This is a genomic window from Puia dinghuensis, from assembly GCF_014642875.1.
In the GTDB taxonomy this organism is placed as follows: domain Bacteria; phylum Bacteroidota; class Bacteroidia; order Chitinophagales; family Chitinophagaceae; genus Puia; species Puia dinghuensis.
Genome location: NZ_BMJC01000002.1, coordinates 115,344 through 169,543, shown reverse-complemented (window position 1 = coordinate 169,543; position 54,200 = coordinate 115,344). Strand labels below are relative to the sequence as shown.

General features: G+C 53.5%; 59 protein-coding genes (2 of these 59 cut by a window edge). 18 read left to right on the top strand and 41 right to left on the bottom strand.

What is annotated here, in order from left to right; translation table 11 throughout:
* Together IEY39_RS08920 and IEY39_RS08915 are read right to left on the bottom strand one after the other, a co-directional pair.
* Positions 1 to 274: the 5' portion of a glycine cleavage system protein H gene (locus IEY39_RS08920; protein WP_188930685.1), read on the bottom strand. Its footprint begins 110 nt before the window's first position; only the first 274 of its 384 coding nucleotides appear in the window; it begins with the start codon at positions 272 to 274; its stop codon lies beyond the left edge, outside the window.
* 81 nt (positions 275 to 355) lie between these two features.
* Positions 356 to 859: a DUF983 domain-containing protein gene (locus tag IEY39_RS08915; protein ID WP_308423213.1), complete on the bottom strand. Its 504-nt coding sequence runs from the start codon at positions 857 to 859 to the stop codon at positions 356 to 358.
* A 45-nt stretch (positions 860 to 904) separates the two neighbouring features.
* Between IEY39_RS08915 and IEY39_RS08910 the strand changes: the two genes are divergently transcribed.
* Entirely contained in the window at positions 905 to 1,609 is a 705-nt protein-coding gene (locus tag IEY39_RS08910) for a Crp/Fnr family transcriptional regulator (protein ID WP_188930683.1), read from the top strand.
* Positions 1,610 to 1,704: 95 nt separating this feature from the next.
* The gene (locus IEY39_RS08905; protein WP_188930681.1) at positions 1,705 to 2,292 is read left to right on the top strand and encodes a PhnA domain-containing protein; all 588 of its coding nucleotides are present in this window, start codon (positions 1,705 to 1,707) and stop codon (positions 2,290 to 2,292) included.
* Positions 2,293 to 2,307: 15 nt separating this feature from the next.
* Here the strand turns inward: IEY39_RS08905 and IEY39_RS08900 are convergent, their stop codons facing one another.
* From IEY39_RS08900 to IEY39_RS08820, 17 genes are all read right to left on the bottom strand, one after another.
* Positions 2,308 to 3,081 (bottom strand): YoaK family protein, encoded by a 774-nt coding sequence (locus IEY39_RS08900; protein ID WP_188930678.1) that lies wholly within the window; start codon positions 3,079 to 3,081, stop codon positions 2,308 to 2,310.
* Positions 3,082 to 3,087: 6 nt separating this feature from the next.
* A complete protein-coding gene (locus IEY39_RS08895; RefSeq protein ID WP_188930676.1) occupies positions 3,088 to 3,702 on the bottom strand; it encodes a methyltransferase domain-containing protein in 615 nt (204 codons plus the stop codon).
* A 21-nt stretch (positions 3,703 to 3,723) separates the two neighbouring features.
* Positions 3,724 to 4,332, bottom strand: coding sequence for a methyltransferase domain-containing protein (locus tag IEY39_RS08890; RefSeq protein ID WP_188930675.1), 609 nt, complete (start codon positions 4,330 to 4,332; stop codon positions 3,724 to 3,726).
* 11 nt (positions 4,333 to 4,343) lie between these two features.
* Complete coding sequence (locus IEY39_RS08885) at positions 4,344 to 4,745, bottom strand: biotin/lipoyl attachment domain-containing protein (protein ID WP_188930674.1); 402 nt, start codon at positions 4,743 to 4,745, stop codon at positions 4,344 to 4,346.
* Positions 4,746 to 4,940: 195 nt separating this feature from the next.
* On the bottom strand, positions 4,941 to 5,435 hold the full coding sequence (locus IEY39_RS08880) for a c-type cytochrome (RefSeq protein ID WP_188930673.1): 495 nt from the start codon (positions 5,433 to 5,435) through the stop codon (positions 4,941 to 4,943).
* Positions 5,436 to 5,465: 30 nt separating this feature from the next.
* Positions 5,466 to 5,864, bottom strand: a complete 399-nt coding sequence (locus IEY39_RS08875; RefSeq protein ID WP_188930672.1) for a c-type cytochrome — start codon at positions 5,862 to 5,864, stop codon at positions 5,466 to 5,468.
* Positions 5,865 to 6,344: 480 nt separating this feature from the next.
* Entirely contained in the window at positions 6,345 to 8,921 is a 2,577-nt protein-coding gene (mgtA, locus tag IEY39_RS08870) for a magnesium-translocating P-type ATPase (protein ID WP_188930671.1), read from the bottom strand.
* Positions 8,914 to 9,735: a universal stress protein gene (locus IEY39_RS08865; protein WP_188930670.1), complete on the bottom strand. Its 822-nt coding sequence runs from the start codon at positions 9,733 to 9,735 to the stop codon at positions 8,914 to 8,916. The genes mgtA and IEY39_RS08865 overlap by 8 nt, the downstream gene beginning before the upstream one ends.
* A gap of 18 nt (positions 9,736 to 9,753) precedes the next feature.
* Positions 9,754 to 10,128, bottom strand: a complete 375-nt coding sequence (locus tag IEY39_RS08860) for a hypothetical protein (RefSeq protein WP_188930668.1) — start codon at positions 10,126 to 10,128, stop codon at positions 9,754 to 9,756.
* 63 nt (positions 10,129 to 10,191) lie between these two features.
* Entirely contained in the window at positions 10,192 to 11,223 is a 1,032-nt protein-coding gene (gene adhP / locus IEY39_RS08855) for an alcohol dehydrogenase AdhP (protein ID WP_188930667.1), read from the bottom strand.
* Positions 11,224 to 11,249: 26 nt separating this feature from the next.
* On the bottom strand, positions 11,250 to 12,632 hold the full coding sequence (locus IEY39_RS08850; protein WP_188930666.1) for a hypothetical protein: 1,383 nt from the start codon (positions 12,630 to 12,632) through the stop codon (positions 11,250 to 11,252).
* A 10-nt stretch (positions 12,633 to 12,642) separates the two neighbouring features.
* Positions 12,643 to 13,242 (bottom strand): YceI family protein, encoded by a 600-nt coding sequence (locus IEY39_RS08845; RefSeq protein ID WP_188930665.1) that lies wholly within the window; start codon positions 13,240 to 13,242, stop codon positions 12,643 to 12,645.
* A gap of 18 nt (positions 13,243 to 13,260) precedes the next feature.
* Positions 13,261 to 13,668, bottom strand: a complete 408-nt coding sequence (locus IEY39_RS08840; protein WP_188930664.1) for a hypothetical protein — start codon at positions 13,666 to 13,668, stop codon at positions 13,261 to 13,263.
* A 29-nt stretch (positions 13,669 to 13,697) separates the two neighbouring features.
* On the bottom strand, positions 13,698 to 14,273 hold the full coding sequence (locus tag IEY39_RS08835; protein WP_188930663.1) for a YceI family protein: 576 nt from the start codon (positions 14,271 to 14,273) through the stop codon (positions 13,698 to 13,700).
* Between the two features lie 185 nt (positions 14,274 to 14,458).
* A complete protein-coding gene (locus IEY39_RS08830; protein ID WP_188930661.1) occupies positions 14,459 to 14,734 on the bottom strand; it encodes a c-type cytochrome in 276 nt (91 codons plus the stop codon).
* A 4-nt stretch (positions 14,735 to 14,738) separates the two neighbouring features.
* Positions 14,739 to 15,962 (bottom strand): putative porin, encoded by a 1,224-nt coding sequence (locus tag IEY39_RS08825; RefSeq protein WP_188930659.1) that lies wholly within the window; start codon positions 15,960 to 15,962, stop codon positions 14,739 to 14,741.
* A gap of 99 nt (positions 15,963 to 16,061) precedes the next feature.
* A complete protein-coding gene (locus IEY39_RS08820) occupies positions 16,062 to 16,979 on the bottom strand; it encodes a DUF6544 family protein (protein WP_188930657.1) in 918 nt (305 codons plus the stop codon).
* A gap of 39 nt (positions 16,980 to 17,018) precedes the next feature.
* Between IEY39_RS08820 and IEY39_RS08815 the strand changes: the two genes are divergently transcribed.
* Together IEY39_RS08815 and IEY39_RS08810 are read left to right on the top strand one after the other, a co-directional pair.
* Positions 17,019 to 18,266, top strand: coding sequence for a hypothetical protein (locus IEY39_RS08815; protein WP_188930655.1), 1,248 nt, complete (start codon positions 17,019 to 17,021; stop codon positions 18,264 to 18,266).
* Between the two features lie 66 nt (positions 18,267 to 18,332).
* Entirely contained in the window at positions 18,333 to 18,893 is a 561-nt protein-coding gene (locus IEY39_RS08810; protein ID WP_188930654.1) for an HdeD family acid-resistance protein, read from the top strand.
* 13 nt (positions 18,894 to 18,906) lie between these two features.
* Here IEY39_RS08810 and IEY39_RS08805 read toward each other — a convergent pair whose 3' ends face one another.
* A complete protein-coding gene (locus IEY39_RS08805; RefSeq protein ID WP_188930652.1) occupies positions 18,907 to 19,725 on the bottom strand; it encodes a universal stress protein in 819 nt (272 codons plus the stop codon).
* A 132-nt stretch (positions 19,726 to 19,857) separates the two neighbouring features.
* Here IEY39_RS08805 and IEY39_RS08800 point away from each other — a divergent pair, with 132 nt between their 5' ends.
* Both IEY39_RS08800 and IEY39_RS08795 read left to right on the top strand, forming a co-directional pair.
* On the top strand, positions 19,858 to 21,183 hold the full coding sequence (locus IEY39_RS08800) for an acetyl-CoA hydrolase/transferase family protein (RefSeq protein WP_188930650.1): 1,326 nt from the start codon (positions 19,858 to 19,860) through the stop codon (positions 21,181 to 21,183).
* A 35-nt stretch (positions 21,184 to 21,218) separates the two neighbouring features.
* Entirely contained in the window at positions 21,219 to 21,677 is a 459-nt protein-coding gene (locus tag IEY39_RS08795; protein ID WP_188930648.1) for a flavodoxin domain-containing protein, read from the top strand.
* Between the two features lie 15 nt (positions 21,678 to 21,692).
* On the opposite strand, the gene IEY39_RS08790 is transcribed toward IEY39_RS08795, so the two are convergent.
* The 4 genes from IEY39_RS08790 to IEY39_RS08775 all read right to left on the bottom strand — a co-directional run bounded on the left by IEY39_RS08790 (position 21,693) and on the right by IEY39_RS08775 (position 26,031).
* A complete protein-coding gene (locus IEY39_RS08790) occupies positions 21,693 to 22,172 on the bottom strand; it encodes a pyridoxamine 5'-phosphate oxidase family protein (RefSeq protein ID WP_188930646.1) in 480 nt (159 codons plus the stop codon).
* A gap of 24 nt (positions 22,173 to 22,196) precedes the next feature.
* The gene (locus tag IEY39_RS08785) at positions 22,197 to 23,024 is read right to left on the bottom strand and encodes a universal stress protein (RefSeq protein ID WP_188930644.1); all 828 of its coding nucleotides are present in this window, start codon (positions 23,022 to 23,024) and stop codon (positions 22,197 to 22,199) included.
* 84 nt (positions 23,025 to 23,108) lie between these two features.
* A complete protein-coding gene (locus IEY39_RS08780; protein WP_188930642.1) occupies positions 23,109 to 25,508 on the bottom strand; it encodes an ABC transporter permease in 2,400 nt (799 codons plus the stop codon).
* 46 nt (positions 25,509 to 25,554) lie between these two features.
* Positions 25,555 to 26,031 (bottom strand): hypothetical protein, encoded by a 477-nt coding sequence (locus IEY39_RS08775; protein ID WP_188930640.1) that lies wholly within the window; start codon positions 26,029 to 26,031, stop codon positions 25,555 to 25,557.
* 148 nt (positions 26,032 to 26,179) lie between these two features.
* On the opposite strand from IEY39_RS08775, the gene IEY39_RS08770 reads away from it, so the two are divergent.
* Positions 26,180 to 28,810, top strand: coding sequence for a PKD domain-containing protein (locus tag IEY39_RS08770; protein WP_188930638.1), 2,631 nt, complete (start codon positions 26,180 to 26,182; stop codon positions 28,808 to 28,810).
* Between the two features lie 57 nt (positions 28,811 to 28,867).
* Here IEY39_RS08770 and IEY39_RS08765 read toward each other — a convergent pair whose 3' ends face one another.
* Positions 28,868 to 29,887: a cytochrome-c peroxidase gene (locus IEY39_RS08765; RefSeq protein WP_188930636.1), complete on the bottom strand. Its 1,020-nt coding sequence runs from the start codon at positions 29,885 to 29,887 to the stop codon at positions 28,868 to 28,870.
* On the bottom strand, positions 29,887 to 30,609 hold the full coding sequence (locus tag IEY39_RS08760; protein WP_188930634.1) for an MbnP family protein: 723 nt from the start codon (positions 30,607 to 30,609) through the stop codon (positions 29,887 to 29,889). The genes IEY39_RS08765 and IEY39_RS08760 overlap by 1 nt, the downstream gene beginning before the upstream one ends.
* 71 nt (positions 30,610 to 30,680) lie before the next feature.
* On the opposite strand from IEY39_RS08760, the gene IEY39_RS08755 reads away from it, so the two are divergent.
* Complete coding sequence (locus tag IEY39_RS08755) at positions 30,681 to 32,027, top strand: D-arabinono-1,4-lactone oxidase (RefSeq protein ID WP_188930632.1); 1,347 nt, start codon at positions 30,681 to 30,683, stop codon at positions 32,025 to 32,027.
* Here IEY39_RS08755 and IEY39_RS08750 read toward each other — a convergent pair.
* The 3 genes from IEY39_RS08750 to IEY39_RS08740 all read right to left on the bottom strand — a co-directional run bounded on the left by IEY39_RS08750 (position 32,024) and on the right by IEY39_RS08740 (position 34,186).
* On the bottom strand, positions 32,024 to 33,292 hold the full coding sequence (locus IEY39_RS08750) for an RNA polymerase sigma factor (RefSeq protein WP_188930630.1): 1,269 nt from the start codon (positions 33,290 to 33,292) through the stop codon (positions 32,024 to 32,026). The genes IEY39_RS08755 and IEY39_RS08750 overlap by 4 nt on opposite strands.
* A 13-nt stretch (positions 33,293 to 33,305) precedes the next feature.
* A complete protein-coding gene (locus IEY39_RS08745; protein ID WP_188930628.1) occupies positions 33,306 to 33,641 on the bottom strand; it encodes a YciI family protein in 336 nt (111 codons plus the stop codon).
* Between the two features lie 98 nt (positions 33,642 to 33,739).
* Positions 33,740 to 34,186 (bottom strand): winged helix-turn-helix transcriptional regulator, encoded by a 447-nt coding sequence (locus IEY39_RS08740; protein WP_188930626.1) that lies wholly within the window; start codon positions 34,184 to 34,186, stop codon positions 33,740 to 33,742.
* 89 nt (positions 34,187 to 34,275) lie between these two features.
* On the opposite strand from IEY39_RS08740, the gene IEY39_RS08735 reads away from it, so the two are divergent.
* Positions 34,276 to 34,878, top strand: a complete 603-nt coding sequence (locus tag IEY39_RS08735; RefSeq protein WP_188930623.1) for an FMN-dependent NADH-azoreductase — start codon at positions 34,276 to 34,278, stop codon at positions 34,876 to 34,878.
* A gap of 12 nt (positions 34,879 to 34,890) precedes the next feature.
* On the opposite strand, the gene IEY39_RS08730 is transcribed toward IEY39_RS08735, so the two are convergent.
* The gene (locus tag IEY39_RS08730) at positions 34,891 to 36,228 is read right to left on the bottom strand and encodes a cobyrinic acid a,c-diamide synthase CobB (protein ID WP_188930621.1); all 1,338 of its coding nucleotides are present in this window, start codon (positions 36,226 to 36,228) and stop codon (positions 34,891 to 34,893) included.
* Positions 36,229 to 36,299: 71 nt separating this feature from the next.
* Here IEY39_RS08730 and IEY39_RS08725 point away from each other — a divergent pair, with 71 nt between their 5' ends.
* Positions 36,300 to 37,793 carry a cobyric acid synthase gene (locus IEY39_RS08725; protein WP_188930619.1) on the top strand — a complete coding sequence of 498 codons (1,494 nt, stop codon included), beginning with the start codon at positions 36,300 to 36,302 and terminating at the stop codon, positions 37,791 to 37,793.
* Complete coding sequence (gene bluB / locus IEY39_RS08720) at positions 37,790 to 38,437, top strand: 5,6-dimethylbenzimidazole synthase (protein WP_188930617.1); 648 nt, start codon at positions 37,790 to 37,792, stop codon at positions 38,435 to 38,437. Before IEY39_RS08725 ends, bluB begins: the two co-directional genes overlap by 4 nt.
* A 15-nt stretch (positions 38,438 to 38,452) precedes the next feature.
* On the opposite strand, the gene IEY39_RS08715 is transcribed toward bluB, so the two are convergent.
* The gene (locus tag IEY39_RS08715; protein WP_188930615.1) at positions 38,453 to 40,063 is read right to left on the bottom strand and encodes an amidohydrolase; all 1,611 of its coding nucleotides are present in this window, start codon (positions 40,061 to 40,063) and stop codon (positions 38,453 to 38,455) included.
* Positions 40,064 to 40,108: 45 nt separating this feature from the next.
* Here IEY39_RS08715 and IEY39_RS08710 point away from each other — a divergent pair, with 45 nt between their 5' ends.
* On the top strand, positions 40,109 to 40,501 hold the full coding sequence (locus tag IEY39_RS08710) for a hypothetical protein (RefSeq protein WP_188930613.1): 393 nt from the start codon (positions 40,109 to 40,111) through the stop codon (positions 40,499 to 40,501).
* On the opposite strand, the gene IEY39_RS08705 is transcribed toward IEY39_RS08710, so the two are convergent.
* The 6 genes from IEY39_RS08705 to IEY39_RS08680 form a co-directional block, all read right to left on the bottom strand.
* A complete protein-coding gene (locus IEY39_RS08705; protein WP_188930611.1) occupies positions 40,498 to 41,220 on the bottom strand; it encodes a VIT1/CCC1 transporter family protein in 723 nt (240 codons plus the stop codon). The two genes, IEY39_RS08710 and IEY39_RS08705, sit on opposite strands and share 4 nt — an antisense overlap.
* 61 nt (positions 41,221 to 41,281) lie before the next feature.
* Positions 41,282 to 42,517, bottom strand: coding sequence for an ornithine--oxo-acid transaminase (gene rocD, locus IEY39_RS08700; protein ID WP_188930609.1), 1,236 nt, complete (start codon positions 42,515 to 42,517; stop codon positions 41,282 to 41,284).
* Between the two features lie 146 nt (positions 42,518 to 42,663).
* The gene (gene ispE, locus IEY39_RS08695; protein ID WP_188930607.1) at positions 42,664 to 43,470 is read right to left on the bottom strand and encodes a 4-(cytidine 5'-diphospho)-2-C-methyl-D-erythritol kinase; all 807 of its coding nucleotides are present in this window, start codon (positions 43,468 to 43,470) and stop codon (positions 42,664 to 42,666) included.
* A gap of 13 nt (positions 43,471 to 43,483) precedes the next feature.
* Positions 43,484 to 44,086: a bifunctional nuclease family protein gene (locus IEY39_RS08690; RefSeq protein WP_188930605.1), complete on the bottom strand. Its 603-nt coding sequence runs from the start codon at positions 44,084 to 44,086 to the stop codon at positions 43,484 to 43,486.
* Positions 44,087 to 44,155: 69 nt separating this feature from the next.
* Positions 44,156 to 45,118 carry an electron transfer flavoprotein subunit alpha/FixB family protein gene (locus IEY39_RS08685; protein ID WP_188930602.1) on the bottom strand — a complete coding sequence of 321 codons (963 nt, stop codon included), beginning with the start codon at positions 45,116 to 45,118 and terminating at the stop codon, positions 44,156 to 44,158.
* Positions 45,119 to 45,142: 24 nt separating this feature from the next.
* Complete coding sequence (locus IEY39_RS08680; RefSeq protein ID WP_188930600.1) at positions 45,143 to 45,886, bottom strand: electron transfer flavoprotein subunit beta/FixA family protein; 744 nt, start codon at positions 45,884 to 45,886, stop codon at positions 45,143 to 45,145.
* Positions 45,887 to 45,933: 47 nt separating this feature from the next.
* On the opposite strand from IEY39_RS08680, the gene IEY39_RS08675 reads away from it, so the two are divergent.
* Both IEY39_RS08675 and tilS read left to right on the top strand, forming a co-directional pair.
* Complete coding sequence (locus tag IEY39_RS08675) at positions 45,934 to 46,248, top strand: tetratricopeptide repeat protein (RefSeq protein WP_188930598.1); 315 nt, start codon at positions 45,934 to 45,936, stop codon at positions 46,246 to 46,248.
* Positions 46,249 to 46,290: 42 nt separating this feature from the next.
* Complete coding sequence (gene tilS / locus IEY39_RS08670; RefSeq protein WP_188930596.1) at positions 46,291 to 47,628, top strand: tRNA lysidine(34) synthetase TilS; 1,338 nt, start codon at positions 46,291 to 46,293, stop codon at positions 47,626 to 47,628.
* 2 nt (positions 47,629 to 47,630) lie between these two features.
* On the opposite strand, the gene IEY39_RS08665 is transcribed toward tilS, so the two are convergent.
* From IEY39_RS08665 to IEY39_RS08655, 3 genes are all read right to left on the bottom strand, one after another.
* Complete coding sequence (locus IEY39_RS08665; protein ID WP_188930594.1) at positions 47,631 to 48,251, bottom strand: rhomboid family intramembrane serine protease; 621 nt, start codon at positions 48,249 to 48,251, stop codon at positions 47,631 to 47,633.
* Between the two features lie 76 nt (positions 48,252 to 48,327).
* Positions 48,328 to 48,801 (bottom strand): 23S rRNA (pseudouridine(1915)-N(3))-methyltransferase RlmH, encoded by a 474-nt coding sequence (locus IEY39_RS08660; protein WP_188930592.1) that lies wholly within the window; start codon positions 48,799 to 48,801, stop codon positions 48,328 to 48,330.
* Positions 48,802 to 48,842: 41 nt separating this feature from the next.
* Entirely contained in the window at positions 48,843 to 50,267 is a 1,425-nt protein-coding gene (locus tag IEY39_RS08655) for a sensor histidine kinase (RefSeq protein WP_188930590.1), read from the bottom strand.
* A 151-nt stretch (positions 50,268 to 50,418) separates the two neighbouring features.
* Between IEY39_RS08655 and IEY39_RS08650 the strand changes: the two genes are divergently transcribed.
* The gene (locus IEY39_RS08650) at positions 50,419 to 51,843 is read left to right on the top strand and encodes a chloride channel protein (RefSeq protein WP_188930588.1); all 1,425 of its coding nucleotides are present in this window, start codon (positions 50,419 to 50,421) and stop codon (positions 51,841 to 51,843) included.
* Here the strand turns inward: IEY39_RS08650 and IEY39_RS08645 are convergent.
* A complete protein-coding gene (locus tag IEY39_RS08645) occupies positions 51,840 to 52,610 on the bottom strand; it encodes a phosphosulfolactate synthase (protein ID WP_188930587.1) in 771 nt (256 codons plus the stop codon). The genes IEY39_RS08650 and IEY39_RS08645 overlap by 4 nt on opposite strands.
* A 120-nt stretch (positions 52,611 to 52,730) precedes the next feature.
* Between IEY39_RS08645 and IEY39_RS08640 the strand changes: the two genes are divergently transcribed.
* The 3 genes from IEY39_RS08640 to IEY39_RS08630 all read left to right on the top strand — a co-directional run.
* Positions 52,731 to 53,015, top strand: a complete 285-nt coding sequence (locus IEY39_RS08640; RefSeq protein ID WP_229688829.1) for an ArsR/SmtB family transcription factor — start codon at positions 52,731 to 52,733, stop codon at positions 53,013 to 53,015.
* A 102-nt stretch (positions 53,016 to 53,117) separates the two neighbouring features.
* The gene (locus IEY39_RS08635; protein WP_188930586.1) at positions 53,118 to 53,261 is read left to right on the top strand and encodes a hypothetical protein; all 144 of its coding nucleotides are present in this window, start codon (positions 53,118 to 53,120) and stop codon (positions 53,259 to 53,261) included.
* Positions 53,262 to 53,340: 79 nt separating this feature from the next.
* A protein-coding gene (locus IEY39_RS08630; protein ID WP_188930585.1) for a phosphocholine-specific phospholipase C crosses the window boundary here: on the top strand, positions 53,341 to 54,200 show its 5' portion. It continues 1,531 nt past the right edge of the window; only the first 860 of its 2,391 coding nucleotides appear in the window; it begins with the start codon at positions 53,341 to 53,343; its stop codon lies off the right edge, out of view.

Here is a 54,200-nt window from a genome sequence, read left to right as displayed (position 1 = left end):
GCTGCACCAGTAAGTTTGTATTGTTGACGGAAATTATACTGCCATCTACCGGCATCCGCACTTCGAATCTGCGGGTATTAAGTTGAATGTTGGCGAAAACCTCACCTCTTTTTTTAAATCCAAAGATTCTGACAAATTCCAGTCTTTTAACTTGCTTCGCGCCGGCTACCCTATGACGAGTGATGCCGATGAATGCTTCGGTATTATGAAAGGATATCCATTCGTGACTGCGGGTGCAAAATTGCTCTTTCGTTAAGAAATTGACGGGGTTCATACCATAAAGTTAGGTTGTATAGGACCAATATGCAGTGAATCTTATCACTTAGAAAAGTAGCTTAGGGTATACCTTATCTGGTTACATCCGCTCAGGCTCCTCTGCTTTTTCAGTTAGCCAGTTGGCGTTATACTTGACAAAAAAGGATAGCCAAATACTCCGGGACAATCGCATTAAATAAGGCTGACACAGAAGCAGCACAACCCCGTTGATCCCGAGCCACCAAAAAAATCGGTTGTCCGTTGTGGAAAGTCCGATCGTTACCCACCAGGCGACAAGTGTTGCAACGGACAACGCAACGGTCAGTGCATAGCTCACATAGCTTGTACCGTAATAAAAACCGGGTTCTATTTCCAGGAGTTGACCGCAGGCCGGGCATCTGACATTCATTTTCATGAATTCTTTCAAATGGTAAACCTTGTTTGTCTGAAACATATCTCCGGTTCTGCACCTGGAACATTTATGCTTGAACAGGCTTACAATGTAGCTTGGCCGGGTATCCATTTTTTCGTGTTCATTTTTCATTCGATAATGGCGTGAAATTACCCAAAGTGTTGATTCCGAATGTTGAATCTTATCACTCAAAAATGTAACTTTTATCAACTATTAATGCATTAAATTCGCAACTATATGAGTATCAATGGGCTTTTCCCAATGGACAAATGGAACTTCAAGAGTCATTCCATTCTCGAAGATCTCCCCTTAGATGAAGCGAAGCCAATCACTGAGCACATGCATGATCAGCCCTGTCATAAGGGGGAGATCATCTTTCGTGAGGGAGCGGTTCCCTCCGGCATCTTTTTTATTCGTAAGGGGAAAGTAAAAAAATACAAAATTGATACCCAAGGAGGTGAACAGATCATTTACATAGCAAATACCGGGGAATTGATAGGTTATCATGCTTTGTTATCGGAAGAACGGTACCCGGACTCTGCTTCCGTGTTGGAAGACAGTATAATCGCCTTTGTGCCAAAAGAGGATTTCCTCCAGGTGCTGAATAATTCAAAAGTGCTATCGCAACGGCTGCTGAAGCTTCTTAGCCATGAGTTTACCGTGTTGGCCAATAGCGTCACCTTCTTCGCGCGGCGCAGCGTCAGGGAGAGGCTGGCTACCCAATTGGTGGTAATGAGGGAAAAGTACAAGGAAAATTACGAACCCGGAATGGATGTGGAAATTAACTTGTCGAGGGACGATCTGGCCAGCATGGCGGGGACAGCCAGGGAAAATGTAGTTCGAATATTAAAAGAGTTCAAGGAAGACGGGTCTATTGAAACGAGAGGCAGGAAAATTATTGTTAAGGATGTGCACAAGCTTTTAAAGATAGCGGACCAGTGATGCTTTATGAAAGGGCAATGGAGGCTAGATCAAAGTTTTGCACGCCAAATTTGTTTACTTTCGCGCAAGTTTTACCTGGCTAATAAGTTAACACCATGAATATAGAAACGTTGCTCCTCGAACGAAGCGGTAACACCTGCGAGCTATGCCGTTCATCCGACACTTTGGTCGCCTATGAAGTACCCGGAGGAACCGGAAATATCCCGGAAAGCTCCATACTGATATGCGAGCCGTGTAAGTCACAGATCGAAAAAAAAGCAGAATTATCCGGTGAGCACTGGAAATGCCTGACGGAAAGCATGTGGAGCGAGGTTCCCGGCATACAGGTTGTTTCCTGGCGTATGCTAAACCGGCTTAGAAATGAAAGCTGGGCGGCTGATAACCTTGATATATTATACCTCCCGGATGAAACATTGGCATGGGCAAAAGCTACCGGGGAGCATGAGAGTGACGGAACGGTTGACCTTCACAAAGACTGTAATGGCAATTTACTGCAGACCGGCGATTCGGTAGTACTGACAAAATCCCTGGACGTGAAAGGCTCGACGATCAATGCGAAAATGGGTACCGTTGTAAAGAATATTCGCCTGGTAGAAAATAATACGGAGCAAATCGAGGGGAGGATCGAGGGTCAAATAATCGTTATTCTGACAAAGTATGTGAGGAAGCAAAATCAAAACTAAACCGCCCCTTGCAGGTTATCTTTTATTGTATTCTTCATGATGGCTGGCCAGGGTTACTTTTTTTATCGATTTGCCGATCTTCCGGTAATACCATTTGACATTCACCCTGAAGACGTCATACAGCAAGGCATAGACCAGGCTGAAAGCCGGCAGGTAAAAGGAATAAAAATGAACGGCCCGAAAGGCATAAGCCCCAGCCACCGCGCCTGTAATGAATGAAAGGATGATGATAACCTTTAGCGTGATTTGGGGCCTCAGCTCGGTATTATCTTTGCCACGGCCGGTCGCCAGCCTTGCCAGTTCGATCCCCAGATCGGTGAAGGTTCCGGTTAAGTGGGTCGTTCGCACAACAGACCGGGAAATGACGGAGACCAGGGCATTTTGCATTCCCATGGCCAGCAGCAGGGTTCCGGCAAACGCCTGCCTGTAATGCAGCCTGCTTTTGTAATAATTGCCGATGATCGCGATGGTGACAAGGATCCCAAGCTCGAGCAAAAGGGGGATCGAATAAGAGTAACGCTGGTCCCTCCCGATCTTATCGATGATGAAGCCGGAGAGGAATGCCCCCGCCAGGAACATCGACATCCACAATGCTATTACTCCCGAGGTTCGCCAATCCTTCAGGGAGACGCTTTCCGCAAATAAGGCGGCGTGCCCGGTGACATTGGTCGTCAGGATCGAAAACCCAAGAAACCCCGCTGCATTGACCAATCCCGCAGTCAGGCTTAATAAAGTGGCTAACCGGACATTATGAATGTGGGTACGCCGAACTCCGGTATGTTTCAGCATATTATATTAATCGCGAGTTTTGACATTGTATTTTAAGAGGCCGTCCAGATCTGTTTGGACAAGTTCGTAGGAAGGAGGTATTTCATCTTGCCAGCTGCAATAGGTGACGATCCTCGTGCCCGCAGGCATTTTTCCCAGCTCCCTGCGCAAATAATTGCTGTAATAATGATACAAAGACGAAGAATATTGGATGCTGTCATCTATCCTGTCGGCGTCTCCCAGATTTTCAAAAAACGAATTGTAGAAATAGAAATGGTCGTAATGGCTAAAGTCCAGCTGGGTAAAATTTGCGGCGACAAAAGACACATTCCGCAAACCGAGGGTACTCCGGGCGGCTACTGCATGTCCGACCAGGTTATTCCGCTGTTCTACGCCGGCAAAAAGGGCATTGGGTTGATAATAGGAAGCCGAAAGGCAAAATTTTCCAACGCCGCTTCCGATGTCCAGGATCCTGGAACCGTCCCGGGTGGCGAGAAACTCCGCCGCACTTTTTATGACAGCCAAGGGCGTCCAGTGCATCCTGGCCAGGGCCTGCATGGAAGGAGGATAAAGAAGATTGAATTGAATATCGCTGACGAACCAATCGTCTAAGTGGCGGGATTTATCCGTTATTGCTGGCATGAGTAAATATAGGGGCTGTTTTTACAAAATTTTTATCCAGAACTTTAAAAGACCGCTCAAGTGCGATTCCGCCAATTGATAATCCGGCGGGATGTGGTCTTCCAGGGTATGGTAGGTCACCAGCCTGGTACCGGGCTTTAGCCCTTCCAGTTTTTTGTACAACTGCTGGTTATAATAATTATACAATGCGGGCGTGCATTTGACCTTGTTATCAATCTTGTCGGTATCGATCAGGTTCTCATAAAATGAGTTGAAGAAATAGAAATGGTCATAACGCCTGAAGTCAAGCAGGGTCAGGTTGCAATTAAGGAACCGCACATTCTTCAATCCAAGCAGCTTCCTGGCCAAATCCGCATGTGAAACCAGCTCGCTCCGCTGTTCCACCCCAAAGAAATAGGCCTCCGGTTTGAGGTATGCGGCCCCCAGGCAGAATTTTCCTACTCCGCTGCCGATATCCAGTATTTTGGCATTTTTTTCGGGCGTAAGGAATTCGGCTGCCATTTCGGTAATATGCAATGGCGTCCAGTGCTGTGAGGCTAATAATTGGATCTTTTTCGGGTATACGCTGTTCAAATTTGTGTCCGAACGGAACCAGTGATCCAATGGATGGGGCGAAGTGGTTGATGGCATAAGATAAACGGTCAGATAAAGGGCTTGGTTTTCGTTTGGTATTGTTCCGGGGATAACAAGCCATCGTTTTGATGAGGAATAGCGGGGACAATTAAAGCCACCCATTTATTTTGTTCGGACTGCTGGAGAAAAATATTTCGGTTCTCGCCGGAGAGCTTCTCGTTGAAGCCGAGGATCTCGCCGTCGACGGGCATATGAATGGGGATCCTGTATGATTCATAATGCAGGACTGCTACTATTTCCCCACGCTTTTTCATTGCTTCCGTGCTTGTAAATTCAACATCGTGGATTTGCCTGATACCCGTTAATTTGAATGTGCAGATGCCTACATAAGCAATTTGTCCCTGGAAACGGACCCATTCATGGTCATGCGTATAGTACAGATTATCTTCCGGCGCCGGAGAATTTTTCATGGCGCAAAATTATTATATAAGGCTCTTTGAAGCGTTGAAATTGGTCACTTCAAAATGTGACTTTTGTCAGTTTTTTGGCAGTTCGAACCAGTTACGCTCGCGTCGCTATGAACACAAACAGAGGCCGCCTCAATATTTTTGAGACGGCCTCAGGACTTGCGTCAGGCGCGGGGATGAAATTGGTCATGATGGCCACTATTTTTTACCATCGTTTTTTCTCATGAATTCAAGTACGTCCCGGGCCTGCTGATCCGTGAGGTCCTGATTTGGCATCCGTATCAGACAAATCGCCAAGTCAGCCTGGGCCGCCAGGTCCTTATCCAGCATTACCTTGGTGTTCGTGATCCAATTGAGGATCCATTCAGGAGTTCTTCTGTCGGTAACGCCCGCCCAGCCCGGGCCTACCAACAATTCGTTGGTAAGTTTGTGGCAGGCGAAACACTTGGACTGATAGATGGCGTGACCCCTGGCGGCCATCTGCTCATCGAGCGGGTGAGTCAACTGGATATGCTGAAATCGTCCTATTCCCTTGGAATTGATTCCTGCCATCATCACGAGGGTATCCCTAGTCGTCTTGGTAGCTGTGCTCTCCCCGGTGGCCGGATTCTGGTTGGTTTGCCGCTTTGATCCGCATTGGAAGGCAAGAATGGCAACGCCTGCCGTAAAGAAATAGGCTAATAAACGTTTCATATTTTGGCTTTTATTTTGTGTCAGGAATTGCTACTTTTTCTTCGTCTTGGCTAATGTCCGGATATAAGCGATCAGTTGCCATCTTTGCTGGTCGGAGAAGATCTTCTTATAACCCGGCATTGGGGCACGGCCTTCCGAAAGTTTCCAGAAAAGGGCTCCATCGGTTTCCGCTTGTACCGACGCCGAAGTGTGGTCGGCAGGCTTGGGATTTAGCCCCGCTGCTGCAACTCCGTCTCCCTTGCCCTTATCGCCATGGCAGGGGCCGCAATTGGCTACATACAGGCTTTTGGCGGTTGCCAGGTCAGCGGCATTGGCAGCTACCGGGTTCTTAAGATCGTTTGCCTCTTTGGGGGCCAGCCAGTTAGTCGATTGGGCAATAGACTGACCGAAGATCAACAGGAAGGCCAAGATTGCGTACTCTTTTTTCATATATATGCCTGGTTTAGCTGGGTGAAATTAAAGGTATGGCGGCTTGTCGATCATGAGGCAGATCAGGTTGATAGGTGATATAGGTCATCAGATGGTCTACGGTTTTCATTCGTAAATTATTTAATGGAGAAAGTGAAGAAAAATAACCGAAAATTGAAGCTTTTGATCATCAAGCTGATCCACACAGTCATATGGGTATTCTTCAATGTTGTCATATTCTATTTGTTATATGCCGTGTATAGCAATAGAATTGATTCCCGTGTTTGGATTTGCATTGGAATTGTATTGCTGGAGAGTATTATATTATTATTGTTTAAGTTGAAATGTCCACTCACATTAATTGCCCGCAGATATTCACACTCGACGCGTGAAAACTTTGATATTTTTCTTCCCGAGTGGCTTGCAAAATATAATAAACTGATCTACTCGATCATTTTCCTTATCAGTATTGTAATTCTGGTTTACCGCCTGGCAACTTGATCAAGTGTGGCGGATGAGCCAGTTCTTCACCACTTGGGTCAGGGCGATATAGCAAACAAGGATGACCCCGAGCAAGACCCAGAATAGAGTGGGGAGAGGCACAAAACCCAGGGTTCCGGCCAGCGGTGAGACCGTGAGCCAGGCGCCGATGAGCACAATGACCACCGAACTCAGCAACAGCTGCCACGAAGCCCGGCTTTCAATAAAAGGGATCTTGTTGGTACGGATGACGTGAATAATGAGGGTTTGCGTAAAAAGCGATTCCACGAACCAGCCGGTATGAAACAATGCCGGGTTGTTCCGGGCATGGAATACATACAACATAATAAAGAACGTTACATAATCGAAGATCGAGCTTACCGGCCCTATAAACAGAATAAACCGCTTCAATTCGTCGATCGTCCACTTCCGTGGCTTCACCAGCCAGTCCTCGTCTACCTTGTCCGTAGGGATCGTCGTCTGGGAAAAATCATAAAGGAGGTTATTGGTGATCACCTGTATCGGCAGCATCGGCAAAAAAGGCAGGAAGGCGCTGGCGCCCACTACGCTGAACATGTTGCCGAAATTCGAGCTGGCCGCCATCTTGATGTATTTTATGATATTGCCGAAGACGCTTCTGCCTTCCGCCACCCCCTGCTCCAGCACCAGGAGACTGTTTTCCAGCAGGATGATATCGGATGATTCCTTGGCCACATCCACCGCAGTGTTTACGGAGATGCCGATGTCGGCGGTCTTTAACGCAGGGGCGTCGTTGATGCCGTCGCCCATGAAGCCGGTGACATGCCCGTTTTGCTGCAATGCCCGGATGATCCGCTGCTTATGCGATGGGATAAGCCGGGCAAAGATGGTATAATCGTTGACGACAGAGGCTAATTTTTTGTCGCTCATCGTTTCGATCTCGGGCCCCAGGAGTATTCTTTCGGTGGTGATGCCCACCTGCTCGCAGATGTAGCAGGTGATGGCTTCGTTGTCGCCGGTGAGGATCTTTACTCCTACATTCAATTTGTTCAATCTTTGCAGGGCTTCCGAAGCCGTTTCCTTCGGAGGGTCGAAAAAAGAAAGGAACCCCAACAGTACCAGGTCGCATTCGTCGGAAATTTCATACGCGGGTTCGGTTGGGATCTCTTCGAGCCGTTTGTAGGCCAATGCGACTACCCGGAAGCCTTTTCCATTCAGTTGGTGCACCAACTGCAGACAGGTTTCTCTGTCTTTTGGCGGCATTGCTTTTGCTACACCGTTGTCGTCTATTTTGGTGCACATATCCAGCATCCCTTCGACGGCGCCCTTGCAGATGAGCAGGTGCAAACCATTGTTGTCTTCCACCACAACGGACATTCTTTTACGTTCGAAGTCGAAGGGGATCTCGTCTATCTTCTTATAGGATCCTCTTATGTTGAGGGTGGTTTCGAGTTCTTCATGCTCCAGTACGGCGTCATCCAACAAGTTTTTGAGCCCCGTATGGAAATAGCTGTTGAGATAGCCGTATTCGAGGACTTTCAGGCTGTCCTTGCCGCTGACGTCGAGGTGCTGTTCCAGTACGATCTTTCCCCGGGTGATCGTCCCGGTCTTGTCTGTGCACAGTACATCCATGGCGCCAAAATTCTGGATGGCGTTCAGCCGTTTGACGATGACCTTCTTCCGGGACATGGCGAGCGCGCCTTTGGAAAGATTCACCGAAACGATCATGGGTAACATTTCCGGCGTCAGGCCCACGGCCACCGCCAGCGCAAATAAAAAAGCTTCCAGCCAATTATGCCTGGACAGTCCATTGATAAGGAAAACGGCGGGCACCATCACGAAAATGAACTGGATCATCAGCCAGGTGAACCGGTTGATGCCCTTGTCAAAGCTGGTCGGCTCCCGCTCTCCGGCGATGCTGCTGGCAAGGGCGCCAAAATAGGTACGGTCGCCCGTATGGACCACCATGGCGGTCGCCGTCCCGCTGACGACATTGGTCCCTAAAAAACAGTTTTGGGAAAGTTCTAATGGATTGTCGCAAACGGCGCTCGTTTCCTTATCGCTTTTTTCCACCGGAAGCGCCTCACCGGTGAGGGTAGCCTGGTTCACAAAAAGATCTTTTGCCGTGAGGAGCCGGACATCCGCCGGTATCATATCCCCCGCACCCAGGATCACGATGTCGCCTGGCGCCAGCAGCTTCAGGGGTAGCTCCGTTTGCTTACCGTCCCTCACGACGGTAGCATGCGTGCTCACCATCGCCTTAAGCTTCTGTGCCGCCTTGTCGGCCCTCACTTCCTGGAAGTACCGGAGCACCACCCCGAGCACGACCATCGTAAAAATGACGATGGCCGAGGGTACGTCGGCCGTAATCCACGACACTGCTGCCAGGATGGAAAGCAGTATCACCAATGGATTTTTAAGGTGGTTCCATAGCCGCCGAAACCAGGATAATGGCTTCTCCCTGGCTATTTCATTAAATCCATACTGCCTGAGGCGGGCCTCCGCCTCTTCGGTGGTCAGCCCGTCGCGGGAAAACTGGAGTTTTGCCTGTAGTTCTTTCAACGGAAGGCCAATTCCGTTGGAAGAATAGCTGGCTTTTATTGCGGCTATTTTAGGCATGGGCAATGAAGACGGGCAGCTTATGCTCGTGTATCACCTGTTCGGCAAAGCTCCGTTTGGCCAAATAGGAAAAGGCGTTGCGGCCATAGCTGCCGGACACCAGCATCACATGTTTCTTTTCGCCGATCCAGGTGGAGAAATAATGCGCCGCCCTGAATTGCAATTTAGCAAAACTGATGCAATTGAAACGCGCCTTGCAATATTGGCGCAGCTGGTCCAGGTCGGGAATCGAGGTGAATGGCTCGTCCTTGACATAGACGATCTCTGTCGGCACGTCGGAAAGCTGCGGGAAAAGATAGCTGAACTGCTTCATGGCGAAAAGGCTCTCCTTGCTCCCGTCATAGGCGACGAACAGATGATCGCATTGCGTATATCCTTCAGGGATCACCAGCACCGGGCATTCCGCGGCCTGCAAAGCTTCCTGCAACAGAAAGTTCGGCTGACGCATCCGGAGGTCGGAATAGAACAATTCTCCACTCAGCAGGATCAGATCGGCAAACCGGCTCTCCTTCACCAGGATATGCTTATCCCATTGCTCGCAGTTCTCGTGGATATGATACTTGATGTAGTGCTGCTCGCACAACCGCGCGAATATGGCCTTGTTGGCCTGTACCGTCTCCTTCTCCGTCTCCACGAGCCGGTCGAACGGCGCCTGCACCGGCAATTGGCTGGCTGTCGCCATGGCTTCATAATCCAAGGGGCAGAAGAAAAGCCCCAGCGCCTGCACGGGCTCCTGTTCCTGCATCCAGCGCAGGAAAGTAAAGGCGCCGCGCGGAAATTCCTTTCCCGCCCCGACAAAAAGTACCTGGTTCATTCTAAATGAATTTAAAATTTATTTAATCCCATTGGCCAGTTCCCGGCCATGGTCGTTCTGTTGCTTTAGCGTCCAGTCCCGGGTCATCTTGGTCTCCAACCAGGATTTCCCGCTGCGCCGGAAGATAGCGACCGGGACGGCCAACAATTCCTGTAACCGGGCTTCCAATTCCCCGACGGTCATGTCGTCGGATAAATGTACCTCGCTCTTCAGGAGATCCTGCGCCTGTCGCAGCCAACGTTCCGAGTCGATGCCTTCCTCTTCCACGGTCATCCACCTGATCCCATCCTTCGGGAATTCGATCCTCAGATACGGATAAATGGTAGAAAAGGCTTTCTCTATTTCTCTTATAAATTGGCGATTGACGTGCGCTTTCATAATATTTGCTCTCATAACAAAAATATTTCATACTTCACAATAGAACATGACGAACGACAGGCGCAGGCATGATCTTTATCATACTGCGATATCCAGGACCATCCGGCCCTCGATCTCCCCCTTCTTCATTTCGGCGAAGATGGCATTGATATTCTCGAGTTTTGCGGCGTGCACCGTCGCCTTTACCCGTCCGGCCACTGCAAAATCGATGGCCTCCTGCAGATCTTGCCGCGTCCCGACAATGCTTCCCCTCACGGTATAGCGGTTGAGCACGGTGTCGAATATCGGCAGGTCGAAGCCGCCGGGGGGCAGGCCGTTGAGGGAGAGAGTGCCTTTACGCCTCAGGGCGGATAGACCTTGTTTGAAGGCGATAGGAGAGACAGCGGTGACCAGTACTCCGTGCATGCCGCCGACCTCTTTTTTCAGGTATTCCCCGGGGTCCTGCTTGCGAGCATTCACCACCAGGCTGGCGCCCAGGCGCTTTGCCAATTCCAGTTTTTCGTCGGCAACATCGATGGCGGCTACCTGCATTCCCATCGCTTTGGCGTATTGAACGGCGAGGTGCCCAAGGCCGCCGATGCCGGAGATGGCGACCCACTGACCGGGCCGGACCTCTGTTTCCTTCAATCCTTTATAAACGGTGACCCCGGCGCAGATGATCGGCGCCATCCCTATGAAATCGATGCCTGCGGGAAATTTGCCGACATACCGTGCATCGGCGATGACGTATTCGGCATAACCGCCATCTACACTATACCCGCCATTCTGCTGGTGTTCGCAGAGCGTCTCCCAGCCGGTGATACAGTATTCACAACAGCCACAGGCGCTGTACAGCCAAGGCACTCCCACGATGTCGCCTTCTTTTACATTGGTGACGTCCTGGCCTACGGCGGCTACATACCCGATGGCTTCATGGCCCGGGATCAGCGGCATTTTTGGTTTCACCGGCCAGTCGCCGTCGACGGCATGCAGGTCGGTATGACAGACGCCGCTGGCAACGACTTTTACGAGTATCTGATGGAGACCCGGTTTTTTCACCGGCATTTCTTCTATTTGCAGCGGCTGTCCGAATCCATGGACAACCGCCGCTTTCATCGTTTTTGGTAACATTGTGTTGTAATTAATAGATAAACCAATTAAAAGGCGATCGAGGCTTCCACACAATACCCGTAGAACTTACCACCGTTGAGGAGATTGTTGGTTGGATAACCCATATACACCTGGTTGACATACTCGGCCTTCAGCATAACATTGCGGGTCAGGAACCAGCCCACGGAGCCGGCTTCACGTTGAATGGTGACATTGTTATGATAACCCAGCAGGGCCGCGTTAACCGTATTGTAGCGGAATGCTACCCAAAAGTTCTCGTTACGGGTAAACCGGTAGATCACGTCGATTGCGTACTGCGTCGCCTGGCGCTGCGTCTTTTCCGTGATGTTCCTGCCTTTGGCGTTCTCCGCGGTGCCGAAGAGTTCCAGGCCTTTATATTTAAGGAAGGCATTGCCCATAAAGGTATTTACTTCTTCGCTAAAGCCGGGGTTGAGACGGCCAGAGAACGGGTTGTAGTCATTCCCGTCGTTGAGGGTGGTACCTTTGGCGATAGCGGCATTCGACATGACGTCGTAGTAGTGCGACCCTGTGCGGTCTCCGCCGAAGAGGGTGTTGCTATTGGCGCTCTTGACCGTATAAAAGGACCCGGAAAGGCGTACCCGGAGATCCGGCGTCACCTGTTTGTCGAAACCAACCTTGCCATGCCAGGCGGCATCATAGCCGTTGAGCTTGCCGGTGGCGGAATCGATCTTCGAGCTCCCGAGAACGGTGGGATCCAGTTCGCCGTTGGTTACTCCGCCCAGCGCGAACAGACCGCTCTTGTGATGGTAGATGACCTCGCCGCCGATCTCGGTGGCGAACTCGTCCATGATGTAGTTCTCGATAAAGGGATTGTAGATGGTGTTGCCGCCGTCTGTCCGACGAAATACCTGGTCGCCATAGTTGACGTCGAACTGTCCTACCTTGATCGTCAGGCTCTTCATGATATTGTCGATGAAGGCGCTGTGCAGGAAGAGCAGCTTGTCGAACTGGATGTAGCCGCCTTTGACCCAGACATTTTCATGGTGCCTGGAAGCCAGGTAGGTGGTGAGGTTCACCCGGATACCATCGGCGACCTGAACGTCGATGTTCAGGTTGGCGTTGGCCAGGTTGAATCCGGGAGTCAGCGATTCAAGGCTGTTGACGTTGCCGGTGTAACCGGGTAGGGTCATCGATGAAGCCGTATTCTTGTTATACAGGTTCTGAAAGGTCTCTTCGAAATTGCCGCCTACCTTGACGTGCAGCTTTTGAAAGGAGGTGGTATCATTCTTGGTTGTCTCGAAGACATTCAGACCCGTCTTGTCGTTGGGGCGATAGTATTGCATTGCTCCTTGCTGTGCCGCGGCAGTCAGGCCAAAGGCCAGTAAAGTGATCGTGAACAAGTGCCGGACAGCGTTTTTCGAACGTGTGAGGCTGATAAGCGTTTTCATTGTCAATTTTTTAAGTTGTTTGAAATAGATTGTTGATGAAATTTGTTTTAAAATGTATCGTGATATCGGGAGAGGCCCGCAGCGTTCCAAAAAGAGCCGATGGCGGCCTGACACCGAAATCGGTCATACGTAAATTCTCATATCCTTCGAACTGCAATTTCCCCTGGCTGATCTCAATGGTCTTTACCAGCATTGTCACCGGTTTACATACCCCTGCCAGCGAAAGGTTGCCCTTTACGGGGATGGCAATTCCGCAATTCCTCACCTGGGTAAGGATCATTGGTGCACTCAGGGTGAACAGGATCTCGGGATGGTCGGCTGCCTTGAGCGCTTCGTAGGTCTTGTTGTCCATCACCCTACCCATATCACTTTTGATGGACAACACATCCATGCAGATGCGGATCGAGTGGAGTGCTATGCTTCCGTCAGCATTTCCTTCGGCTTCCATGAAGCCGGATACTGCGCAAACATTCTCTTTCCAGTCCCGCAGGTTTGAAGTACCGGCGATCGTCACCGTGTATTCCCTGGACAGCACGTACAGGTCCCGCGCGGGTTTGCCGGCGCCCGCCAGCAGGAAAACAGGGAACAGGAAGAATAAATACGGTTTCATCGCTGATGACTTATCTGGTTAAGGATTGGTTTTTTCGAATACAAGACCCGCGATGATCCCTTGCAGCAGCCCGAAAGCCAGCCAGGTACCTACCATCGCGAGTGATACGCTCAGCGCACTGTAGGTAAGCCACATCACCGGGAAGATGGCGACCAGGGCGTACGCCAACCCGAATTCGATACCCCGCGTCAGGAAGGAACCCTTCAGGACTACCTTAAAGCGATCCCAGAACCAGGCGAGAGCGAGCCCGATCACAAAAGGATGGGCGTAATAGATCATATACCTCCCGGATTGGCTATCGAAGGCGGGATCGTAATATTGCGCCGCCAGAGTGGGGAAGAACCAGATCGTAGCATATAGTCCGAGGATGCTCAGGACCAGTAAGACTACGCCTGCGATGAGGCCCGAGGTAATAATCTTTTTCATGCGTTGTTGATTTATAAGAGCAAAATCGATTAGGACCGTTTTAGCAATAAAGTGAAGGAAAGAGTGATATCATTGCCCGTCTTGATCGTGCCCAACATGAAGGTCGGCGGGTCGATATTGAAGTCTTTCATGCTGATCTTCTCAATACCCGTCACGGTAATGGTGTTATCGGCATTCGGCTGGCAAAGGGCAACCACCTGTTCGTCTCGCGTAGAGCCTGCGAGGTTCAGTTTTCCCTTGCAGGTGACCGTACTCGCGCTGCCCTTGGCGGGCGTAATGCTTACCGAGCTTACCGTAAAGGTGATCAAGGGATTCTTTTCTGTCTTCAATGCCTTGTAGGCATTATTGTCCATGCTGGTGTGCTCGCTTTTCAGGGCTGTGGCAGGAGTGCTGAAGACAAGATCTTCCACTGAAGTGATCTGCCCGGCACTGTTGAGTGTAAAAACACCGGAGCAGTCTGCCTTGACGGATTTCATGTTCCAGTCATGCAAAGTCGATGTTCCGCTGACGACAAGGTCGACGGTGGTGCCGGCATAGCGCACCTGCGCCGAGGATAGAAGACCCGCGGATAACAAGGGGAATAGGAGGATAAGTGTACGTTTCATAATGATTGATTGATTTGTATTCGCAGTTTTTATTGACGACGTAAAAGTATTTCGGTTGCCATTAGTGGTGAATGATCGTTGTCACCGGCGGAGATGATTAGGTGCGGAATGTGGATGACTTTGATCAGGTGGGAAATAAAAAAGGAAGCCGCTGGGGCTTCCTCGTTATAGGTGGTGGGGACGGCTTACTGCGATAGGAATGCGACGATCTTTTCCTTTTCCTGCTCCGTCAACTGGGCCCTGGTCTGCATGTGCATCCCGATGGTCACCCACTGTTCGTGCGAAAAGGTGGATGGTGACGGAGTGTTGTGGCATCGCTGGCAATTCTCGGCCCAGAGTTGAGCACCCGATTTGGCGGCCACCTTCTGGCTTTCCGCACAGCCGTTGAGCATCACCGCGACCGAGATGGCTGTGGCTCCGATGACACAGGCGGCTGCTGTTCTGATATTATAGATTCGCATATGTTTAAAGTTGAATGGAGAATTGTAAATAAAGGTTGTTCATATCCGTCAGCGTTCCATTGGCCCCCGTGCTCACATTGGTCTTGTCTGTCCCCCTCGACCAACCATAAGTAAACTTAAGCACGGTGCGCCAGGAAATCCAGTACTCCAGCCCCAGGTCTTCCTCATGGTAGTCCGACCCCCAGAAGGATCCCTCCGGCGTCTGGTAATTGACATACCGGAAGGCCAGCTCGAAATTCTTCAGCACTTTATTATCCAATCCGGTAGGCCGTAACGACACCTGCGCAAAAAAGGACGTCTGCTTGTTGTCGAAGGTAAACGAGCTGGAGTCGGTTGGCTTGATATATTGCTGGCTGCCCACCGACACCCGGCTGTACTGGCTCTTGATGTTCACCAGGATAGGGTTGAAGCTCTTTACAAAATTCAGATCGGCGCCATACATGGTCGCGTTGGCATTGTAAAATGAAGAACCAGCATTCGCCACTCCGCCATACAAGCCGGACACCCCAACTTCCAATGAAGAATTGCTAAAAGGTAGTAGGGCCAGCCGCCCGGTGACCGTCTTGTTGTTATTGTTGTCGACGATACCGGCTCCTTGAAGCTCTCCGTCGGGCATTAATTGTAACCCATTGGTCAGGCTTACATCATAGCTCCATTTCATATCTCCGAGCGGCAACCCACCGCTGATGCCGATACCGAAATCACTTCCCGGCAAGCCGATCCCTTGCGGATCGGGCGCCAGCTTGTTGATCCAGCCCGCCGCCAGTCGCCTGCTGTAGATACCGAAAGGCAAGACAAAATACCCCGCCTTTATCTGTAGACCGGGACAGGCGAAATAGTGGATATCCGCCCAGTTGACACTTAACGAAGAACCTCCGGTAAAAGAAGGCTCGAACTCCAGCAGCCATTTCGTTCCATGCCGCCACAGAAGCATAGGGCTGAATTCGTAACGGCCATTATCCCCAAGGCTTACGGTCTTGGTAGATTGGGCGCTTCCGCCGGGGGGCGTCACCGTCGTCTTGCTGCTGATAAATCCAAAGGTCGTAAGACCTACCACCATAAAATGGCTTTCTCCGGGCTTATGATCGGCCACCTGTTGTTCCAGTGCCGCCAGTCGCTGTAATACTGAAGAATCGACGGTGATCTGCTGCGCGTTCGCCGAAGGCCGACAGCAAAAGGATACCAGGAGTAAGGCGGCCCATCGGACCCGCCATTGCAATTGTCTCATAACATCAATTTGAATTAGAGGATAAATGGAAGCCGTGTAAAACTATATTGCATAGCTAAAGGCCCTTATGACGCTACTCAGCAGTGACGATGACAATTGTCATATCACCCCTCCCGGCTCGATACCCGCGATCTCTCCCCTGAAATAGTCGACCCAGTTGCCGCCTTCCAGCCAGGCAGCCGATGCCCGGGAAGGGCGCATGATACCCTCATGCAGGACATAATCGCCGGTAGTTATACACCAGGGCACCCGCTGAAACCTGCCGCCCTTTTCCGCCCGCCAGCGGTGGTAGGTCTCGAACCGTGTCATCTCCCCGCGATTATTGAAAAAGAACAACCCCTTGACGGTCGTTCCATTGTATTCCATCGTTGCTTCCGCCCGGTCTGACGCCACCGCCGACCACCGTATATAGGGTTGCAAGGCATAGGCGGGTATCAGCAGCGACTCGGACAGAATGGTCACCAGTTCAGACTCGTCTATCTCCCGGCCCTTTACATCCTGCACAGTAAGGAAGCTCAGTGCCCGGATAAGCATATTCCCATGGCCGTCCTGGTATTTATCCCGAGCTTCAAACGGAAGGATACCCCCGAGCCTGGTCTTCAGATGCATCATCCGCACCGGCTCAGGCACCGAGTTGAATTGGTTACATTGCAGGCGCCGCCACTTCCCATGCGGGGAAAATTGCATGGCAACATTCTTCCAGATCACCCGCGAATGAAATTGTTTCAGCTTGCCCAGGTAACCGCAGCTCCGAAAATAGCGCTGCACCGGTTCCGGCAGCCTGACGATGTCGGCTTCTGTAAAGATAGACGCGGGGATACTTAGGAACTTCCCCCGCTCATTGGAGATCTCCGTCAGATAAAGTCGATGTAATGTCGGCATGGTATGTGAAGATAGGGTCAGGTGGAGAGTGGGGTGGTGATGGAGGTCAGGAATTGGGGTGAGGTTGGTCAATTGTTTTTCCTGATCAGGATCATCTATATTCCTGACTGGGATCAGATTGCCGGGCGACGGCATCCAATAGTTTTAGGTCTATGCTGGAAAAAGGGAAGGTATATGTGTAGGCATCTGCAGGATCGGGGACAGGAGCAGATAAGAAACTGGGTTGCCTGGTGTATGGTTAACCTGGGGGTGGTAGCAGCGCTTGGGATTTTGCTGCGGTATAAGGCTACCTGGTCGTTGCCGGCGGTGAACTATAAATACTTGCTGAATGCCCACTCCCATTTTGCTTTTAACGGTTGGGTGACGACGGTGCTGTTCACGGCTCTTGTATATATGCTGGTGGAAGCCGGCGGCCAGTTGTCGAAGGTGTATAAGATGCAATTTTGGCTGAACCAGGTGTCCAGCTTCGGCATGCTGGTTAGTTTCACGTTGCAGGGATATGGCGCGGTATCAATTTTCTTTTCTGCCCTGTCGGTAGTGTTTTACTATTGGTTTGCATGGCAGTTCAGCATGGATCTCTTAAAAGTATCACTGCCGGGTATCGTGAAAGCCTGTACGCGGGCGGCATTATTTTTCCTGGTCTTATCGAGCGCAGGTCCGTTTCTGCTGGGCTACAGCATGTCGCATGAGCTGGGAGATATGAATTTCTACTACAATGCGATCTACCTTTATCTGCATTTCCAGTACAACGGATGGTTCACGTTCGGCGTGCTGGCGTTGTTCTTTTTTTCGGCCTCGCGGGCAGGGATAGTATTTCCGGCGACCAGTAGCCGCTGGTTCTTCTGGTTGATGGCCGGGGCGTGCATTCCTGCGTATACGCTGTCCTTATTGTGGACTGCCCCTGCGGGCTGGGTCTGGATGGTGGCGGGAGTGGCCGGATTGGCGCAATGGGTGGCCTTACTGGTACTGACGGTGCTGCTCTGGAGGAGCCGCGGGAAGTGGGTTTTGGCATTGCGGCCAATGGAGCGCCTGTTATGGTTTTGCGCCTATATTGCTTTTGGGGCAAAGATCAAATTGCAGGCACTGTCGGTGATCCCTTTTTTTGGGCGTCTGACCTTCGGCTACCGGCCGGTGATCATTGCCTATCTCCACCTGGTGATGCTGTGTTTTGTCAGTTTTTTTATGGTGGGTTTCCTGATCCGCACCGGAATTTTTCGCATGCGGCGATCGCTGGGCCATTTCGGTCTTGGGATATGGATGACAGGAGTCATCGGCAATGAAGTGCTGCTGCTGATTCAGAGTCTGCTGGCGCTTTCAGGACTGGCCTGGGAGGATAGTCCCTATTTTCTTTTCGGCGCGACCTTAACGATCGGTGCGGGCATTGTGATGATGTTATGGGCAGCGGCCGTACGGGACAGGTGACAAAATTCAGTGCCAAGATTGAGCAAGATCACAGGAGAAAATGAATCAGGCAGCTATCTTCAGTCTATGAAAAAGATAACCGCCTCCCAACTCCTGGTATTTAGCGCGTTGGGCTGGATGCTGATCGGAATTCTTTCGCTTTCCAGCTATCAAAATACCTATTTGCCCGCCATAAAATACGCAGGCATGATCATCTTATTGGACGGCCTTCTGTTGACAGCCGTATCTTTTCGATGCAACGGGACAACAAAGGAAAAAAGATGGATAAGGGCCGAAGCAATCGTGAACCTGTTCTTTAGTTTTCTGCTCGTGCTCGATCCCGTCTTTACGGACCTCATCTTTGTATTCCTGGTGACGCCCTGGGTCGTCACTAAGGGTTTTGTCACAATGATCGCCTCCCTCTCGCTGAGAAAATCCGTCCACGGCTGGCGGGGCGACTTTTTGGGCGGATCGCTCCTGGCCGCCTGTGGCCTGCTCATCTCTCATAACCCCACCGATAACCCATTTGGGATAAATATTCTTATCGGTGCGATTGGCTGTACCATCGGGCTCCTCTATTTTTATGACGCCTATCGTTTTCGTCAGATAAACAATCAAAGGGTTGATCATAGGCACCTCGCCTCCTGACACGCATTCAACCCTATTCGTGGAGGCTCATCACCGGCACCGCGCAGTGCAGCACGATCTCCTTTGCCCGGCTCTTGTGGAATTCCAGTATCGAGTGTTTCTTTGGCAATACGAGCAGCCAGTCCGCGGGATGATGTCCCAGGTAATAGGCAATCCCATCCCCGACCGTGTCCCGCCGCACTACCTGCAACTGTGCCTCAAAGGTCGCCAGTTGCTTCTTCCAGCCGTCGTATTCCTTTGCCGCATCCCCGGCACTTTCTCCATCGCCGACAACATGCACCACTTCGAACCGCGCACCCAGCAACCTGATCAGATCGTTCAGGAACGGCAGCACCGATGCCACGCCCGAATAAATATCCTCCGTGTCGCAGGCGAGAACCACTTTCCCGACACCATGAAAGATTGCGTTAGCCGGGATCAGCAATAACGGGTAGGGGAGGCGCTGCATGGCCCGGATAATGGGACTGGATTCGAAGCCCTCTTCTATCGAGGCTTCACCCCCGCCCATCACCACCAGGAACGGCCGGCACCGTTCGCAATATTCCCGCAACCGGTCGGCCCCGTCGCCAATCTCCAGGTTGGTGCTCACCGGCACCTTCCCGGCCGTTCTCCTCCTAATCTCCCTGGCCAGGTCATTCAACAACTGATATCCGCCGTCCCGCAACTCCTCGAACAAAAAATGCGGCATCGGCCGCTTCGAAAAATAGCTGGCCTCCTGCAGCACATGGACGAGATGCACTTCCCCACCGATGGCAAGGGCCATATCGGCGGCGTAGCGGACCGCATTGGCGGAATTGGCGCTAAAACTCACCGGGACAACTATCTTTCTCATGATCTTTCGTTTTTACGAAGCTACCGCCTGCACGCCCCGGTTTCAATGACTTTTATCACCCCCGCCGTTGACTGCCGTCAGCATCGCCATCTTCCGCGGCGACTACTTTTACCGAATACAAAAAATGATCCCATGTTTACGACAGTTTACACCACCGCCGAAGAGGCGGTAAAAGCAATAAAAACAGGCGACCGCGTTTTCATCCACGGTAGTGCAGCCACGCCCGTCCACCTTGTAAAAGCAATGCAGGCCCGGCATAAGGAGCTGCATCATGTCGAATTGGTCAGCATCACCACTATGGGCGATCTGGAGTTCGACAACCCCCTTTGGCGGGAAAGTTTCTTTGTCAATTCCCTTTTCGTCTCCCCTGCCACCCGCGCAGTGGCCAACAGCCTCGACGGCGACTATGTCCCCGTATTTCTCAGCCAGATACCGCAACTTTTCAAAAGATGTATCCTGACACTCGACGTGGCTCTCATCCAGGTGTCGCCGCCCGATAGACATGGATACTGCACCCTCGGCACCAGCGTCGACATCGGCCGGGCTGCTGTCGACTGCGCCCGTCATGTCATTGCACAGGTGAACCCGCGCATGCCGCGGACCCATGGCGACGGTTTTGTGCATGTAAAAGACATCGATGCGCTGGTCTGGCATGAAGCGCCATTGCCGGAAGTGAATTATTCGGGTGAAGCCACTCCTCTCGTCGAAAGCATCGGCCGGCACGTGGCTTCCCTTATTCCCGACGGCGCTACCCTTCAGCTTGGCATCGGAACCATCCCCGACCAGGTGCTGAAGAATCTCACCGGGCATAAAGATCTGGGCCTCCACACCGAAATGCTTTCCGACGGCGTCATCCCACTCATCGAATCCGGTGTCATCAACAATAGCCGCAAGAAGGTGATCCCCGGCCGATCGGTAACTTCCTTTATCAACGGCACCCGCCGGCTTTTCGACTTTGTCGACGACAACCCCGAGATCCGCGTCATGGATATCGGGTATGTCAATGACACTGCCGTTATCCGGCAAAATCCCAAAGTGGCCGCCATCAACAGCGCCATCGAGGTCGACCTTACCGGCCAGGTCTGCGCCGACTCCATGGGCTCTTTCCAGTATTCCGGCATTGGCGGACAGATGGATTTCATCCATGGGGCTTCTTTATCGGAGGGCGGGCTGCCCATTATCGCCATGCCTTCAGTGACTTCCACGGGTATTTCGAGGATAGTGCCTTTTTTGAAGGAGGGGGCCGGCGTCGTGACGACCCGCGGGCATGTGCATTGGGTGGTTACCGAATATGGCGCCGTAAATCTTTTTGGAAAAAATCTGAAGCAACGCGCACAGGCCCTGATCAACATCGCGCATCCCGAACATCGTGAGTGGCTCGATCGCGCCTTCTACCAACGTTATCATCGCGCGGACAAGGCCACCCCGGCGCACCCCGAACCCGCCGCCAGGTGGTAAAACAATACTATCTCAATAATAAGATCAAGCAAGACATGAATGGCGTGCTTATTTACAAGAGCAGGTACGGGACTACGCAGCAGTATACCGAATGGATAGGGAAAGCACTAGACCTGCGACTTCATGACCCGGACGGAGTTAGCCAGCAAGAACTGGCGGCCTATGATTTTCTGGTAATCGGGACTCCTGTTTACTTCGATAAAATGTTGATGCGGGATTGGCTTTATCAACACAAAGCTTTTTTGCAGCAAAAACAGGTATTCCTATTTGTCGTTTGCCTCGCCTCCCCTTATGAAAGGGCAAAGCAGGATCAAATAATCAATAACAATGTTCCTGAAGGGCTGATTGATCCGGAACATATTTTTTTCCTGCCCGGAAAGCCGGTAATTCCATCCATTATAACACCATGTAAAAGCGACGTTATACAGGAAGTCAACATTGTGACGCTTGTCATAACAATAAAAAAAATGGTCGCCGAAGCAACTGAGCTGTGATGATCGTGGTTGCCATCAGATGCTAAAGAAGGTCTGCGCCGTCGAATGAGAACGTTCGAAACGGCCGGTCTTGTCCTGCAGACTGATGCGGAAGGTGACTCCTTCTATCTTGTTCAGTTCGGCAGGGACAAAAGGCCAATCCGGTGACAGATGGGTGGTCTCGCTGCTTATGACGGGTAGTATCCGCTCGTGCAGTTTCTGGAGTGCAAGGCTGCGCAATGCCGGGTCGGTGAGTTCTTCGAACTGTCCATGGGCGATGACGCTTTGCCAATTGGCCATGTTCTGCATCCGGTCGACCTCGAAGCAGATGGTCGGATGTTTCCGCATGATATCCACCTTCAAGCCCTCATGCGTATGGCAATAGACGTATACGCCGTCATAGGTATAGCTGATCGGTACGACATAGACCATCTTCCCGTCGCTGCACCCGATGCGCCCCACGACTTCCTTCAGCAACAGTTTCTCTATTTCCGGCATGGTTAACTTTCCTAACATGGTTTTACATTTTATAGCTTGAATTTAGCGTTCATGCACGCTCATCACCGGTAGGGCGCAATGCAGGACAACCTTCCTGGCCTGGCTCTTGTGAAACTCCAGCGGCCCGTGATTTTTTGGAAAGACCATCACCAGGCCGGCGACACACCCTTTCAGGTAATCGTCGATGCCATTTTCAACCTTGCTTCGCCGGATAAAATGCAGTATTGGCAGAAGGCTGCTCACTTCACCTTTCCAGGAATTATATGCCTCTTCCAGTTCGGTCGTGCTTTCTTCTTTATCGGTGATCACATGCAGGATTTCCACGCGCGTACCCGGCAGATGCCGACCAAGCTCTTTCAGATAGGGCAGGGCCGACGGCAATCCGGTGAGGATATCCTCCCGGTCACAGGCTACCACGATCTTGCCGATGCTATTAAAACTGGCCTTTTCGGGAACCACCAGCACAGGATAGGGCAATTGCCGCACCGCCAGGATGGTGTTGCTCCCGGCAAAGATATTGTCGATTCCGTTGCCCGAAGCGCCCATCACCACGAGGAAGGGATCCTTCGTCTTGCAAAAGACCTCCAGTTGGGTTTCCACGTTGCCCACCTCTATAGTGGTAGTGATATTCAGCGGCTCCGTCGTGCGGGCGGTCAACTCCCTCTTGAGGTCCCGCAACAAGGTAACCTTGCCCAATTCCAACTCCTCGAAGGCGCCTGGCGGCAATGGAGCCTCGGAAAGGGTTAATGGTATCTCGAATACGTACACCAGATGGATATCCGCCCCCAGGGATAGGGCCAGGTCTGCTGCATACCGCGCGGCATTGGCGGCATTTTTGGTATAATTGACGGGGACTACAATGGATTTCATGATCGTACTTTTGAGGCTAAGCTACATCCCCGCCGTGCCCTTCTCTATGACGCGCATCAACACGTGCAATGACTTCTGTCACCTTCATTCTGTTCGCAGGGTATGGACGGGATTGGTGGTCGCGGCTTTGAAGGCGCGGTAGCCGACGGTGCACCAGGCGATGAATAGGGAGCAGGCGAGGGCGAGAAGGAAGATCCCGGGGCCGACGGAGACATGGGAGGCGAAGCCCTCCAGCCAATGGTGCATGAGGTACCAGGCGAGGGGAGCGGACGCCAGAAAGGCGATGCCGACGAGGATGGTGAATTCCCGGGATAATAAATAGATGATCTGTGCTGCGGTGGCGCCCAGTACTTTTCGCACGCCGATCTCGCGGGAGCGTTGGACGGCCATGAAGGAAACGAGGCCGTAGAGCCCCAGGCAGGAGATGAGGATGGCCAGACCGGCGAATACCCGGTAGAGTTGGGACAGCCGGCTCTCTTCTTTGTAATAGCTATCGATCTTTTCGTCGAGGAACTGGTATTGGTAGACATAATCCGGATAGGCCGCATTCCAGATGCTTTTGATGGCCGCCAATGTTTGCGGAATATTTTGAGGCTTTATTTTTATCCCTATCATTTCGTAGTTCTCTTTCCAACAGCCCAGTACAACGGGGGTGATGGGGCTTTGCATGGAATTGGTCTGAAAATCTTTTACTACGCCGACGACAGCCCCCCTTTTCTGATCCCAGAAATTGATCTCTTTTCCGAGGATGTCTTTTGGATCGCGGATACCTAATTGCTTTACCAGGGTCTCATTGACGACGAATTCCTGCAAGGTATCGCTTTGGCGGTAGGCGCGGCCCGCTATCAGCTGGGGCTGGTAGGTGGCGAAAAAACCGGCGTCTGCCCATTTGAAATAGGTTTGGAATACGGTTTTGCTAGTCGCATGATCGAATTTGAACTGATTGCTCCAGATGACATTGTCCAGGGGGCTGAAGGTGCTGAAGCTGAGGGTTTCGATGCCGGGCTGTTGCAACAACTGCTGCCGCACCGAATTCATCCTCGACTGACTCAGGCTGTCGCCGGGAATAGGTACATCGACGATGGAGGCTTTGTCGAAACCGAGCGGGGCATTCCTGAAATAGCCGACCTGGCTGGAGGCGACGAGCACGCAGATGATCAATACCTGCGCCACGCCAAACTGTAGGGTTGTTAATATTCGCCTTAAGGAGATGCCGCCTGACATCTTTGTAGTGATCTTATTTTTCAGGGAATATATTGGGCTGAAACCGGAAAGAATGAATGCGGGGTATAATCCGGACAACACCGTTACGATGCCGGTGACGAGGCCCAGGAAGATCAGCAGCCAGGGGTCGTTTAGCCGGAGGGGTACTTCCATTTTAAGCAGCTGATCGAAGAATGGTAAGGCCGTGGACGCAAGACCTACGGCGATGAGGACGGCGAGGAGGGTGATCAATGCGGTTTCGCCCATGAATTGGCCCATCAATTGTCTGCGGCTGCTACCCAATACTTTCCGGACGCCTACTTCCTGCGACCGGCGCATTGCCTGTGCGGTGGCGAGGTTGACGAAATTCACGCAGGCGATGATCAATAAAAAGGCCGCTGTCAGGATGAGGGAGGTGATCCATTCTTTGCTGAAGGTGCGACCATTATAATTGCCAAACCTGCCGTCGAAATGCATTCCGGCCAGGGGTTGCAGCGCGATCCCATGGATGCGACCTTCTTTGGGTTCGTGGCGGTTGATAAAATTCTTTAACTCCCCATTGAATTTGCCGGCATCGAGGCCGGAGGGCAGCCGGACGAAGCAGTAACCACGACCATACGTTCCTATCCAATCGGTGAGGTCGACATTAGTGAGCGAGGTATAAGAGAAGACGACGCCTAACGGGAAGTCAGTATTGGCGGGGACATCCTTCATGACCCCTGTTACTTTGAAGATGTCATGGTTGTCGAATTTGATGGATCGCCCCATCGCGGTCTGCCAGTCGCCGAAATATTTTATGGCGGTGGCTTTGGTGAGGACGACGGTATGCGGCGCCGTCAAGGCCGTTTTGGGGTTGCCTGCCAGCCAGGCAAAATTGAAGATGTCGAAGAAAGCCGGTTGGGCAAAATAAACATCGTTCTCTTCATTGAATTTTTTTTCTGCGCTATGGGTATCGTTGAGGACGGTGACCTGGCCATCGCGCCCGAAGATAGCGGCAACCTTTTCCAGTTGCGGATAATCGATGCGCAAGGCAGATGCTACGGGCAGCGCGACGCCGGCCCTTGCGTTGTAACCCGAACCTTCTTTATACGGAATGCTCACCACGCGATAGATGCGGTCTTTGGCCACATGGAAGTTGTCAAAGCTGAGTTGCCAGCGGACGACCTGGAAGATGAGCAGACAGGCTGCGACGCCGACGGAAAGGCCGATGATGTTCAGGAGGGTGTAGCCCTTGTTCCTGGAGAGGGTTCGCAGCGCAGTTTTTAGGTGATGGGGGAGCATGCTGGTGCCGGATCATAAATTATGCCTTTTTTCAGGACATTGGAGATTAGTGAGTTGTAGTTGGGTTGGGCGCTTTCCTGTTCGGATGTGATACAATAGTTGTCCGGAATCTGATGTAGGTGAAGACGAGGCTAAATAGATAGGGAAGGGTAAGGGCCAGGATAAAAAGGCAGGTAGCCTCGACGTCTATCCCGAAGTAGATGCTACGGACGAGGACGTATAATAAGTAACACAGATAGAGCATGGGTAGGGCGAACCAGGATAGCCCGCTGAGGATAGGGCTGGCCCTGACCTTTGGCGATCTGTTGAAAAAAATGGTACAGCAAAGGAGACAGACGAAGACGCAGTGGATAATGATCAGGCCGACGACATAGATGTCGACCGAGTCGGCATTGAGCCATTCGCTTTTGTAGTCTTTGCCCGCGCCGATGAACAGGTCGTAGATGGTAAAGAGAATAAAGCCGGCGATGATGAGCAGGGAGGGAATGAGGGCGGCTTGTCTATAGTATTTGTTCAAATTCATATGGCAGAAGCAGGCGTCACTTTTGCAAAGTTATCGAAAATGAGGTGAATGCGGGATTTTCTGCGGTGAAACGGGGTGGGGCGCGTCGGGAGGAAGGCAACCGGAAATAGTGAAAAACCAGTAATAGTAGGGAACATAAAACCCTATTATGCCGAGAGTTGCCGGATCGCTCATCCTGTTGCTGACCTTTTCTCCCATACTGGTTTTTGCCGCGCATGTGAAGGGTGGATATATCCAGTATAAATACAATGGCGCGGGGTCATCCAGCGGTACTTCCAATTACACGATAACGGTAACGGTATTCTTTAGCTGTACGGTGCAGGGGCCGAGGGGGTCGGTGTACCTGGGAGTTTTCAATGCGTCCACCCATTCGCTGGTGACCAGCCAGAGTCTGGCCAACACCACGGCGACCACGGTGACAAAGCAGTATTTTAGTCCCTGTATGAGTGACCCGCCGACCATATGCTACGAGATATATACGTATGTCTATACCGTCGATCTTGCCGATATCAGCGCCGGGTATATTCTGGCAGTGCAAGACGCCTATCGGACGGATGGGATCGTCAACATCAGCAGCAGCGGCAGCGACGGGATCACGATCAATGCCATTATCCCCGGCACGATCAGCGGCACGGACTATCATACCAATAGCAGCCCTTCCTTTGCCTTCAACGATACGGCCATTATTTGCTATAACGGTCATTTCTCCTATCCCTTCAGCGCGACGGACCCCATCGATGGGGATTCGCTGAGCTATGCATTTGGCAATGGACTGAATGTTACCAATCCCAGTGGCCAGACCTCGAGCACGGCGCCCGGAAGTCCGCCTTATACTTCCCTTACCTATACGTCGGGCTATAGTGGAACAGCCCCGCTGGGCAGCGGGGTGACGATCGACCCGGTGAGCGGGCTTATCAGTGGGACGGCGCCTTCGACGACGGGTGAGTATGTGGTAGCCGTCTATGTAAAGGAATGGCGGAAAGGAGTACTGATCGATTCCATCAAGAAGGAGCTGCAGATCTATGTCTACAGTTGCAGCCTTACGGCGGCGAGCCTGAATACGAGTTATGTCAATTGCGACAATTATACTCTTTCTTTCCAGAACGAGTCGACGGCTTCGACGATCACGAGCTATCTCTGGAACTTCGGGGTGGCGGGCGCTACCAGCACTTTAGCCACCCCTTCTTATACCTATGCGGACACGGGAACCTATACGCTGACGCTTACCGTGTCCAATTCGTCGGGTTGCACGGATACTACTTCTGCCCCCGTGCGGGTTTATCCGGGTTTTACCCCCGCATTCACCACCAACGGGGTCTGTTATCAATCACCGGTGAAGTTTACCGACGAGACCTATGCCAGGTACGGAACGGTGGATAACTGGGCCTGGAGTTTTGGGGAAAGTAGTTCGAGCACTAATGCTTCCACCGTGCAAAATCCTTCTCACCAGTATGCGGCGGCGGGCACCTATACCGCGACGTTGACGGTGGGGACGAGCAAGGGTTGCAGCGGCACTGCGAGTAAATCGGTGACGGTGTATGGACAGCCGGATTTTATCCTGCCGTTTACCGATACGCTTATCTGCACGATCGACACGCTGCGGCTGAAGGCGATCAGCAACAGTGCAGGTATTACCTATAGCTGGACGCCTAATTATAATATTATGTATACTGCCACGGATACGCCGCTTGTATGGCCCAAGGATACGACAGTGTACACGGTGACTGCCACGCAGAACGGGTGTGTCGGCACCGGTACGATAACGGTGAATACCTTGAATTATATCACCGTCACCCTGACCCCGGACACGACCATCTGCCAGACAGACAGTATCACGCTGAGCCCGGTGAGCTATGGATTGCAATTTAACTGGTCGCCGGGTACGGGGCTTAGCGACTCGCTTATCAAAGATCCGAAGGCTGCGCCGCTGGTCAGTACGACGTATACGGTGGTCGCCAACCTGGGTAAATGCGCGGCGACGACCTCTACCTATATCAAGGTGGTGCCGTATCCGAAGGCTGAAGCGGGGAATGATACGACGATCTGTTATGGGAGTGAGATCACTTTGCAGGGGGCGATGACCGGGGCGTATTATACCTGGACGCCGACGGGTGATTTTTTACGCCAGAAGACGCTGACGCCGGCAGTGAATCCCCTGGTGACGACCGATTATATCTTAACGGTGACGGATACGCTCGGATGTCCCAAGCCGGTATCGGATTCGGTGTTGGTCACGGTGATATCGAAGGTGATCGTCAATCCGGGTAATGATACGGCCGTTGTGGTTGGTGAGGCGTTGCAGTTGCAGGCGACGAGTACGGATAGCGCGCTAGTGAGCTTTTCATGGAATCCGGCGGACTGGCTGAGCAATGCGGCGATTGCTGATCCGATAGCTACCATCACTTCCTCATCGGTGGATTCGGTGGTGTATGTCGTTACGGCTACGACGCCGCAAGGGTGCTCGGGATCGGGGAAGATCAGGGTGCTGGTGTATAAGACGCTGCCGGATATTTTTATGCCGAATGCTTTTACCCCGAATGGAGATGGGAAGAATGATGTTTACCGGCCCATTCTTGCAGGCATCAGCAGCCTGGATTATTTCCGCATCTTCAACCGCTGGGGACAGGAAGTTTTTGCCACCACGCAGAATGGAAAGGGGTGGGATGGGATGCTTGGCGGGCATAGGGAGGAAGCGGGAACCTTTGTGTATATGGTGCAGGGGAAGGATTATATGGGGAAGGTGCATACGAAGAAGGGGACGTTTATTTTGGTGCGGTGAGTCGGGGCGTGCGGTTGCGGGGGTGCGGCATCGGCGGGAGGGGGCGCGGTTCGGGGGTTAGTGACGGTGGATGAAGACGGGGGTGATGGTGTAGCCGGGTGGGGCGAAGAGGGGGTTTTTTAGGAAGGAGGTGTCGGTGAGGGTGTTGAGGAAGGCAGTGAGCTGGCCGATCTCGAAATTGGAGAGGGGGATCATTCCGGACTTTCTATAGTGTTCGAATACATTCAACAGACTGAAAAACCGGCCGTCGTGACCATAGGGATGGGTTATCGCGACGTTTCGCAAGGAGGGGACCCTGAACTTCAGGGAATCCTCCTTCTTCCCGGTGATGCGCATGCGACCATAGTCATTCAGCGTATTGTCGGGAGGCATGCCGATGTTGCGGTAGCTGCCGTCGGTGAAGAGCGGTTCGCGGTGACAGCTGCTGCATTTTTGTTGGAAGATGGCGTAGCCGAGGCGTTCGGGAAGAAGAAAGGTATCTTTCCCTTGCATCACCCTGTCGTATTTGCTATCGGCGCTGATGAGGCGGATGAGGTATTGGCTGAGAGCTTTTGTAAAGCGTTGTGTGGTGATCGCCGTGTCGCCAAAGGCTGCCTTGAAGAGTCGTTGATAGCTGGTGTCGTGTTGTAGCCGGTGCAGGACGTCAGCGAGGGTTTCGCCCATTTCGTTGGGGGCGGTGAGGGGCGCCAGTGGTTGCAGATCAAGGTGGTTGATCCCGCCGTCCCACATATACGCCTCCTGCCATGCCAGGTTTTGGAGGGCGGGGGCGTTGCGGGTAGTGAGTGTGTTGCCGATGCCGTGGCTGAGGGGGTGATCGAAAGTGGCGAAGGCGCCGAACTGCTGGTGACAGCTGGCGCAGGAGAGGGTGGAGTCGCGGCTTAGCCGTTGGTCATAAAAAAGTTTTCTGCCAAGGACGAAGCCTTCGACGGTGAGCGGGTTTTGCCGGGTGTCATATTTTGGGGCGGGCCAGCCGGCGGGGATGGGCAGCGTCATCGGGGTTGGTTTGAGCGGGATGCCGGTGGTGATCCAGGCCAGGGTCGTGAAGATGATGCCGGTTATGAGCGGTTTTTTTTTCATCAGCGGCAGGAAAAGGAGGTGGAGTAGTTGTCGGCGAGTTGCATGGCGAGGGGGCCGGGTTCGTGGCAGATGGGCGATCGGGTGAGGTGGATGGGATGGGCGCCGTCGAACCAGTGGAGGAGATCGGCGTGGATGAGGATCTCAGTGGGGCCTGGGGATTTTGCTGCCGGGGTGAGGGCCGGGGCGTTGGCGGACAAGGGCAGGGGTATGGTGATGGTGCGGAGGGTGTTTTGTCCCGCCTTATAGCCACCGATGTCCCAGGTGAAGCGGTGTGCCGGGGCGTGTGCCGAATCGCTTAGCCCTTCGAGCCGGGCGTTGATATAGCCCGTGTTCCATGTCCAGAACATGCCCAGCATCGGATCGAGGTCGCCCGACCGGACGCCGCCGATGTTGTAGAAGCTGTCGACCCCGATGGTGAATTTGATCTCCCGGGGGTAGGCGATAGTCGTTTGTCCGTGGAGTTCGAGGCTGGCGCTGTCGGCCTGGTCAACGAGATGGGGTTGTAACGGGAGCTGTTCTTCGTGTTTGCCGTCACTGATGAGGATATTGGCTATGTAGTATTTGCATTGGAGGATGAGGAAGGGCTCGTGGAAGCGATTGGTATAGGTCTGATCATCGAGGTGGAGGGGTTGGTTGCACACTTCGTTGTGGAAGCGGATGGTCAGCGGGTGGGGGACGGGATCGAGAAGGACAATAAGGAGCAGTGCCTGGATGATGTTCATGTCTTAAGGTACGGGGATTTCCGTACAAAGGTTGTGTAAAATTGGTTAACTTGGCGCTGTAATTGCGCCGTATGAAAAAGAGAACTTTTCTAAAACTATCTTCCGTTATGATGGCTGGCTCGGCGTTGACGCCACTTGTAGACTGGGCACAAAGTGAAAAGATCACCAATTGGGCCGGAAATCTTACTTATAGTACTGCTGCTCTCCGGAAAGCGGCGTCGATAGACGATGCGCGGGGATGGATAAAGGGGCAGCAAAAGTTCAAGGTGTTGGGTACGCGGCATTGTTTTAACGATATCGCCGACTCGAAGGATGGGTTTTTGTCGCTTGCCGGGATGAACAAGGTTATCGCCCTTGACAAGACGCATCATACGGTGACGGTGGAGTCGGGTATCCGGTATGGCGAGCTGGCGGTCTTCCTGAACGACAATGGGTATGCGCTGCACAATCTTGCTTCGCTGCCGCATATTTCCGTTGCGGGCGGGGTGGCGACGGCCACGCATGGTTCGGGAGTCCACAACGGCAACCTGTCGAGCGCCGTGGTGGGGATGGAATTTGTGACGGCTTCGGGGGAGGCGGTGAATTTGTCGCGGCAGCAAAATGGGGAGCAATTCCTTGCTGCTGTTGTCCACCTGGGCGGCATCGGAGTGGTTACGAAGCTGACGCTGGCGATACAGCCGACCTACCAGGTGAGGCAGTATGTATATGAGAACCTGCCGATGGCGCAGCTGGAGCATCATTTTGATGAGATTATGTCGGCGGGGTACAGCGTGAGCCTGTTTACCGACTGGCGTAACCGGAATATCAAGGAGGTGTGGATCAAGAGCAGGGTTGGGAACGGGGAAAATATGGGTACGACGCCGGAGTTCTTTGGGGCGCGTGCGGCCACGAAGAATCTACATCCGATAAGCGATATATCAGCCGAGAATTGTACGCCGCAGATGGGGGTGCCGGGGCCCTGGCATGAGCGGCTGCCGCATTTTAAAATGGGTTTTACGCCGAGCAGTGGAAAAGAGCTGCAGACGGAATATTTTGTTCCCCGCGAGCATAGTTATGCCGCGATGATGGCGGTAGAGAAGCTGCATGAGCAGGTGTCGCCACATCTTTTTATCACCGAGGTGCGCTGTATTGCGGCGGATGATCTTTGGATGAGTCCCTGCGGGCATCAGGCGAGTACGGCGATCCATTTTACGTGGAAGCCCGAGTGGGAGGTGGTGCGTACCCTGTTGCCGCAGATAGAGCAGGCGCTGGCGCCTTACCGGGCGAGGCCGCATTGGGGGAAGCTGTTTACGATGTCGCATGCGCGGCTGGCGGAGCTGTATCCGCGGATGCATGAGTTTAAACAGATGCTGCGGCATTATGATCCGGGTGGGAAGTTTAGGAATGCGTGGCTCGACCGGGTGATATTTGGCGCTTAGCGGCTCATTTTGCGATCGAGCAGCTGGCGGATGGCGGGGCTTCGGGTGAGGGTCCTTGCCCGGAGGAAATAATCGAGGGCCAGTTCTTTTTTGCCGGCTAAATAGTAGAATTCTCCGAGGGAGGTGTAAAGGAGATAAGAATTTTCCAATGCTTTATGGGTTTCCAACTGGTGCAGGAGCGCGATCGCGGCTTCGGGGCCGTCTTTTTTCCCGATGACGATGGCGAGATTGAGCCGGATCACCGAGGATGGTTTTAGTTTTTCCAGAGCGGTGTAGTAATCGTGGATGCGTTGCCAGTTTGTGGAGGCGAAGTCGGGGGCCATACAATGTTCGGCGGCGATGGCGGCTTCGAGATGATAGGCGGTGGCGGTGGCGCCGATGGCCGACTGCGCGAGGAACTGCATACCCTGTTGGATGAGTTCGTGATTCCAAAGGCGGCGATCCTGGTCTTCGAGGATGACGAGGCAGTCGTTGTTGTCGATGCGGGCGTCGAGCCGGGCGGAGTGCAGGCAGAGCAGGGCCAGGAGGGCATAGACGGCCGGGTATTCGTTGATCGCGGAATTTTGGGTAAGCAGCATGGCAAGCCGAAGCGCTTCGAGGCAGAGGTCTTTGCGGATGGCGGGGTTGTCGCCGGTGGAGTTGTAGCCTTCGTTGAACAGCAGATAGATGACCAGCAGGACGGCGTCGAGGCGGAGCTGGAGGTGTGCGCCGGTGGGGACTGAGAAATCGATGCCTTTGTTGCGGATCTTTTCTTTTGCGCGGTAGAGGCGCTTGTTGATATTGGATTCGGTGGTGAGCAATGCGGCGGCGATCTCAGCGATGCTGAAGCCGCAGAGGGTTTTCAGGGTGAGGGCGACCTGGGCTTCGGTGGGGAGATCGGGGTGACAGCAGGTGAAGATCATGCGCAATTGACTGTCGGTGATCTCGGATTCGAGGAAGACCTGGTCCATGGTGTAGGTGGCGGTCCATTCGGATTTTAACAGGGTGTCGATGTCGCCGGCGAACGAGCGGTAGAATTTTTCACGCCGGATGGTGTTGATGGCTTTACGTTTGGCAACGGTGATGAGCCATGCGGCGGGATTGTCGGGCATCAAGCCGAAGGGCCAGTCCTGCAGCGCCTGGTGGAGGGTGTCCTGTACCACGTCTTCGGCCAATTCGATGTTGTGGAGGCCGAAGAGGCGGGTTAAAACGGCGACCATCCTTCCCGCCTCGTGACGAAAAAGATGGTCGACGACTTGATTGACATTTTTTTCTTCGGATGCCATGCCTGTCGGGTTGTTATGCCATGGGTTTCAGCTTGCGTACTTCCAATTGGTAGTTGTTAATAAGGGGGCATTGTTTGGACAGTTCGGTTGCCTCTGCGAGGTCGTTGGCGTTGATAATGATGTAGCCGGAGACCATTTCCTTCGATTCCATGAAGGGGCCGTCGGTGAGGACTTCCGTTTTGCTTTTCAGTAATCTCCCTTCCGAGTCATCGAGGGGCGCCCCGGCCACGAATCGGCCTTTGAGCACCTGCTGGACCCAGTCGTTGAACACGGCGAGGTTTTGCTGGACTTGTTCGGGGGACGTGGGCATGATGTAGTTGCCTCTGATGATGATGAGAAACTGGTTCATAAAACTGTTTTTTTGATGAATTATGTATTCTCGTCAGTCGGGCCGGAAGAATTAGGACAGGATGAGGCAAATTTATTTTTCGGCAGCGGCGCGGCGGGTCAGCGTGAGGCGGCTTCGGCGGCTTTACCGGCGGCGGCCCGGCGGGCCTTGCTGGATTCTTTCAGCCGGCGGCGGTGGGCCATTCCCCAGTCGCGAAGCTCCAACAACACTTTTTCGAGGGATTTGCTATACGTTGTCAGGCTGTATTCTACGGTCACCGGGGTGGTGGGGTGTACCGTGCGGGTGATGAATTCATTCAATTCGAGCTCCCTTAGCTCTTTGGACAACACTTTTGGGGTGATGCTTTCGAGGGCTTTTTGGAGTTCGCCGAAACGCTGTGGGCCGGCGGCGAGGGTCATGAGGATGGGGAGCTTCCATTTTCCTCCCAAAACGTAGAGTGTATCCTTGATAGCGTTGGCTGCCTTCTTGCACGTTTCTTTTGTTCGGGTGTTGTTGCTTTCCGAACAGACCTCTATTGATCTTGTGTTGTCAGACTGGACTTTCATTGTCTTTGATTGAACGGTATCCTCCAGGATACTAGTATCCTTTGGGATACTGGTATCTTTTGGAAAGTAAAGGTAGATAGCTTTGTGGAATGAAAAAAATATTAAATATCGTATCGAGTCCCCGGGGTGGGGCCTCCTACACCATCCAGCTGGCAGACGCCATTATTGCAAAGATCAAGGCCGAGTATCCTGGTAGTACCGTGAAGACGGTGGATCTCGCCCACCATCATTATCCGCACCTGGAAGAGGCGCATATTTCTTCCTATTTTACCCCGGCGGAGAAGCATTCGGCCAAGGAACGGGAAGTTATCCGGCATTCCGACGAGGCGATCAAAGAAGTTCAGGAGGCGGATATCCTGGTGATCGGCGCTCCGATGTGGAATTTCAGCATTCCGTCGGCGCTGAAAGCCTGGATCGATCATATTGTCCGGAAGGGTGTAACGTTCAATTATTCGGAAAAGGGTCCGGTGGGAATGCTGAAGGGTAAGAAAGTGTATGTTGCGATCTCGTCGGGGGGTATCTATTCGGATGGCCCGATGAAGCAGATGGATCATATCGAACCTTATCTGCGCACCATTCTCGGGTTTATAGGGTTGACAGATCTTACCGTATTCCGCGTGGAAGGGTTATCCATACCGGGTGTGCAAGACACGGCGCTGGAAAAAGCGATTGCCGGCATTCAGTTGAATTAGATCTTGCTTGTTTTAGCCGGCCAGCCAGTTCTCCAGGGGGCCGAGTGATTCTCCCCAGTAAAAATGCATATAGCTTGCGAAGAGGTTTCGCCGGTAGAAGACCGGTGCGGGGATCTCCTGGCCGTAGGCGTTGTGGATGGTGATGGCGGGCCTGGCTGCGGTGGCGTTTGGTGGTGTAGCGGGATTCGCGGCCGGGTCCGGGTTGTTGATGAATTGCGAGTAGTGGAATTCGTGGCCTTTAAGGGTTTGACCGTTGAGGGTGAGGGTACGGTAGCCGAGGCTTAGCCGTTTTTCCTGCATGCTGGTGACGATGTCGAGTACGCCGGTCATGGGCCAGGACTTGCCTGATTCGTCGATGATGGCTTTGCCGAGCAGCATCATGCCGCCGCATTCCGCGAGGACCTTACCGCCTTTTGTGGTGAAGGTTTGGATGTCTTGCAGCAGCGTTTTGTTTTGGGATAGTTGTTCGAGGTAGCATTCGGGATAGCCGCCCGGGAGGTATAGCAAATCGGCGGGTGGGAGATGGGCGATGTGTAGCGGGCTGAAATAGTGGATGGTTCCGTAGGCTTCGAGACGGCGGAGGTTTTCGGGATAGAGGAAAAGGAAGGCCGGGTCGCGGGCGACGAGAATGGTTTTCGCTTCGCTGGGCCGGGTCGGGATGTCCGCGGTGAGTGTTAGTTGTGTTGCTGCTGTTGTTGCGGCGAGGATGGCGTCGAGGTCGAGGTGTTTTTCGATGTGGCGGGCGGCGGTTTCGATGGCTACGCCGGCTTCGGCGGTGTCAAGGCCGAGGTGACGGGAGGGTATGTGCAGGGCGTTGTTGGCGGGCAGGTGGCCCAGGGCCTTTATGCCGACGGCTTCGCTGGCTTCCTGAAGCATTTTGTAATGGATGGGGGAATCGACAAAATTAAAAATGACGCCGGCGATGTTGAGGGCGGGGTCGAAATTCTTTAAACCATAGAGAAGGGCGGCGGCGGTATAGGCCATGGCTTTTGCGTTGAGGACGAGTATCACAGGGAGGTCGAGCAGGCGGGCAAGATCGGCGCTGCTGCCTTCTCTTTTCCGGGCGCCGTCGAAGAGTCCCATGACGCCTTCCGTTATGGCGACGTCGGCGTTGGAGGTATAGTGTTGATAGAGCTGCCGGATATGAGCTGCGCTCATCATGAGCAGATCGAGATTGATGCTGTCGCGTCCGGCGGCGGTGTGGTGGTGGATGGGATCAATGTAGTCAGGTCCGCATTTAAACGGCTGAACACGCAGTCCGCGTTGTTGCAGGGCCCGGAGCAGACCAAGGGTGACGGTTGTTTTGCCGGCGCCGCTGTGCGGCGCTGCCAGGAGGAATTGGGATTGCATAACTGCAAAACTATTATTTTCGCAGTCCCGTGAAGGCAACCGCCAAAATATATTCCCCCATCCGGCCCCTTATGTTTGCCGGTACCGCGTCCGATGTCGGCAAGAGCGTCATCACCGCGGGTTTTTGCCGTATCCTGGCGCAGGATGGATACCGGCCGGCGCCGTTCAAGGCGCAGAATATGTCCCTTAACAGTTTTGTCACCCCGGAGGGGTTGGAGATCGGCAGGGCGCAGGCGGTGCAGGCCGAGGCGGCGGGTATTCCCTGTCACAGCGAGATGAATCCCGTGTTGCTAAAGCCTACCGGCGACACGCATGCGCAGCTGGTATTGCACGGCAAGCCGGCGGGCAGCCAGTCTGCCTATGCCTATTTTATGGGGCGCGACCGGGTGGCTCTATGGGAGGAAGTGCGCGGGGCCTACGACCGGCTTGCGCGCCGGTATAATCCTATTGTCCTTGAAGGGGCGGGCAGCATCTCCGAGGTGAACCTGCGGGACAGGGATATCGCCAATATGCGAATGGCCCTGCATGCCGGGGCCGATGTCTACCTGGTTGCGGATATCGATCGGGGTGGGGTCTTTGCCAGCGTGTATGGGACGCTGGCGCTGCTGCCGCCGGAAGAGCGGGCGCTTATCCGCGGAGTTATTATCAATAAATTCAGGGGTGATGCACGATTGTTCGCGGATGGGCGGCGGCAATTGGAAGAGCTTACCGGCACGCCTGTAGTAGGGGTGTTGCCTTATTTCCGGGATATTCATATTGAAGAAGAGGATTCTGTGGTGCTGCGACAGAAACATGCCGTGCATAAGCCTGGCGCAGTAAATGTCGCGGTTGTCCGTCTGCCGCATCTTGCGAATTTTACCGATTTCGCGGCGATTGAGCGCGCGGCCGGGCTTCATGTTTATTATACCGATGATCCGGGTGAGCTTGCCCACGCAGCGATGATCATTTTGCCGGGCACCAAGAACACGATCGGCGACCTGCTGGCGATTCGTGAGGTTGGGGTGGACAAGGCCATCCATACCGCGGCAGCTGCCGGTGTGCACGTGATCGGGATTTGTGGCGGTTATCAAATGATGGGGTTGACGATCGCCGATCCGTATGGTGTGGAGGGTGAGCCGCAGCATGTGAGCGGGATGGGGTTGTTGCCGGTGCATACGGTGTTGACCAGGGAGAAGACGACGGTGCGGCGGCGGTTTCGGTTTGGCGATGTGGCGGGGCCTTTGTGCGAGGGATATGAGATACATATGGGACAGACCGTGGTAGATGGGGCTATGGGGCAGATGGGGAGCGACGCGGCGGGGCCCCGGGTCGATGGCGGGGCGATGCGGCCGTTGAACTTCCCGGTGGTGGAAGGAGAAGCGCCCGATGGGTACGGGGTGGCGGATACTATTTGGGGCACATACATGCATGGTATCCTGGACAACCAGGCGGTAGTGAAACAATTGTTGGGGGTGGATATTCCCGACTACCGGGCATTTAAAGAGCGGCAGTATGACCGGCTGGCGGAGCATATCCGGAGTCATGTCGATTTGGAGTATATTTATTCGAATTTATTACGACGATGATGGAACTAAATGGGAAGCTATTCACGCCGGCGGAGGCTGAGGTGTTGTGGGATGTGATCAGGCATCGCCGGGATGTCCGGGGCAACCGGTTTATCGACAGGCCGGTGGAGCCGGAGGTGGTCGATCGTTTGCTGGATGCGGCGCTTCATGCCCCGTCCGTCGGATTTTCGCAGCCCTGGGAGTTTGTGCTGGTGACGGACAGGCAGACGCGGCAGCGGGTGCGGGACAGTTTTGAGGCGGCCAATGCGGCGGCACAGCCGGTCTTTGGGGAGCGGGAGGATGCATATGCCCGGCTGAAGCTGGAAGGGATACTGGAGGCGCCGCTGAATATCGCGGTATTTTATGTTCCGCAGGCGGGGCCGGTGCTGGGGCAAACGACGATGGAGGAAGTGGGGTTATATAGTGTGGTCTGTGCCGTTGAAAATATGTGGCTGATGGCGCGGGCGTTGAATGTTGGGCTTGGCTGGGTGAGTATCCTGGACCCCGAACGGGTGAGGGTACTACTGGAGGCGCCGGCGGGTCACCGGCTGGTGGCCTATCTCTGTACCGGGTATACGGATGGCTTCTTCGAGCAGCCGGAGCTCGAGCTGTTGCGATGGGAGAAGCGGCGCGATAAGGAAAAGGTGGTAAGGCGGATAGATTGAGCCGGCCGCCGGACATTATTTCGCCGGCGGGGTGAGGGTAGGGTAGGTGATACCCAACTGCTCCAAATAGGTTTTGTATTTTGATGGATCGTAATAGTATTTCCGCATCTGTTCGCGGTATTTCTCCATAGTCTCTTTATTCAGGTAGATGGCGGGCGGGTCGTCCTTCGTGATGAAGGGTTTGTATTTCACTTCTTTTGTCTGCACGTTATTAAAGTAATCCTTTGCGTCGGCGATGATCTGTGGTTTTGTGAACAGATCGATCAGCGTCATGGCGGTGACCTCGGCGCCGTAGAGGCTGCCTTTGTGGGCGATGGGTGTTGCCATGGCGATGGCGTCGGCCCAGTGGTGACCTTTTGTGCCGGGGATATTGGCGGGGTAGTAGAGATCGATGGTGGGGACATTCCAGGAAATGTCGGCGATGTCATCCGAGCCGCCGCCCCAGGAGAAGGGCACGGAGCCTTTGAGGGTGTCGAGGTCGCTGCGCAGGCCATGGATGGGCTTTCCTTCCAGGTCGGTCTTTGGCGCGTCCACCAGTTTTTGTACGGCCAGGGCGAGCTGCTGGTCAGCGTCTGTCCATTGGGGGTAGCCCACTTTTTTGATGTTGGCGTACATGGCCTGTGCCAGCGCCTTGTTGAAATGACCCGGCCAGGCCGTGCCCTGGATCTGGTAGGACATACGGGTGTCGGTCATGAGCGCCGCGCCTTTGGCGATATTGACGCCTGCGGCGTACATGCTGCTGATGTCGTCATAGTTGCGTTCGCGAAAATAATACCATACCGATGCTTTGGAGGGGACGACGTTAGGCTGGTCGCCGCCGTCGGTGATGACATAGTGAGAACGTTGCGTTGGCTTTAGGTGTTCGCGTTTGAAGTTCCAGCCGACGTCCATCAATTCGACCGCGTCGAGGGCGCTCTTGCCGCGCCAGGGGGCGCCTGCCGCATGGGCTGCTTCGCCATCGAAGGAGAATTTTACGGAGACGAGGCCGTTCATGCCCGGGTCGCCATAGTTGCAATTCCATGCCGAGCCTACGTGGGTGAAGATGCAGGCGTCGACATTTTTGAAATATCCGTCGCGTACGTACCAGGCCTTGCTGCCGACCAGCTCTTCGGCTACGCCGGGCCAGATGACGAGTGTGCCGGGAAGGTGGTTCTTTTCCATCAGGTCTTTTACGGCGAGGGCTGCGAAGATGATCACGGCCTGGCCGGAGTTATGGCCTTCCCCATGACCGGGGGCGCCTTCGACGATGGGATCTTTGTAGGCTACACCCGGCTTTTGCGAGGCCTTGGGGATGCAGTCGATGTCGCTGCCGAGAGCGATGACGGGGCTGCCACTTCCCCAGCGGGCCATCCAGGAGGTGGGGATGCCGGCGATGCCCTTCTCGACGGTGAAGCCATTCTTTGTGAGGAAGGCGGTGAGGTATTTGGAGGTCTCTATCTCCTGGAAGCCGAGTTCGCCGTAGCTGAAGATCTGGTCGACCATTTCCTGAACGCCTTTTTGTTTTGCAGCGACGGCGGTGCGGGCCTGTTCTTTTAGGTTGTTGATGAAGGTGGTGTCATAGATTGTTTGGGCCCGGAGGCCAATTGAAAAGAGGACGCCGGCGAGGGCAGATAGCAGATTTCTCATGTGTGCGAGTAGTTTTGGTTTCTTAAGATAAGGTATATTCGCGACATGAAAAATTCTCAATGGCTGGGTATTGCGGCGGCGGTGCTGGTGATTGCCGCCTGTTTTATGCCCTGGGCTTATTTTCCCGTGTTGCAAAAGGAGTTTACGGGTTTTTGGTCGGAGCAGAACAGGTATGGGCGGCCGGGTAAGGTGTTGGTCTTTTTTAGTGTGGTGGAGATCGTGTTCTTTTTAATACCCCGGATATGGGCCAAGCGCGCCAATATTTTTGTAGCGGCGGTGGGGCTTGCCTGGGGGATCAAATGTTATATCCTGTATACGGCGTGTTATCGGGGCGAGTGCCCCGACAAGCGGATAGGTCTCTTTTTGGTGATGGCCGGGACGGTAATCGCACTGGTGGCGGCGTTGCTACCCGATCTGCCGGTGAAAGAGGATGCTTAGGCCTGGATGAGCTTTGCTACCGCGAAGGCACAACCGGCTGCCAGGGCGCCGATGACCATTACGCGGATGGCGCCGTTGATGGGATTGACACCTGTCATTTTGCTTTTGAAATAGCCAAAGATGAAGAGACAGCAGAGGGTGATGATGGCCGAGATGCGGAGGCCGGTGATGCCGTCGGTGACAAAGAAGTAGGGGCTGAGGGGAATGAGACCACCCACGACGTAGGAAAACCCGATGTTGAAGGCGCTTTTTCTTGCGCGTTGCGGGTCGGGTTTATCGAGGCCTAATTCGTATTTCATCATGAAGTCTACCCATTTGTCCTTGTCCTTTGTCATTTCTTCCACTGCTTTTTCCTGCACTTCCTCGCTGAGGCCGAGACCGGAGAAGAATTCCTTTACTTCATGGCGTTCGACATCGGGCACCTTTTCGACTTCGTCGTATTCCTTTTTCAGTTCGGAGTTATAGTGATCGACCTCGGTTTTGCCGGCGAGGTAGCCGCCGAGACCCATGGCGATGGAACCGGCTGCGATCTCGGCCAAGCCGGCGATCCAGATGAGGTTGAGATGATTATCACCGACGGCGCCGCTGAGACCTGCCGCCAGGGCAAAGGGGACGGTGAGACCGTCCGACATGCCGATGACGATGTCGGTGAGGATCTCGGAACCTTTCATATGTTGTTCGGCATGGCCGGCGGTTACAGTCGTGTCGATCTGGTGCATGGGATAAAACTAATGAATTTTATGCTGCCAGGAGGTGAATTTTATGTTGCCAGGATAGGCTTTAATCCAGCACCTTCAGGCTTTGTTTTATGATGTCCACGCATTCCAGCAATTGTTCGCGGGTGATGACCAGCGGGGGTGCGAGGCGGATCTTGTCCCCGTGGGTGGGTTTTGCCAACAGGCCGTTGTCTTTTAGCGCGAGGCAGAGTTCCCAGGCTGCGTCGGGGCGCGGGTGATCGATGACGATAGCATTGAGCAGGCCTTTGCCGCGTACCAAACCGATGTGGGGGGATTGGAGGCTATTTAGTTCTTTACGGAACAGCTCACCCATGACGGCTGCGTTGCCGGCGAGATCCTGGTCCTTCAGCACTTCGAGGGCGGTGATGGCTACCTTGCAGGCCAGCGGGTTGCCGCCGTAGGTGGAGCCATGTTCGCCGGGGCGGATGGTAAGCATAATGCTATCGTCGGCCAGCACCGCGGATACCGGCAGCATCCCGCCGCTGAGGGCTTTGCCCAGGATGAGGATATCGGGGCGCACGATCTCATGGTCGCAGGCCAGCATGCGGCCGGTACGGCCAAGGCCGGTTTGGATCTCGTCGGCGATGAACAGGACATTTGCTTCCTCGCAGCGTTGTCTTGCGTAGTGAAGATAGCCCTCGTCGGGGACAACTACGCCGGCCTCGCCCTGGATGGGCTCGACGAGGAAGCCCGCTACCAGGGGATCTTCGAGGGCATGGGCCAGCGACGACTGGTCGTTGAAGGGGATGATGACAAAACCGGGCGTATAGGGTCCGAATCTTCGGTTGGAGTCGGGGTCGGTGCTAAAGGAAATGACGGTGGTGGTGCGACCGTGGAAATTGTTTGCGCATACGATGATCTTTGCTTTGTTCTCCGGGATGCCTTTTACCTGGTAGCCCCAGCGGCGACAGAGCTTCAGGGCGGTCTCCACGGCCTCTGCACCGGAATTCATTGGAAGAACCTTGTCATAGCCAAAATAGGCCGTTATATACTGGGCAAATTCGCCGAGAATGTTGCTGTGGAAGGCGCGGGAGGTGAGCGTGAGCCGGGAGGCCTGTTCTTGCAAGGCAGCGACGATGCGTGGATGACAGTGGCCCTGGTTCACGGCCGAGTAGCCGCTGAGGCAGTCGTAGTAGCAGCGGCCATCCACATCCCACACATGGACACCGGCCCCCCTGTCGAGGACGACGGGGATGGGATGGTAATTGTGGGCGCCATATTTTTCTTCCAGCTCGAGGTAATGAAGAGACCGGGCCGAGAGAGTGCTCGTTGCTTGCATATAAAAGGGATATGAGAGTGATAAATTGGTGAAGATGAGTTGATTAACTCATGACAAAGGGGCGATATGGTCAACAGTAGTGATCGAGGAAGTCAAGATTTTGACCCAGGAAGCATATGTGGGGATGCCTGTAGATAGCGATTGATTTACGGCAAGATACGATAATTCCAGGAAAGGGGCAAGGTAGTGGGGGTGTTGTGTTTTTCGAAGATGCCATAGAAGGAAGACCCGCTGCCGGTGAGGGAGGCGTAGAGGGCGCCGTGGGCGTAGAGGGTAGTTTTTATTTCCCGGAGCTCGGGGTGGAGCTGGAAGACGGGGAATTCGAAGTCGTTATGCAGCTGCTCTTTCCAGGTGTGCACCGGTTGAGAAATGATGTCCTCTATGGGCAGGATTGCATCGTCGGGGGTGCAGAGAGAGAAGGCTTGTGCCGTGCTGATATGGATGCCAGGGTTGACGAGAACGAAGCTGTAGGCGGAAAGATCGAGGGTGATGGGTTGGAGCTGTTCGCCGCGGCCACCGCCGAGGCAGGGTTTATTGAGGATGAAGAAGGGACAATCGCTGCCCAATTGGGCGGCGTAGTCGATGAGTTGGTCGGGGGAGAGTCCCAGTTGAAATGTCGAGTTAAGGCCAAGTAGGGTGAAGGCACCGTCGGCGGAGCCGCCGCCGAGACCGGCGCCGATGGGAATATTTTTGTACAGGTGGATGTGTACCGGCGGGAGAGTGGGGAAGTCTTTTCTCAGCAGCTGGTATGCTTTTTCGCAAAGGTTGGCTGTGGGATCGCCGGGAATGGGGATACCGTAGGCGGTGAACTGGTTTGTGTCCGATCGAATGATCTCCAGGACGTCTTTTACCGGGAGAGGGTAGAAGACAGTAGAGAGGTCGTGGTAACCGTCGGCGCGTTTATAGAGCACATAAAGTCCGAGATTGATCTTGCAGTTGGGAAACAGTACCATGTCGATGGCCGGGTCACCGGGTTTTGCGGCGGCTGTTGATCTCGTCGCGAATGGCGATGGCGCGAATATAGTCTTCCTGTTCGAGAACTTCGTTCAACAGTGACGTGAGGTCGTCCATCGACAGTACTTTCAGGTCTTCGCGGGAACCACTATCCGTCGTAGAAACGGTGGTGGTAGGGCTTGACTTTTTCTTTTTGGCAGAGCTGTCTTCCATTAGTATACCGGCGCTGTCGAGGATGTGTTCGTAGGTGAAGATGGGGCAGCCGAAGCGTACGGCGAGGGCCAGGGCGTCGCTGGTGCGGGAGTCGATCTCGACGGTATCGTGTTCGCTGACGCAGACCAGTTTGGAGTAGAAGATGCCTTCCTGGAGATCGCAGATGATAATTTCCTGCAGATCGATGGTGAAGGCGCTCATGAAATTTTTCATGAGGTCGTGTGTAAGCGGGCGGCTAGGGTGCATTTTTTCCAAGGCTACGGCAATTGCCTGAGCCTCAAATCCCCCGATGACGATGGGAAGGCGTCTCAGCCCGTTGACCTCACCCAGCACAACTGCATAGGAGTGAGTTTGCGTAATGCTATGTGACAAAGCCACTATTTCCAGTTCGATCTTCTTCATATGAATATTACGCGAAACTAAGAAAATTTGACAAAAAAACCCGCCTCGGAGGAGGCGGGCTTTATTTGTTTATTTTCCCTTCAATTTCTTTACCGCCGTTATCATTTTGGGCACCACTTCGAATGCGTCGCCTACGATGCCGTAGTCGGCGGCTTTGAAGAATGGCGCTTCAGGGTCTTTGTTGATAACAACGATGACCTTGCTCCGGTTCACTCCCGCGAGGTGTTGGATGGCACCGGAGATGCCGATGGCAATATAAAGATTGGGTGCAATAGCGATGCCGGTCTGGCCGACGTGTTCGTTATGGGGGCGCCAGTGAGCGTCGGCTACGGGGCGGCTGCAGGCGGTGGCGGCGCCCAGGAGGTTGGCTAATTCCTCGATGATGCCCCAGTTTTCCGGTCCCTTAAGCCCCCTGCCGCCGCTGACGACTATTTCGGCCTCGGTGAGGGGTACATGGCCTGTGGCGGCAGTGGCGGAAACGACCCGCACCTTCGGAGCCGGCGCCGTAGCGGTGAGCGGAACTATTTCTGCCTTGCCTTCGCCCTCTTTTACGGAATATGCATTTGGATTGAGGGCGATGACCTTAGTGGGTGTATTTAAGGAAATATTTGCGAAGGCCTTACCGGAGAAGACGGTCTTTTTTACAACGAAGCCTTTGCTTGTATCGGGCAGGGCGATAGCGCCGGTGACCAGGGCGGCTTTGAGGCGAACGGCAACCCGTGGTGCAACGGCTTTGCCGCTAAGATTATTGGAGAAGACCAGGATGGAGTCGCCTGCTGCGCTTACGAAGTCGGCAATGATCTTCGCATATACCTGTGAATCGAGTGCGTTGAGGCTTTCCTGTGCGGCCTGGTGGACCTTTGTAATGCCATATTTGCCAAGGAGTGCGGGGTCGGTGGAGAGAGTGCCGAGAAGGATGCCCTCGGCTGTAGTATTGAGTTGGGAGGCCAGTGTAGCGCCGTAGCTCAGCGCTTCGAGGGATGCTTTTTTAACGTGACCTTCGGAGTGATCTATGAAGATGTATACTGACATGGCAATTGTTGATTGGTGATGTGTTTAAAATACCCGCGCTTCTTCGTGGAGGAGGCGGATGAGTTCTTCCGGCTGGTCGGCGGGGACCAGCTTGACGCCGGCCTTGGCGGGGGGAAGCTCGAAGGAGACAATTCCGGTGAGGGGTTGTGTCGCGACGGGTTCTACCACCTTCAGGGGCTTTGTGCGGGCGCTCATGATGCCTTTCATATTGGGGATGCGCTGTTCGGCTACGCCTTTCTGGCAGCTAACGACCAGGGGCAGGGCTACTTCGTCGGTTTCTTCGCCGCCTTCGATCTCGCGGATGACGGTAGCCGTGGTACCGTTGAGATCGAATTTTGTAGCGAGGGAGATATAGGGGAGGTCGAGCAGTTCGGCAACCATGCCGCCGATGGACGAGCCGTTGTAGTCGATGGTCTCTTTACCGGTGAAGATCAGGTCGTAGCCGCCTGCTTTTGCTACTTCGGCGATCTGTACCGCGATGGTATAGGGGTCGTGGGTGTCGAGATTGACGCGGATGGCTTCGTCGCCGCCGATGGCGAGGGCCTTACGGATGATGGGTTCGGTGTCGGCCGCGCCAACGGTGATGAGATGAATGACCTTGGACGGATCCTGTTCTTTTAGTTCGATGGCCCTTACGAGGGAATACCATTCATCATAGGGATTGATGATCCATTGCACCCCGTCACCGGAAAAGGTCGTATTATTGTTTGTGAAAGCGATTTTCGCCGTTGTGTCAGGCGTCTTACTGATGCATACTAGGATCTTCATTGTAAATAGGTTTTTGAAGGAAGTTGTTTATGCAACTAAACAAAGATATGGAAAGGATCGAGAAATTAAAAGAATTTCTTTTGTCAGACCCTAACGACTCCTTTGTCAAGCATGCGCTGGCGTTGGAGTATGTGAAAATAGGGGATGTTGCGGAGGCCAGGCGGCTTTTTGAGGAATTGCTGGCGAATGATCCGGCGGCGGTGGGGAGCTATTATCATTTGGGGAAGCTATTGGAGGGAATAGGGGAGTCGACGCTGGCCCTGAGCTGGTATGAGAAGGGGATGGTGGCGGCAAAGGCGGCAGGGGAGAAGCGGGCGTATAATGAATTGCGGGCGGCTTATGATGAGTTGAGTGAGGAATGAAGAGATGACGGTGGCCGGATAAGTTTTGGTAGATTTGCCGGAATGGATCTGCTACAAGGGTTTACCGAAAATATTGCCAAAGAAAGGTTGTTCGCGGCGGGTGACAGGCTGCTGCTGGCCGTGAGCGGCGGGCTTGATTCCGTCGCTCTGACGGAGTTGTGTCACCGTTGTGGGTTTGATTTTCTTATCGTGCATTGCAATTTCCAGCTGAGAGGAGCGGAGAGTATGCGGGACGAGGAATTTGTAAAGCAGATGGGCACCCGGTATGGGCGGGAGGTAGTAGCCGGGAGGTTCGACACGGCTGAATATGCGGCGATGAACAAGGTTTCCATCCAGGTGGCGGCCAGGGAGCTGCGTTACCGGTGGTTTGAGCAATTTATAAAGGCGGGCCGGGCACGGTGGATCGTGACGGCACATCACCTGGACGACAATATCGAGACGATGCTGATGAACTTTTTCAAGGGGACGGGCATCGCAGGATTGCGGGGCATGGTACCCAGGCAGGGGAATATAGTCCGGCCCTTGTTGTTTGCGAAGAAGGATGAGCTGAGGGCTTTTGCGGTGGAGGCAGGGTTGCAGTGGGTGGAAGACAGCTCGAACGAATCGGATAAATATACCCGTAATTTTTTCCGGCACCAGCTGATCCCGCTGGTGGAGCAGGCTTATCCCGGGGCGTTGGCGCGGCTTTCGGACAACCTTGACCGGATGCGTGAGGCGGAGGCGCTTTACCGGCAGTCGGTTGAGGGGTGGAAGAAGAAATTAGTAGAATACAGGGGCAACGAGGTGCATATACCGGTGGAGAAGTTGCGGAAGGCGGAACCCCTGGCAACGATAGTATTTGAGGTGATCGAGCCTTTTGGGTTTACGCCACAGCAGGTGGAGGGTGTCGTCGGGCTGTTGGACAGTGCATCGGGGAGATATATCCGTAGCCGGACGCATCGCATTCTGAAGAACCGCAATTTCCTTATCATTACCCCACTTCTGGAGAGCGAGGCGGCCCATATTCTGATAGAAGAGGGGCGTGAGGCGGTGGATTATCCCGAGGGTGTTTTGCAACTGCAGCGTGTACCGGCTGCGAATGCGGGGGTACTTGATCAGGGTCCGGGGGTGGCGTTGCTGGATGCGGGATTGATCACGTTTCCCTTGCTGTTGCGGCGGTGGAGGCCGGGAGATTATTTTTATCCGTTAGGGTTGCGGAAGAAGAAGAAGGTTGCCCGTTTTCTTATCGACAATAAGGTCTCCCTGGCAGCCAAGGAGAAGGTTTGGGTGCTGGAGATGGATAAAAAGATCATCTGGATCGTCGGCATGCGCATCGATGATCGCTGGAAGCTTGGGCCGCGGACGCAAACCGTATTACGGCTTACGGCTATGCGCCAGTAGGCCTACTCCCTGAATCGTGGGTGGCCGAGCTGGTTGATGAAGGTGCCCAGGACGCTGTGGTCTACCGCGATGGTGAAGACGACCCCGAAGAAAGCTCCCCATAGATGGGCGTCGTGGTTGACGTTGTCCCCGCCGCGCCGGGACATATAGATAGAATACACCATAAAAAGAATGGCATAGACGAGGGCGGGCATCGGGATGCCGTAGACTCCCACTTCAGCCCACGGTCTTAGCAGGATGCAGGCAAAGACCACTGCGCTTACGGCGCCGGAGGCGCCAAGCGACCGGTAGTTGTAATCGTCCCTGCGTTTGAGGTAGGTGGGGACATTAGAGACGATGAGGGCAAGGAAATATAAGATGAGGAAATAATAGTGCTGGAGGCCGAGCTCCCCCATATATAAATTCTCCAATGCGGTGCCGAAAAAATAGAGCGTGAACATATTAAACGCCAGATGGATGAAATCGGCATGGATGAAGCCGCAGGTGATGAAGCGATAATATTGATTGCGCATGCTAATGGCGGGGGGCCAGAAGATGAGCATATCCATTAATTTCCTGTTGCTGAATGCGACGAAAGAGATGATCGAAGTGATAACAATAATGATCATCGTGAAGCTTGTCATCTGATATTTTTTAGGTGGTCTATTTGGGTGGCCTAAAGGTAAGGCATTTTAACGTCTCTATAGATGCTGTTAGTGCTCATGGATGGTGATATTTTTCATTGCGCAGGATCGTGCAGGCGCGGTATAATTGTTCGGCCAGCACCAGTCGAACTAATTGGTGTGGAAGGGTCAGTTGTGAGAGGGACCAGCGCTGACTGGCGCGGTTGAGCACCGACTCATCGAGGCCATAGACGCCGCCGATGAGAAAGACGAGGTTTTTGCTGCTGCTGTTGGCGCGGGTCTGGATGAATTGTGCGAGGCCTTCGGAGGACATTTGCTTGCCGTGTTCGTCGAGCGCTACGAGATAATCATCTTTTGTCAATTGTCCGAGGATGAGCTCGGCTTCTTTCTTTTTGAGCTCGGGTTGGGAGAGGGTGGCGGCGTTCTTTGGGATGGGGATCAAATCCCATTCGGTTGGGAAATAGCGGGTGATGCGCCGGGTAAAGTCGTCGATGCCTTGTTTGACGTAGGCGTCGTTATCCTTGCCGACAGACCAGAGTAGAATTTTCATGACATGAAGGTAGGATTATTCCGTGGCGGTGAGGGCTGTCCTTATTCCGTTGCCGCGGGGATGACGAAGGTGAAGGTGCTGCCTTTGCCGAGGTGGCTGTCTATGTGGAGGGAGCCGCCGTTGCGGACGACGAACTCTTTGCAGAGCATCAGTCCCAGGCCTGTACCGGCTTCACCTGCCGTCCCTTTTGTCGTGTAGAAATTGCTTAATTGTATCTTTTCGAGTGCGTCGGCGGGGATACCCATGCCTGTGTCTTTTACGAAGACGGCGATGGCGTCGCCGGTGCGGTGAGCGCCGACCTGGATGCAGCCGTTGTCAGGCGTATATTTGATGGCGTTGGACAGGAGGTTGCGGAGGATGAGGTTGATCATATCCTTGTCGGCGAAGGCGGTGAGGGTTTTGTCTGTTTCGAGGGTGACGCCGATGTGTTTGGCGTCGGCCTGGAGGCGAAGGATGCGGGCTACTTCCGTCATCAGCTCGGAGATATCGATGGGCTGGGGTTTGACGGTGTCTGCGTGCATCTGGCTCCGGGCCCAGTGCAGCAGGTTTTCCATCAGGCTGGTGGTATAGGTGAGTTCGTTGAAGACTTCGGGAACCATCTCTTTTATCTCTTCGGCGGGCATATCGAATTGCTGCATGTTGCGGAAGAGGTTGCGCAGGGCGTAGATGGGGGATTTGAGGTCGTGGGCGATGATGGAGAAGAGGCGGTTCTTAAAGGCGTTGATCTGTGTCAGCTGATCTGTCTGCTCCTGGAGGAGCCGGCCGTTTGCGGCGATCTCTTCTTTTTGCTGGAGGATGCTTTGCTGGTAACCGGCGTTCTCCTTTTTTATGAGGAAGAGGCCGTAGAAGATGAAGGCGATGGCGAGCGCCTGGTTAAAAAGATAGAAGTAGAGGTTGGCGGTTGCCAACTGGTATGTATAGCTCTTGCAGATGACGGCAAGGACGAAATAGCTGACCATCGACAGGCCCAGGGCGAAGAGCATCTGACTGATCTCCTGGATGAAGAACACCGACAGGATACCGTAGAGGATAAACGACAGTTCTACGCCCATGTTGATGCCCCAGAGGTAGACGATGCTGGTGGCGAAGGGGTAGAGAACGAAGTAGGCTATCTGGGCGAAATCATATTTCCGCCGGGCGTTGAATACGAGGACGAGGATGTTGGTGAAGGCGGGCAGGGAGGCCACGATCCAGGCGATGAGGGGGAAGTGGTGGTTGCTGATGGCGCCGGCGATGGGGATGATGAGGCCGGTGATGAACTGGAAAAAATTCAAGAGGTTGAAGATGCCCAGTTTTCTTTTTTCATAATCGTCCATGGATGCGGTCGATCCGATGGTTTTTATGCGTTGGAGGGAAGGTATGGCGATGCTATCGGCGGCTTGCCATTTTTGCTGCCATTCTGCGACGAGGCCAAAGGGTTTAAGGCGGCCTTGCAGGAAGAGTGGTTTTTGCGGTAGGATTTTCATTCAGGTGGAACGTGTTAGAGGTCGGTAAGCGCAGGGTCTAAAGTAGGTATTTATATTGAGAAAGGCAAGAACTATATTAGAACTGGATTAGAACTGTATTTATGACCTGACAAGAGTTACCTTTACGACTTAAATTGAAATTGATCCATATATGAGTGTTGCCGTCAGGCTGCGTGCTTTTGGAAAAAGGGCATTCGATCGCATCCGCAATGAAAAACTAAAGCACAATCTCCTGCAAGCCATTCCGTTCTGGGTGGCGAGCCTGCTAACCGGTCTTGTTGCGGTATTGTACACACGGCTTTTTGCCCTGGCCGAAAAAGGGACTGCCTATATCGTTCATCTTCATCTCTGGTTGTTGTTCTTTATTACTCCTGCCTGTTTTCTTCTTGCCTGGTGGCTGGTGCGGCGGTTTGCGCCCTTTGCCCGGGGGAGTGGTATTCCGCAGGTGATGGCCTCTATAGAGCTTGCTAATCCTAAATACAACGCTAAGGTGAACCAGCTGTTGAGTTTGCGCATCGTCTTCATCAAGGTGTTGTCGAGTCTTATCATGGCTTTTGGCGGTGGGGTCATCGGCAGGGAGGGCCCGACGATACAGGTGGCGGGTTCAATTTTCCGGAAGGTGAATGAATGGCTGCCGAAGTGGTGGCCCAAGATCTCCAAGCGGAATATGATCATGACGGGCGCTGCCGCCGGACTTGCGGCTGCCTTCAATACGCCGCTGGGGGGAGTCGTATTTGCGGTGGAAGAGCTAACGCGGACGCATATCAGCTATTTCAAAACGGCGCTTTTTACGGCGGTGATCATTGCGGGGTTGACGGCGCAGGGATTGCTGGGGCCCTATCTTTATTTGGGGTATCCGGATATGAACGGCCTTTCGGGATCAGTCTTTTTTGGCGTGGTGCTGGTGGCCATTCCCGCGGGGCTGGCCGGGGCCGGGTTGTCGAAGGCGATGCTCAGGCTGTTTGCGTGGAAGGCGACCTTCCGGTTTACGCGGCAGCAGGTGTTGTATATCGTGGGTTGTGCGCTGGCGGTGGTGGTGATGGCGTTTTTTATCGACGAGCGGGCATTGGGGTCGGGGAAGGGGTTGATGACTGCTTCGCTTTTTACTGCCAATAAATATAATAAGTGGTATATGCCGCTGGTGCGGTGTGGGGGGATACTGTTCTCCTTTACTGCGGGGGCGTCGGGCGGGGTGTTCGCGCCGGCGCTCAGCGCCGGCGCGAGTGTAGGCGCCACCATCTCCGGCTGGCTGCATCTGTCGGCGGCCAATACCAACCTGCTGGTGCTGTCGGGGATGGTCGCTTTTCTTACGGGGGTGACGCGTACGCCTTTTACTTCGGCTATCCTTGTGCTGGAGATGACCGACCGGCACAATGTCATCTTTCATCTTTTACTGGCCGGGATGATCTCGAGCCTGGTGGCGATGGTTGTCGACCGGCATTCTTTTTATGATCATCTCAAATTCCAGTATCTCCGGGAAGTGGCGGGTGAGACGGACGATCTGCCGCATGCGCCGCACGAGGCGTCACGGGATGAAGAGGGGAGGAGGGAGCCGCCGGATGAGGAGGAGTCTTAGTCTTTTTTCAGGAACAGATCGAATGTATCGCCCCTGAGGCCGATGCGCATGGCTTCGAGCGCGATGACCTCGGCCGGGTTGATATTGCCCAGGTTGGCGTTGGCGCCTATGAGGGTAAGGAAATAGAGCTGCTGATCTTTTTGGGGGGCTTCCCAGAGGATCTTTTCGGCGGGTATTTTTGTCAAGATCTCCTGGACCAGGCCTTCACGTACTTCGCCTGAATTACGATAGAGGCCTACGGTACCGGTTTCGCGGGCTTCGGCTACAATGTAGGAGGCGCCGGCTTCCAGTTCGGCCTGCATCAATTTTATCCATTGATAAGGCGGGGTGATGTGTTCGCGGTCTTTGTCCTTGGAGCCTACTTCGCTGAGGACGGTGCCATATTTTGACAGCCGCTGGATATAGCCGCATTTTTCGGCGTGGGGGATGTCGATGGAACCGTCCGACACTTCGATGGTGGTGATGTTGTATTCCTCGAGCAGGGATAAAAAGTCATTGAACTGGCCGCGGATGACAAAGGCTTCGAAGAGCAGGCCGCCGAAGTAGACGGGGATGCCGGCATCCTGGAAGAGGCGGATCTTTTCGTGGAGGCCGTTGGTGACGAGGGAGGTGCCGAAGGCCAGCTTTACGAGATCGACATGAGGGCTTGCGCCTGAAACCAGGTTGCGGGCGTCGGAAACGCTCATCCCTTTATCGTTGACCATTGTGAGGCCGTATGTCCTGGGTCTTACGGTCCTTTCGGGTATCTGCGTCAGATGGAAGTTCATGATTGCAAGTTAGGGAAATCAGTGCAATGTATCAGGTGGGGGAGGGAGGTTATGGACCGAAAAGGACGAAGATGCAGTATTGATGGGAATTGCGTATCTTAGGTATAAATAGTTTGTCATATGGCGCAGATGGACGCTAAACAGGCGGAAAAGATCTCCAAGGCTCTTTCCGATCCGACACGGCTGAAAATCCTCAGCGAAATCCAGAAGAAGCATGACTGGTTGTACTGTGTCGATCTGTATGATAATATCAATCTGGCGCAGCCGTCCATCTGCCATCACCTCAAGCAACTGACAGAGACGTCGATCATTTTGCCCGAGAAAGAGGGGCGGAATATCAAATACACCATGAACAATGCGGTGATCGACGATTATATCGGCTTTTTGCAAGGACTTAAGAAATAACCCTTATGTGGAAAACTTCGGCCTGCAGAAAGATCGAAATATTTAAATGTTTTGTATATTCGTGTTGGAATTGATAAATTGAAACATTTAAATGTATTGAAGATGAACCAGTTTAGCTTAAATTGTGAAGACACCTTCTCTTCCCCTCTGCTGGAAGAAAGGAACAAGCGCCTCGGCCGGAATTTCTTGTATACCGTGGTGGTTTTTGCCGCGCTTTGTGCTATCTCCTATTTTATTAATGCGTAACTCCGGTCGGAGCCGGTGAATGGGTAGTTTTTTAATCTTTTGATAATCCGGGCATCAGGCATTCTTGGTAGTTTTGGGCATGTCTGATTCCAGAAGAGATTTTATAAAGAAAACTGCTTTGCTGACGGGTGCCCTTGGTTTTTCACAGCTTTTGCCTGAAGCTGTACAACGCGCACTAGCAATCAACCCTGAGGAAGGCAGTACCTACCTTGATGCGCAACATATCGTTATTTTAATGCAGGAAAACAGATCGTTTGACCACGCGCTCGGCTCATTACGCGGGGTGCGTGGTTATAACGATCCCCGGGCGATCGATCTCCCCGATGGCAACCCCGTGTGGTTGCAGACGAATGCCGAAGGGCAGACCTACGCCCCTTTCCGGCTCGATATCAACAATACCAAGGCGACCTGGATGGATTCGCTGCCGCATTCCTGGAGTAACCAGGTGAATGCGCGTAACGACGGCAAGCATGACCAGTGGCTGAATGTCAAACGCAACAGCATAGCCGAATATTCGCATATGCCGCTGACGCTTGGGTATCATACCCGTGAGGACCTTCCTTTTTATTATGTCCTGGCCGATGCTTTTACCATCTGTGATCAGAACTTCTGTTCGTCGCTGACGGGCACCAATCCAAACAGGTTGTATTTCTGGACGGGCACCGTCCGGGAAGAGCAGCATGAACATTCGCGGGCGCATGTCTGGAATGATGATATGGACTATGGCACGCTGAAGTGGGCTACTTTTCCCGAGCGGCTGGAAGATCATGGCGTCTCCTGGAAGTGTTATCAGAATGAAGTGGCCATCGATACAGGGTTTCAGGGCGAGGAAGACCCCTGGCTCTCCAATTTCCAGGATAATCCACTCGAATTTTTTGCACAGTACAATATCCATTTGCATCCGCTGCATATCGCCGCATCGAAGGCGAAGCAGAAGCC

Excerpts from the sequence above, each read along its gene's own strand:
- IEY39_RS08910 (WP_188930683.1), top strand. The coding sequence starts at position 905 with ATGAGTATCAATGGGCTTTTCCCAATGGACAAATGGAACTTCAAGAGT.
- IEY39_RS08905 (WP_188930681.1), top strand. The coding sequence starts at position 1,705 with ATGAATATAGAAACGTTGCTCCTCGAACGAAGCGGTAACACCTGCGAG.
- IEY39_RS08900 (WP_188930678.1), bottom strand. The coding sequence starts at position 3,081 with ATGCTGAAACATACCGGAGTTCGGCGTACCCACATTCATAATGTCCGG.
- IEY39_RS08895 (WP_188930676.1), bottom strand. The coding sequence starts at position 3,702 with ATGCCAGCAATAACGGATAAATCCCGCCACTTAGACGATTGGTTCGTC.
- IEY39_RS08890 (WP_188930675.1), bottom strand. The coding sequence starts at position 4,332 with ATGCCATCAACCACTTCGCCCCATCCATTGGATCACTGGTTCCGTTCG.
- IEY39_RS08885 (WP_188930674.1), bottom strand. The coding sequence starts at position 4,745 with ATGAAAAATTCTCCGGCGCCGGAAGATAATCTGTACTATACGCATGAC.
- IEY39_RS08880 (WP_188930673.1), bottom strand. The coding sequence starts at position 5,435 with ATGAAACGTTTATTAGCCTATTTCTTTACGGCAGGCGTTGCCATTCTT.
- IEY39_RS08875 (WP_188930672.1), bottom strand. The coding sequence starts at position 5,864 with ATGAAAAAAGAGTACGCAATCTTGGCCTTCCTGTTGATCTTCGGTCAG.
- mgtA (WP_188930671.1), bottom strand. The coding sequence starts at position 8,921 with ATGCCTAAAATAGCCGCAATAAAAGCCAGCTATTCTTCCAACGGAATT.
- IEY39_RS08865 (WP_188930670.1), bottom strand. The coding sequence starts at position 9,735 with ATGAACCAGGTACTTTTTGTCGGGGCGGGAAAGGAATTTCCGCGCGGC.
- IEY39_RS08860 (WP_188930668.1), bottom strand. The coding sequence starts at position 10,128 with ATGAGAGCAAATATTATGAAAGCGCACGTCAATCGCCAATTTATAAGA.
- adhP (WP_188930667.1), bottom strand. The coding sequence starts at position 11,223 with ATGTTACCAAAAACGATGAAAGCGGCGGTTGTCCATGGATTCGGACAG.
- IEY39_RS08850 (WP_188930666.1), bottom strand. The coding sequence starts at position 12,632 with ATGAAAACGCTTATCAGCCTCACACGTTCGAAAAACGCTGTCCGGCAC.
- IEY39_RS08845 (WP_188930665.1), bottom strand. The coding sequence starts at position 13,242 with ATGAAACCGTATTTATTCTTCCTGTTCCCTGTTTTCCTGCTGGCGGGC.
- IEY39_RS08840 (WP_188930664.1), bottom strand. The coding sequence starts at position 13,668 with ATGAAAAAGATTATTACCTCGGGCCTCATCGCAGGCGTAGTCTTACTG.
- IEY39_RS08835 (WP_188930663.1), bottom strand. The coding sequence starts at position 14,273 with ATGAAACGTACACTTATCCTCCTATTCCCCTTGTTATCCGCGGGTCTT.
- IEY39_RS08830 (WP_188930661.1), bottom strand. The coding sequence starts at position 14,734 with ATGCGAATCTATAATATCAGAACAGCAGCCGCCTGTGTCATCGGAGCC.
- IEY39_RS08825 (WP_188930659.1), bottom strand. The coding sequence starts at position 15,962 with ATGAGACAATTGCAATGGCGGGTCCGATGGGCCGCCTTACTCCTGGTA.
- IEY39_RS08820 (WP_188930657.1), bottom strand. The coding sequence starts at position 16,979 with ATGCCGTCGCCCGGCAATCTGATCCCAGTCAGGAATATAGATGATCCT.
- IEY39_RS08815 (WP_188930655.1), top strand. The coding sequence starts at position 17,019 with ATGTGTAGGCATCTGCAGGATCGGGGACAGGAGCAGATAAGAAACTGG.
- IEY39_RS08810 (WP_188930654.1), top strand. The coding sequence starts at position 18,333 with ATGAAAAAGATAACCGCCTCCCAACTCCTGGTATTTAGCGCGTTGGGC.
- IEY39_RS08805 (WP_188930652.1), bottom strand. The coding sequence starts at position 19,725 with ATGAGAAAGATAGTTGTCCCGGTGAGTTTTAGCGCCAATTCCGCCAAT.
- IEY39_RS08800 (WP_188930650.1), top strand. The coding sequence starts at position 19,858 with ATGTTTACGACAGTTTACACCACCGCCGAAGAGGCGGTAAAAGCAATA.
- IEY39_RS08795 (WP_188930648.1), top strand. The coding sequence starts at position 21,219 with ATGAATGGCGTGCTTATTTACAAGAGCAGGTACGGGACTACGCAGCAG.
- IEY39_RS08790 (WP_188930646.1), bottom strand. The coding sequence starts at position 22,172 with ATGTTAGGAAAGTTAACCATGCCGGAAATAGAGAAACTGTTGCTGAAG.
- IEY39_RS08785 (WP_188930644.1), bottom strand. The coding sequence starts at position 23,024 with ATGAAATCCATTGTAGTCCCCGTCAATTATACCAAAAATGCCGCCAAT.
- IEY39_RS08780 (WP_188930642.1), bottom strand. The coding sequence starts at position 25,508 with ATGCTCCCCCATCACCTAAAAACTGCGCTGCGAACCCTCTCCAGGAAC.
- IEY39_RS08775 (WP_188930640.1), bottom strand. The coding sequence starts at position 26,031 with ATGAATTTGAACAAATACTATAGACAAGCCGCCCTCATTCCCTCCCTG.
- IEY39_RS08770 (WP_188930638.1), top strand. The coding sequence starts at position 26,180 with ATGCCGAGAGTTGCCGGATCGCTCATCCTGTTGCTGACCTTTTCTCCC.
- IEY39_RS08765 (WP_188930636.1), bottom strand. The coding sequence starts at position 29,887 with ATGAAAAAAAAACCGCTCATAACCGGCATCATCTTCACGACCCTGGCC.
- IEY39_RS08760 (WP_188930634.1), bottom strand. The coding sequence starts at position 30,609 with ATGAACATCATCCAGGCACTGCTCCTTATTGTCCTTCTCGATCCCGTC.
- IEY39_RS08755 (WP_188930632.1), top strand. The coding sequence starts at position 30,681 with ATGAAAAAGAGAACTTTTCTAAAACTATCTTCCGTTATGATGGCTGGC.
- IEY39_RS08750 (WP_188930630.1), bottom strand. The coding sequence starts at position 33,292 with ATGGCATCCGAAGAAAAAAATGTCAATCAAGTCGTCGACCATCTTTTT.
- IEY39_RS08745 (WP_188930628.1), bottom strand. The coding sequence starts at position 33,641 with ATGAACCAGTTTCTCATCATCATCAGAGGCAACTACATCATGCCCACG.
- IEY39_RS08740 (WP_188930626.1), bottom strand. The coding sequence starts at position 34,186 with ATGAAAGTCCAGTCTGACAACACAAGATCAATAGAGGTCTGTTCGGAA.
- IEY39_RS08735 (WP_188930623.1), top strand. The coding sequence starts at position 34,276 with ATGAAAAAAATATTAAATATCGTATCGAGTCCCCGGGGTGGGGCCTCC.
- IEY39_RS08730 (WP_188930621.1), bottom strand. The coding sequence starts at position 36,228 with ATGCAATCCCAATTCCTCCTGGCAGCGCCGCACAGCGGCGCCGGCAAA.
- IEY39_RS08725 (WP_188930619.1), top strand. The coding sequence starts at position 36,300 with ATGTTTGCCGGTACCGCGTCCGATGTCGGCAAGAGCGTCATCACCGCG.
- bluB (WP_188930617.1), top strand. The coding sequence starts at position 37,790 with ATGATGGAACTAAATGGGAAGCTATTCACGCCGGCGGAGGCTGAGGTG.
- IEY39_RS08715 (WP_188930615.1), bottom strand. The coding sequence starts at position 40,063 with ATGAGAAATCTGCTATCTGCCCTCGCCGGCGTCCTCTTTTCAATTGGC.
- IEY39_RS08710 (WP_188930613.1), top strand. The coding sequence starts at position 40,109 with ATGAAAAATTCTCAATGGCTGGGTATTGCGGCGGCGGTGCTGGTGATT.
- IEY39_RS08705 (WP_188930611.1), bottom strand. The coding sequence starts at position 41,220 with ATGCACCAGATCGACACGACTGTAACCGCCGGCCATGCCGAACAACAT.
- rocD (WP_188930609.1), bottom strand. The coding sequence starts at position 42,517 with ATGCAAGCAACGAGCACTCTCTCGGCCCGGTCTCTTCATTACCTCGAG.
- ispE (WP_188930607.1), bottom strand. The coding sequence starts at position 43,470 with ATGGTACTGTTTCCCAACTGCAAGATCAATCTCGGACTTTATGTGCTC.
- IEY39_RS08690 (WP_188930605.1), bottom strand. The coding sequence starts at position 44,086 with ATGAAGAAGATCGAACTGGAAATAGTGGCTTTGTCACATAGCATTACG.
- IEY39_RS08685 (WP_188930602.1), bottom strand. The coding sequence starts at position 45,118 with ATGTCAGTATACATCTTCATAGATCACTCCGAAGGTCACGTTAAAAAA.
- IEY39_RS08680 (WP_188930600.1), bottom strand. The coding sequence starts at position 45,886 with ATGAAGATCCTAGTATGCATCAGTAAGACGCCTGACACAACGGCGAAA.
- IEY39_RS08675 (WP_188930598.1), top strand. The coding sequence starts at position 45,934 with ATGGAAAGGATCGAGAAATTAAAAGAATTTCTTTTGTCAGACCCTAAC.
- tilS (WP_188930596.1), top strand. The coding sequence starts at position 46,291 with ATGGATCTGCTACAAGGGTTTACCGAAAATATTGCCAAAGAAAGGTTG.
- IEY39_RS08665 (WP_188930594.1), bottom strand. The coding sequence starts at position 48,251 with ATGACAAGCTTCACGATGATCATTATTGTTATCACTTCGATCATCTCT.
- IEY39_RS08660 (WP_188930592.1), bottom strand. The coding sequence starts at position 48,801 with ATGAAAATTCTACTCTGGTCTGTCGGCAAGGATAACGACGCCTACGTC.
- IEY39_RS08655 (WP_188930590.1), bottom strand. The coding sequence starts at position 50,267 with ATGAAAATCCTACCGCAAAAACCACTCTTCCTGCAAGGCCGCCTTAAA.
- IEY39_RS08650 (WP_188930588.1), top strand. The coding sequence starts at position 50,419 with ATGAGTGTTGCCGTCAGGCTGCGTGCTTTTGGAAAAAGGGCATTCGAT.
- IEY39_RS08645 (WP_188930587.1), bottom strand. The coding sequence starts at position 52,610 with ATGAACTTCCATCTGACGCAGATACCCGAAAGGACCGTAAGACCCAGG.
- IEY39_RS08640 (WP_229688829.1), top strand. The coding sequence starts at position 52,731 with ATGGCGCAGATGGACGCTAAACAGGCGGAAAAGATCTCCAAGGCTCTT.
- IEY39_RS08635 (WP_188930586.1), top strand. The coding sequence starts at position 53,118 with ATGAACCAGTTTAGCTTAAATTGTGAAGACACCTTCTCTTCCCCTCTG.